Annotated in this window: 50 protein-coding genes; 17 read left to right on the top strand and 33 right to left on the bottom strand. The window is 74.2% G+C overall.

Annotated features, from left to right (window positions below):
- A partial coding sequence (locus tag ACYVKY_RS14890) for a serine/threonine-protein kinase (protein ID WP_460435773.1) occupies nucleotides 1–824 on the bottom strand: 824 nt, incomplete at its 3' end.
- 85 nt (nucleotides 825–909) lie between these two features.
- Between ACYVKY_RS14890 and lipB the strand changes: the two genes are divergently transcribed.
- Nucleotides 910–1,575, top strand: a complete 666-nt coding sequence (gene lipB / locus ACYVKY_RS14885) for a lipoate-protein ligase B (RefSeq protein ID WP_460435772.1) — start codon at nucleotides 910–912, stop codon at nucleotides 1,573–1,575.
- A 62-nt stretch (nucleotides 1,576–1,637) separates the two neighbouring features.
- Complete coding sequence (locus ACYVKY_RS14880; protein WP_460435771.1) at nucleotides 1,638–2,795, top strand: endonuclease; 1,158 nt, start codon at nucleotides 1,638–1,640, stop codon at nucleotides 2,793–2,795.
- Nucleotides 2,796–2,805: 10 nt separating this feature from the next.
- Here the strand turns inward: ACYVKY_RS14880 and ACYVKY_RS14875 are convergent, their stop codons facing one another.
- Nucleotides 2,806–3,738: an LLM class F420-dependent oxidoreductase gene (locus ACYVKY_RS14875; RefSeq protein WP_460435770.1), complete on the bottom strand. Its 933-nt coding sequence runs from the start codon at nucleotides 3,736–3,738 to the stop codon at nucleotides 2,806–2,808.
- A gap of 61 nt (nucleotides 3,739–3,799) precedes the next feature.
- On the opposite strand from ACYVKY_RS14875, the gene lipA reads away from it, so the two are divergent.
- From lipA to ACYVKY_RS14840, 7 genes are read left to right on the top strand one after another with little or no spacing between them, the layout of a single operon-like run.
- Entirely contained in the window at nucleotides 3,800–4,801 is a 1,002-nt protein-coding gene (gene lipA / locus ACYVKY_RS14870; RefSeq protein WP_460435769.1) for a lipoyl synthase, read from the top strand.
- Nucleotides 4,802–4,839: 38 nt separating this feature from the next.
- A complete protein-coding gene (locus ACYVKY_RS14865; protein ID WP_460435768.1) occupies nucleotides 4,840–6,348 on the top strand; it encodes an APC family permease in 1,509 nt (502 codons plus the stop codon).
- Nucleotides 6,345–6,767 carry a universal stress protein gene (locus tag ACYVKY_RS14860; protein WP_460435767.1) on the top strand — a complete coding sequence of 141 codons (423 nt, stop codon included), beginning with the start codon at nucleotides 6,345–6,347 and terminating at the stop codon, nucleotides 6,765–6,767. Before ACYVKY_RS14865 ends, ACYVKY_RS14860 begins: the two co-directional genes overlap by 4 nt.
- A gap of 27 nt (nucleotides 6,768–6,794) precedes the next feature.
- On the top strand, nucleotides 6,795–7,529 hold the full coding sequence (locus tag ACYVKY_RS14855; protein ID WP_460435766.1) for a DUF4191 domain-containing protein: 735 nt from the start codon (nucleotides 6,795–6,797) through the stop codon (nucleotides 7,527–7,529).
- Nucleotides 7,519–8,778 (top strand): putative GNAT family N-acetyltransferase, encoded by a 1,260-nt coding sequence (locus ACYVKY_RS14850; RefSeq protein ID WP_460435765.1) that lies wholly within the window; start codon nucleotides 7,519–7,521, stop codon nucleotides 8,776–8,778. The genes ACYVKY_RS14855 and ACYVKY_RS14850 overlap by 11 nt, the downstream gene beginning before the upstream one ends.
- Nucleotides 8,778–10,022, top strand: coding sequence for a class I SAM-dependent methyltransferase (locus tag ACYVKY_RS14845; protein WP_460435764.1), 1,245 nt, complete (start codon nucleotides 8,778–8,780; stop codon nucleotides 10,020–10,022). Before ACYVKY_RS14850 ends, ACYVKY_RS14845 begins: the two co-directional genes overlap by 1 nt.
- A complete protein-coding gene (locus ACYVKY_RS14840) occupies nucleotides 10,019–10,210 on the top strand; it encodes a hypothetical protein (RefSeq protein WP_460435763.1) in 192 nt (63 codons plus the stop codon). The genes ACYVKY_RS14845 and ACYVKY_RS14840 overlap by 4 nt, the downstream gene beginning before the upstream one ends.
- Here ACYVKY_RS14840 and ACYVKY_RS14835 read toward each other — a convergent pair.
- Nucleotides 10,197–11,411: a monooxygenase gene (locus ACYVKY_RS14835; protein WP_460435762.1), complete on the bottom strand. Its 1,215-nt coding sequence runs from the start codon at nucleotides 11,409–11,411 to the stop codon at nucleotides 10,197–10,199. The two genes, ACYVKY_RS14840 and ACYVKY_RS14835, sit on opposite strands and share 14 nt — an antisense overlap.
- Before the next feature lie 144 nt (nucleotides 11,412–11,555).
- Here ACYVKY_RS14835 and ACYVKY_RS14830 point away from each other — a divergent pair, with 144 nt between their 5' ends.
- Nucleotides 11,556–12,944, top strand: coding sequence for an alpha/beta hydrolase family protein (locus ACYVKY_RS14830; protein ID WP_460435761.1), 1,389 nt, complete (start codon nucleotides 11,556–11,558; stop codon nucleotides 12,942–12,944).
- On the opposite strand, the gene ACYVKY_RS14825 is transcribed toward ACYVKY_RS14830, so the two are convergent.
- Together ACYVKY_RS14825 and ACYVKY_RS14820 are read right to left on the bottom strand one after the other, a co-directional pair.
- A complete protein-coding gene (locus ACYVKY_RS14825; protein ID WP_460435760.1) occupies nucleotides 12,896–14,362 on the bottom strand; it encodes an HNH endonuclease signature motif containing protein in 1,467 nt (488 codons plus the stop codon). The two genes, ACYVKY_RS14830 and ACYVKY_RS14825, sit on opposite strands and share 49 nt — an antisense overlap.
- 69 nt (nucleotides 14,363–14,431) lie before the next feature.
- A complete protein-coding gene (locus ACYVKY_RS14820) occupies nucleotides 14,432–15,478 on the bottom strand; it encodes a 5'-3' exonuclease (protein ID WP_460435759.1) in 1,047 nt (348 codons plus the stop codon).
- 41 nt (nucleotides 15,479–15,519) lie between these two features.
- On the opposite strand from ACYVKY_RS14820, the gene ACYVKY_RS14815 reads away from it, so the two are divergent.
- On the top strand, nucleotides 15,520–15,936 hold the full coding sequence (locus ACYVKY_RS14815; RefSeq protein WP_460435758.1) for a PPOX class F420-dependent oxidoreductase: 417 nt from the start codon (nucleotides 15,520–15,522) through the stop codon (nucleotides 15,934–15,936).
- Here ACYVKY_RS14815 and bar read toward each other — a convergent pair.
- Together bar and ACYVKY_RS14805 are read right to left on the bottom strand one after the other, a co-directional pair.
- Nucleotides 15,914–17,059 (bottom strand): barbiturase, encoded by a 1,146-nt coding sequence (gene bar, locus ACYVKY_RS14810; RefSeq protein WP_460435757.1) that lies wholly within the window; start codon nucleotides 17,057–17,059, stop codon nucleotides 15,914–15,916. The two genes, ACYVKY_RS14815 and bar, sit on opposite strands and share 23 nt — an antisense overlap.
- Before the next feature lie 28 nt (nucleotides 17,060–17,087).
- Nucleotides 17,088–18,032, bottom strand: coding sequence for a carbamate kinase (locus tag ACYVKY_RS14805; protein ID WP_460435756.1), 945 nt, complete (start codon nucleotides 18,030–18,032; stop codon nucleotides 17,088–17,090).
- A gap of 102 nt (nucleotides 18,033–18,134) precedes the next feature.
- Here ACYVKY_RS14805 and ACYVKY_RS14800 point away from each other — a divergent pair, with 102 nt between their 5' ends.
- Nucleotides 18,135–18,743 carry a ribonuclease H family protein gene (locus ACYVKY_RS14800; RefSeq protein ID WP_460435755.1) on the top strand — a complete coding sequence of 203 codons (609 nt, stop codon included), beginning with the start codon at nucleotides 18,135–18,137 and terminating at the stop codon, nucleotides 18,741–18,743.
- 4 nt (nucleotides 18,744–18,747) lie between these two features.
- Here ACYVKY_RS14800 and ACYVKY_RS14795 read toward each other — a convergent pair whose 3' ends face one another.
- From ACYVKY_RS14795 to ACYVKY_RS14785, 3 genes are read right to left on the bottom strand one after another with little or no spacing between them, the layout of a single operon-like run.
- A complete protein-coding gene (locus ACYVKY_RS14795) occupies nucleotides 18,748–20,250 on the bottom strand; it encodes a carboxyl transferase domain-containing protein (protein WP_460435754.1) in 1,503 nt (500 codons plus the stop codon).
- A complete protein-coding gene (locus ACYVKY_RS14790; protein ID WP_460435777.1) occupies nucleotides 20,247–21,440 on the bottom strand; it encodes a CaiB/BaiF CoA transferase family protein in 1,194 nt (397 codons plus the stop codon). The genes ACYVKY_RS14795 and ACYVKY_RS14790 overlap by 4 nt, the downstream gene beginning before the upstream one ends.
- An 11-nt stretch (nucleotides 21,441–21,451) precedes the next feature.
- The gene (locus tag ACYVKY_RS14785; protein WP_460435753.1) at nucleotides 21,452–22,816 is read right to left on the bottom strand and encodes an SLC13 family permease; all 1,365 of its coding nucleotides are present in this window, start codon (nucleotides 22,814–22,816) and stop codon (nucleotides 21,452–21,454) included.
- A 71-nt stretch (nucleotides 22,817–22,887) separates the two neighbouring features.
- Between ACYVKY_RS14785 and ACYVKY_RS14780 the strand changes: the two genes are divergently transcribed.
- From ACYVKY_RS14780 to ACYVKY_RS14760, 5 genes are read left to right on the top strand one after another with little or no spacing between them, the layout of a single operon-like run.
- Nucleotides 22,888–23,514, top strand: coding sequence for a FadR/GntR family transcriptional regulator (locus ACYVKY_RS14780; RefSeq protein ID WP_460435752.1), 627 nt, complete (start codon nucleotides 22,888–22,890; stop codon nucleotides 23,512–23,514).
- A gap of 9 nt (nucleotides 23,515–23,523) precedes the next feature.
- A complete protein-coding gene (locus ACYVKY_RS14775; protein ID WP_460435751.1) occupies nucleotides 23,524–24,021 on the top strand; it encodes a nucleoside/nucleotide kinase family protein in 498 nt (165 codons plus the stop codon).
- Entirely contained in the window at nucleotides 24,018–24,791 is a 774-nt protein-coding gene (locus ACYVKY_RS14770) for a DUF554 domain-containing protein (RefSeq protein ID WP_460435750.1), read from the top strand. The genes ACYVKY_RS14775 and ACYVKY_RS14770 overlap by 4 nt, the downstream gene beginning before the upstream one ends.
- Nucleotides 24,788–26,017 (top strand): MFS transporter, encoded by a 1,230-nt coding sequence (locus ACYVKY_RS14765; RefSeq protein ID WP_460435749.1) that lies wholly within the window; start codon nucleotides 24,788–24,790, stop codon nucleotides 26,015–26,017. Before ACYVKY_RS14770 ends, ACYVKY_RS14765 begins: the two co-directional genes overlap by 4 nt.
- On the top strand, nucleotides 26,014–27,000 hold the full coding sequence (locus ACYVKY_RS14760) for a hypothetical protein (protein ID WP_460435748.1): 987 nt from the start codon (nucleotides 26,014–26,016) through the stop codon (nucleotides 26,998–27,000). Before ACYVKY_RS14765 ends, ACYVKY_RS14760 begins: the two co-directional genes overlap by 4 nt.
- A 7-nt stretch (nucleotides 27,001–27,007) precedes the next feature.
- Here ACYVKY_RS14760 and ACYVKY_RS14755 read toward each other — a convergent pair whose 3' ends face one another.
- The 23 genes from ACYVKY_RS14755 to ACYVKY_RS14645 form a co-directional block, all read right to left on the bottom strand.
- Nucleotides 27,008–28,945 carry a hydantoinase B/oxoprolinase family protein gene (locus ACYVKY_RS14755; protein ID WP_460435747.1) on the bottom strand — a complete coding sequence of 646 codons (1,938 nt, stop codon included), beginning with the start codon at nucleotides 28,943–28,945 and terminating at the stop codon, nucleotides 27,008–27,010.
- Nucleotides 28,942–31,044, bottom strand: a complete 2,103-nt coding sequence (locus ACYVKY_RS14750; RefSeq protein ID WP_460435746.1) for a hydantoinase/oxoprolinase family protein — start codon at nucleotides 31,042–31,044, stop codon at nucleotides 28,942–28,944. Before ACYVKY_RS14750 ends, ACYVKY_RS14755 begins: the two co-directional genes overlap by 4 nt.
- 82 nt (nucleotides 31,045–31,126) lie before the next feature.
- Complete coding sequence (locus ACYVKY_RS14745) at nucleotides 31,127–31,903, bottom strand: hypothetical protein (RefSeq protein ID WP_460435745.1); 777 nt, start codon at nucleotides 31,901–31,903, stop codon at nucleotides 31,127–31,129.
- Nucleotides 31,900–32,820 (bottom strand): hypothetical protein, encoded by a 921-nt coding sequence (locus ACYVKY_RS14740; RefSeq protein ID WP_460435744.1) that lies wholly within the window; start codon nucleotides 32,818–32,820, stop codon nucleotides 31,900–31,902. The genes ACYVKY_RS14745 and ACYVKY_RS14740 overlap by 4 nt, the downstream gene beginning before the upstream one ends.
- A 5-nt stretch (nucleotides 32,821–32,825) precedes the next feature.
- On the bottom strand, nucleotides 32,826–33,350 hold the full coding sequence (locus ACYVKY_RS14735; RefSeq protein ID WP_460435743.1) for a SigE family RNA polymerase sigma factor: 525 nt from the start codon (nucleotides 33,348–33,350) through the stop codon (nucleotides 32,826–32,828).
- A 90-nt stretch (nucleotides 33,351–33,440) separates the two neighbouring features.
- A complete protein-coding gene (gene xylB, locus ACYVKY_RS14730; protein ID WP_460435742.1) occupies nucleotides 33,441–34,844 on the bottom strand; it encodes a xylulokinase in 1,404 nt (467 codons plus the stop codon).
- Nucleotides 34,837–36,327: a mannitol dehydrogenase family protein gene (locus ACYVKY_RS14725; protein ID WP_460435741.1), complete on the bottom strand. Its 1,491-nt coding sequence runs from the start codon at nucleotides 36,325–36,327 to the stop codon at nucleotides 34,837–34,839. The genes xylB and ACYVKY_RS14725 overlap by 8 nt, the downstream gene beginning before the upstream one ends.
- Nucleotides 36,328–36,387: 60 nt before the next feature.
- Nucleotides 36,388–37,158: an SDR family NAD(P)-dependent oxidoreductase gene (locus tag ACYVKY_RS14720; protein ID WP_460435740.1), complete on the bottom strand. Its 771-nt coding sequence runs from the start codon at nucleotides 37,156–37,158 to the stop codon at nucleotides 36,388–36,390.
- Complete coding sequence (locus ACYVKY_RS14715) at nucleotides 37,155–38,165, bottom strand: NAD(P)-dependent alcohol dehydrogenase (protein ID WP_460435776.1); 1,011 nt, start codon at nucleotides 38,163–38,165, stop codon at nucleotides 37,155–37,157. The genes ACYVKY_RS14720 and ACYVKY_RS14715 overlap by 4 nt, the downstream gene beginning before the upstream one ends.
- A gap of 8 nt (nucleotides 38,166–38,173) precedes the next feature.
- Nucleotides 38,174–39,073: a carbohydrate ABC transporter permease gene (locus ACYVKY_RS14710; protein WP_460435739.1), complete on the bottom strand. Its 900-nt coding sequence runs from the start codon at nucleotides 39,071–39,073 to the stop codon at nucleotides 38,174–38,176.
- Nucleotides 39,070–40,053 carry a carbohydrate ABC transporter permease gene (locus ACYVKY_RS14705; RefSeq protein WP_460435738.1) on the bottom strand — a complete coding sequence of 328 codons (984 nt, stop codon included), beginning with the start codon at nucleotides 40,051–40,053 and terminating at the stop codon, nucleotides 39,070–39,072. The genes ACYVKY_RS14710 and ACYVKY_RS14705 overlap by 4 nt, the downstream gene beginning before the upstream one ends.
- Before the next feature lie 110 nt (nucleotides 40,054–40,163).
- Nucleotides 40,164–41,537 carry an ABC transporter substrate-binding protein gene (locus ACYVKY_RS14700; protein WP_460435737.1) on the bottom strand — a complete coding sequence of 458 codons (1,374 nt, stop codon included), beginning with the start codon at nucleotides 41,535–41,537 and terminating at the stop codon, nucleotides 40,164–40,166.
- A 53-nt stretch (nucleotides 41,538–41,590) separates the two neighbouring features.
- Nucleotides 41,591–42,616, bottom strand: coding sequence for a LacI family DNA-binding transcriptional regulator (locus ACYVKY_RS14695; protein WP_460435736.1), 1,026 nt, complete (start codon nucleotides 42,614–42,616; stop codon nucleotides 41,591–41,593).
- A gap of 134 nt (nucleotides 42,617–42,750) precedes the next feature.
- Nucleotides 42,751–44,724 carry a vWA domain-containing protein gene (locus tag ACYVKY_RS14690; protein WP_460435735.1) on the bottom strand — a complete coding sequence of 658 codons (1,974 nt, stop codon included), beginning with the start codon at nucleotides 44,722–44,724 and terminating at the stop codon, nucleotides 42,751–42,753.
- Entirely contained in the window at nucleotides 44,721–46,139 is a 1,419-nt protein-coding gene (locus ACYVKY_RS14685; RefSeq protein WP_460435734.1) for an ATP-binding protein, read from the bottom strand. Before ACYVKY_RS14685 ends, ACYVKY_RS14690 begins: the two co-directional genes overlap by 4 nt.
- A 92-nt stretch (nucleotides 46,140–46,231) precedes the next feature.
- Nucleotides 46,232–47,311 (bottom strand): ScyD/ScyE family protein, encoded by a 1,080-nt coding sequence (locus tag ACYVKY_RS14680; protein WP_460435733.1) that lies wholly within the window; start codon nucleotides 47,309–47,311, stop codon nucleotides 46,232–46,234.
- Nucleotides 47,312–47,542: 231 nt separating this feature from the next.
- On the bottom strand, nucleotides 47,543–48,466 hold the full coding sequence (locus tag ACYVKY_RS14675) for a carbon-nitrogen hydrolase family protein (RefSeq protein WP_460435732.1): 924 nt from the start codon (nucleotides 48,464–48,466) through the stop codon (nucleotides 47,543–47,545).
- Complete coding sequence (locus tag ACYVKY_RS14670) at nucleotides 48,463–49,104, bottom strand: SRPBCC family protein (RefSeq protein ID WP_460435731.1); 642 nt, start codon at nucleotides 49,102–49,104, stop codon at nucleotides 48,463–48,465. Before ACYVKY_RS14670 ends, ACYVKY_RS14675 begins: the two co-directional genes overlap by 4 nt.
- A complete protein-coding gene (cutA, locus tag ACYVKY_RS14665; protein WP_460435775.1) occupies nucleotides 49,101–51,536 on the bottom strand; it encodes an aerobic carbon-monoxide dehydrogenase large subunit in 2,436 nt (811 codons plus the stop codon). The genes ACYVKY_RS14670 and cutA overlap by 4 nt, the downstream gene beginning before the upstream one ends.
- Before the next feature lie 8 nt (nucleotides 51,537–51,544).
- Nucleotides 51,545–52,015, bottom strand: coding sequence for a (2Fe-2S)-binding protein (locus ACYVKY_RS14660; RefSeq protein ID WP_460435774.1), 471 nt, complete (start codon nucleotides 52,013–52,015; stop codon nucleotides 51,545–51,547).
- Between the two features lie 29 nt (nucleotides 52,016–52,044).
- Nucleotides 52,045–52,917, bottom strand: coding sequence for an FAD binding domain-containing protein (locus ACYVKY_RS14655; RefSeq protein WP_460435730.1), 873 nt, complete (start codon nucleotides 52,915–52,917; stop codon nucleotides 52,045–52,047).
- 40 nt (nucleotides 52,918–52,957) lie between these two features.
- Nucleotides 52,958–54,430, bottom strand: a complete 1,473-nt coding sequence (locus tag ACYVKY_RS14650; protein WP_460435729.1) for a uracil-xanthine permease family protein — start codon at nucleotides 54,428–54,430, stop codon at nucleotides 52,958–52,960.
- Nucleotides 54,431–54,566: 136 nt separating this feature from the next.
- Nucleotides 54,567–55,053, bottom strand: a 487-nt coding sequence (locus ACYVKY_RS14645; RefSeq protein ID WP_460435728.1) for a PucR family transcriptional regulator, incomplete at its 5' end; no start/stop codon positions are given.

Here is a 55,053-nt window from a genome sequence, read left to right as displayed (position 1 = left end):
TCGGTCGAGCCGGCCGCGGCCCGCGCCGCCTCGGCGGCGTCCGCCGCGGGGTCGAGGGGGCCGAGCCGCACCGGCACGGCGTCGGCGGCGGCGTAGGCCTGCACCGCCAGCTCGGCCGCCGACGGTCGTCGGCGGGCCTCCGGCTCGAGGCAGCGCTCGACCAGCGAGGCCAGACCGGGCGGGGTGCCGGGCGCGACCGGGATCAGCGGCGGGCGGGAGCCCGCGGGCTCGGGAGCCCGGCCGGTCAGCGCGAACCACCCGAGCGCGCCGAGGGCGTGCACGTCGGACGCGGGGCTGACCGACGCCCCCGCCGCGAGCGCGGGGTCGGCGAACCCGGGTGTGCCGTGCGCGACCGCGTCGACCCCCAGCAGCCCGGCCGTCCCGAGGTCGGCCAGCACGGGACGCCCGTCGGCCAGGAACAGCACGTTCGCGGCGGAGACGTCGCCGTGCACCACGCCGCGCTCGTGCAGGTCGGCCAGCGCCCCCGCCAGCGGCGTGAGCACCGTGACGACCTCGCCCGGGTCGAGCGGCCCGCGGGCCGCGACGAGCGCGGCGAGGCTGCCGCCGGCGGCGTGCTCGGTGACCAGCACCGGCCGGTCGTCGGCGGTGGTGGTCGTGCGCAGGACGCGCAGCACGTGCGGGTGGTCGACCCGCCGCTGCACGGTGGCCTCGCGCCGGGGCAGGTCGCCCGTGAGCACCTTGAGCGCGACGGTGCGACCCGTGGCGGTGTCGACGGCCGTCCAGACCTGGCTGGACGCGCCGGTGCCGAGCAGCCGGCCCAGCGTGTACCCCTCGACGCGCGGGGCGGTGGCTCGGTGCTGCACCCCGGCATCCAACCCGATCGGTGCAGGTGTTTGCGTCCGGTTGTCCACAGTCGGCGTCGTCGGGCGTCGGGCGTAGGCTGGTCGCATGCGGATCGAGCACGTCGGCCTCGCCCCCTCCACCGTCGACTACCTCGACGGGTGGCAGCGCCAGCGCGAGGTGCACGCGGCCGTCGTCGCGCGCGAGGTCGACGACACCGTGCTGCTGCTCGAGCACACCGCCGTCTACACCGCCGGCAAGCGCACCGAGCCGCACGAGCGCCCGGTCGACGGCACGCCGGTGGTCGACGTCGACCGCGGCGGCAAGATCACCTGGCACGGCCCCGGCCAGCTGGTCGGCTACCCCGTGCTCCACCTGCCCGACCCCATCGACGTCGTGGCCTACGTGCGCCGGCTCGAGACGATGCTGATGGGGGTGTGCGCCGACCTCGGCCTCGCCACGCAGCAGGTCGAGGGCCGCAGCGGCGTGTGGGTGCCCGCCGACCACCGCGGGCCCGACCGCAAGGTGGCCGCGATCGGCATCCGGGTCGCGCAGGGCGTCACGATGCACGGCTTCGCGCTGAACGCCGACTGCGACCTGTCGTGGGCCGACGCGATCGTCCCCTGCGGCATCCCCGACGCCGGGGTCACGTCCCTGTCCCGCGAGCTCGACCGCCCGGTCACCGTCCAGGACGTGCTGCCCCTCGTCGAGGCCCGTCTGCCCGACCTCGTGGCCACGGCCGCGCAGCCGCACCTGGCGCCCGTGTCCGGCTGACGCCGGAAGTTCACCGTCCGGAACCCCCACCAACCGGACATTCCGTGGTTGGCTCTGCCGCCATGAGACGCACCCCGCTCGCGCTCGGCCCCCTCGCCCTCGGTCTGGCCACCGCCCTGCTCCTCGCCCTCGTCCCCGCGCTCGGGGCGACGGCCGTCGCGGCGGAGCCGCTCACCGTCGCGCAGGCCCTCGCCCGCCAGGACGGCAGCACCGCCACCGTCCGGGGCTACGTCGTCGGCCAGCCGACGGCGACCTCGACCGTGGTGACCAGCGGGTTCCCGAGCGACTACGCGCTGGCGCTGGCCGACTCGCCCTCGACCACGAGCACCGCGGAGATGCTGTACGTGCAGGTGCCCTCGCAGTTCCGGTCCGCCTGGGGGCTGCGCTCGAACCCCGACCTGCTGGGCGACCGCGTCGACGTCACCGGGTCGCTCGGCGCGTACTTCTCCCACCCGGGGCTGCGCGACGCCACCGCGTTCGCCGCCGCGGGGTCGACCCAGCCGCCCACCGACCCGCCGACGGACCCGACCGACCCCGGCGACTACTACGCAGGCACCGAGGGCCTCACCGGAGCGGCGCTCGAGGCGGCGCTGCACGACATCATCAGCGAGCAGCGCCGTATCGGCTACGACCAGGTGTGGGAGGCGCTCGAGGACACCGACGAGGACCCGAGCAACCCCTCGAACGTGATCCTGCTGTACTCCGGTGCGTCGCAGGCGAAGTCGACGAACGGCGGCGGCGTCGACGACTGGAACCGCGAGCACGTCTGGGCCAAGTCGCACGGCGACTTCGGCGAGGCCACCGGCCCCGGCACCGACGTGCACCACCTGCGGCCGACCGACGTGACGGTGAACTCGACCCGCGGCAACAAGGACTTCGACGAGGGCGGCAGCCCGGTCGCGCAGGCACCCGGCTCGCTCACCGACGCCGACTCGTTCGAGCCGCGCGACGCCGACAAGGGCGACGTGGCGCGGATGATCCTCTACATGTCGGTGCGGTACGAGGGTGGCGACGGCTTCCCCGACCTCGAGGCCGACGACGCCGTCGGCGCGAGCAGCGCACCGCGCCACGGGAAGCTGTCGGTGCTGCTGGAGTGGAACGCGCAGGACCCGCCGAGCGAGTTCGAGCGCACCCGCAACGAGAAGATCTACGAGACCTGGCAGGGCAACCGGAACCCCTTCGTCGACCACCCGGAGTGGGCGGACGCGATCTGGGGCTGACGCCGGCGCGTCAGACCTGCGAGGCGACCTCGGACGCGATCAGGTCGAGGTGGTCCAGGTCGTGCAGGTCGAGCACCTGCACGTAGACGCGGGTGGCGCCGGCCTCGGCGAACCGGCCGATCCGGTCGACCACCTGCGCCGGCGTCCCGCCGAGGGCGTCGGCGACCAGCTCGTCGACCTGACGGCCCGCCGCGTCGGCGCGCCGCGCCACCTCGGCGTCGTCGCGGCCGACGCACACCGTCTGCGCGGCCGACAGCACCAGGTCGCCCGCCGGGCGGTCGGTCGCGGCGCAGGCGTCGACGACGCGCCGGAACTGCGCGGCCGTGCCGTCGAGGTCGCCGAAGGGCACGTTGAACTCGGACGCGAACCGCGCCGCGAGCGCCGGCGTGCGCTTCTTCCCGTGCCCGCCGACCAGCACCGGCACCCGCTCCTGCACCGGCTTGGGCAGCGCCGGCGAGTCGACGACCCGGTAGTGCCGGCCGGTGAAGGAGTAGGTCTGCCCCTCGGGCGTCGCGTGCATCCCGGTGACGATCTCGAGCTGCTCCTCGAGCCGGTCGAAGCGCTCCCTCGTGGGCGGGAACGCGAAGCCGTACGCCTCGTGCTCGCGCTCGAACCAGCCGGCGCCCAGGCCGAGCTCGAGCCGTCCGCCCGACATCTGGTCGACCTGGGCGACCTGCACCGCGAGCAGGCCGGGGTCGCGGAAGGTGGCGGAGGTGACCAGCGTCCCGAGCCGGATCGTGTTGGTCTCGCGGGCGATGCCCGCGAGCGTCACGTACGAGTCGGTCGGGCCGGGACGCGGGTCGCGGTCGCCCATGAACAGGAAGTGGTCGGAGCGGAAGAACGCGCCGAAGCCGCACTCCTCGGCGCGGCGGGCCACCGCCAGCTGGTCGTCGTAGGAGGCGCCCTGCTGGGGCTCGATGAACACGCGGAGCTCGACGGTCACGTCCCCGAGCCTAGGTGCGCCCGGGGAATGCCCTCCCGTCCGCCCGACTTAGGATGTGGATGTGACGGTCCAACGCGAGGGACGGCGGCTGCTGCGGCTCGAGGCCCGCAACGCCGAGACGCCGATCGAGCGCAAGCCCGAGTGGATCAAGACGCGGGCGCGGATGGGCCCGGAGTACACCGAGCTGAAGTCGCTGGTGAAGCGCGAGGGCCTGCACACCGTGTGCGAGGAGGCAGGCTGCCCCAACATCTTCGAGTGCTGGGAGGACCGCGAGGCCACCTTCCTCATCGGGGGCGAGCAGTGCACCCGGCGCTGCGACTTCTGCCAGATCGACACCGGCAAGCCCACCCCGCTCGACCGCGACGAGCCGCGGCGGGTCGCCGAGAGCGTCCAGGCGATGGGTCTGCGCTACGCGACGATCACCGGCGTCGCCCGCGACGACCTCGAGGACGGCGGCGCCTGGCTGTACGCCGAGACGATCCGCCAGGTGCACGAGCTCAACCCCGGCACCGGCGTCGAGATCCTCGTCCCCGACTTCAACGCGGTGCCCGAGCTCGTCGGCCAGGTGCTCGACGCCCGGCCCGAGGTGTTCGCGCACAACGTCGAGACGGTGCCGCGCATCTTCAAGCGCATCCGCCCGGCGTTCCGCTACGACCGCTCGCTCGAGGTGATCACGATGGGCCGCGACGCCGGCCTGGTCACCAAGTCGAACCTCATCCTGGGCATGGGCGAGACGATCGACGAGGTCGTCCAGGCGCTGCACGACCTGCACGACGCGGGCACCGACCTGATCACGATCACCCAGTACCTGCGGCCCTCCCCCCGCCACCACCCCGTCGAGCGCTGGGTGCGTCCGGAGGAGTTCGTCGAGCTCAGCGCGGAGGCCGAGCGGATCGGCTTCGCCGGCGTCATGGCCGGGCCCCTCGTGCGCTCGTCGTACCGGGCCGGTCGGCTGTGGGCGCAGGCGATGGCCAAGGCCGGCCGCGAGGTGCCCGAGGCCCTCGCCCACCTGACCGTCGAGGCGCCCGCCCGGCAGGAGGCCAGCGCGCTGCTGCAGCGCTGAGGCTCGACAGCGGGGGCACCGGGGCGGTTGCATGCCCCATGACCGACACGACGGCCTCACCCCCGGAGGAGCAGGCCACCCTGCGCGAGGGGGCCATCGGCTTCGTCGACGCCCTGGTGATCGGGCTCGCCGCCACCTCCCCCGCGTACTCGCTGGCCGCGATCATCGGGCCGATCGTGGTCCTGGTGGGCGTCGCGGCACCGGGCGTGCTGCTGGCGAGCTTCGTGCCGATGCTGCTCATCGCGTCGGCGTTCTACTTCCTCAACCGGGTCGACACCGACTGCGGCACCACGTTCTCGTGGGTCACCCGCGCGATGGGGCCCTGGGCGGGCTGGCTCGGCGGCTGGGCGATCACGATGACCGGCGTGCTCGTCATCGGGTCGCTGGCCGAGGTGGGCGTGCGGTTCTCGCTGCTCGCGGTGGGGCTCGACTCGTGGACCGAGAGCACCTGGACGGTGCGGGGCCTGGCGGTCGCGCTGATCCTGGCGATGACGTGGCTGTGCGTGCTCGGCACCGAGATGTCCGCGAGGCTGCAGAACGTGCTGATCCTCGCCCAGGTCGGCGCGCTGCTGGTGTTCGCGGGGGTGGCGCTGTGGCGGGCGACCGCGGGCGAGAGCTCGCTGGAGTCGATCACCCCGTCGCTGTCCTGGCTGAACCCGTTCGCGGAGGGCGGCGGCGCCCTCACCAGCGGCCTGCTGCTCGGCGTGTTCGCGTACTGGGGCTGGGAGTCGGCGGTGAACCTCAGCGAGGAGACCACCGACCCGGCGTCCGCCCCCGGACGGGCCGGGATCGTCTCGACCGTGGTGCTGCTCGTCACCTACCTGTCCGTGGCGTTCGCGGTGGTCGCCTACGCCGGGCCGACGTTCCTGTCCGACAACAGCGGCGAGGAGGAGTACGTCTTCGCGCTGCTGTCGAGCGAGGTGCTCGGCGGCTGGGACTGGGTGGTGTACGTGGCGGTCGCGACGTCGTCGATCGCCTCGACGCAGACCACGATCATCCCCGCGTCGCGGACGGGGCTGAGCATGGCGCGACGGGCCGCGCTCCCCCGGCGGCTGGCGCACATCCACCCTCGCTTCCGGACGCCCGACGTCTCGACCTGGTGGGTCGCCGGCATCGCGATCGCCTGGTACCTCGTGGTGTCGACGATCAGCGAGAACGCGCTGTTCGACTCGCTCGCGGCGCTGTCGCTGCTGATCGCGTTCTACTACGCGCTGACCGGCGTCGCCTGCGCCGTCTACTACCGGCGCCACCTCACCGAGAGCGTGCGCAACCTGCTGCTCATCGGCGTCGGCCCCGTCGTCGGTGCCGCGCTGCTGGCGTGGCTGCTGGTCCGGTCGGCGATCGACCTGAGCGACCCCGCGGCGTCCTACAGCGGGCAGGCCTGGTTCGGGGTCGCGCCGCCGCTCGTCATCGGCGTCGGCATCTTCGTGGTCGGCGTCGTCGTCATGCTGGTGTGGCGGGCGCAGGACGCGCGGTTCTGGCAGGAGCGGGCGGGTGTGGTCGACCCGGCCCTGCTCGACGGCACGAGCGAGGGAGCGCAGCGGTGAGCATCGTCCTGGGCTACGACGAGTCCCCCGGCGCCCGCGCGGCGCTGACCACCGCGATCGACCTGGCCCAGCGGTTCGGGCAGCAGCTCGTCCTGGTCTACGGCGTGACGCCGCCCGGCGGGCTCGGCGAGGAGTTCCGCAGCCACGCCCGCGCCCTCGAGGAGCTCGGGCAGACCGCCACGGCGCACGCCGTCGAGGCCGCCCAGGAGGCCGGGGTCGAGACGGTGGTCGAGCTGGTGCGGGCGAAGCCGGCGCACGCGCTCGTCGAGGTCGCCGACCGTTACGACGCGTCGGTCATCGTCGTCGGCCTGTGGGGCGAGAGCCCGCTGCGCGGCGCCATCCTCGGGTCCACCCCGCACCGGCTCCTCGGCATCTCCACCCGCCCGGTCCTGTGCGTGCCCGCGCCCGCGACGGACTGAGGCCCGCGAACGCCTATCCTGGACGCCATGTCCACCGACTCCACCGCGACGCCGAAGCGCGGGTTCCTGCGCCGTCGCCGCGACCCGGGCAAGCCGCCGGGACGCGTCAAGCAGATCGTCCAGCTGTTCCACGCCACCCGCCGGGTCGACCCCGCGCTGATCTGGTGGATGCTGCTGGTCGTCGCGGCGGTGCTCGTGGTGGGCCTCGGCATCGGCGTGCTCACCGGGCACCCGATCTACGCGACGGTGCTGGCGCTGCCGTTCGCCGTCCTCGGCGCGATGTTCGTGCTCGCCCGCCGGGCCGAGTCGGCCGCGTTCAAGCAGGCCGAGGGCCAGCCCGGCGCCGCGTCCCTGGCGCTGCGCATCCTGCGCCGCGGCTGGACCGTCGAGGAGGAGCCGGTCGCGATCGACCCGCGCACCCGCGACACCGTCTTCCGCGCGATCGGGCGCCCGGGCGTCGTGCTGGTCGGCGACGGCCCGCCGCACCGGGTGGGCAAGCTGCTCGCCGCCGAGGAGAAGAAGCACAAGCGGGTGCTGTCGAGCGTGCCGATCCACCTCGTCCAGGCCGGTGACGGCGAGGGCCAGGTGCCGCTGTCGAAGGTCGGCCGGCACGTGATGAAGCTCAAGCCCGTCCTGACCAAGGACGAGGTGTCGGTCGTGCTGAAGCGGGTGCGCTCCATCGGCGGCGTCCGCGCGCCGATCCCCAAGGGCGTCGACCCGCTGCGGGTGCGCCCCGACCGGAAGATGATGCGTGGCCGCTGATCGTGAGGTCCCGCTCGTCCCGCTCGACCGCGACGACGAGGCGCTCGTCCGCTCCTGGGCCGTCACCACCGCCCTGACCTATCTAGGCCCGGTGCCCAGCGACACCGACATCGCCTGGCGCCGCGAGCGCACGCTCGACCACCGCCTCACCGTGGGCGTCGACGACGGCCAGGTCGTCGCGACGTTCCGCTCGTTCGACACCACCCTCGTCGTGCCGGGCGCGCGCGTCGACGCGAACGCGGTCAGCGGCGTGACGGTGCTCGCCACGCACCGGCGCCGCGGTCTGCTGTCGCGGTGGATGGACGCCGAGCTGGTCCGTGCCCGCGAGGCCGGGCAGGTGGCCAGCGTGCTGGTGGCCTCGGAGGCGCCGATCTACGGCCGCTACGGCTACGGCCCCGCCGCCGCGTGGTGTCCGTGGACGGTGGACGCGCGCCGCGCCCGGTTCCGCCCCGACGCGCCGGTGGCCGACGGGTCGTTCCGTGCCGTCGAGGGCGCCGCCTGGGCCGAGGTCGTGGGCGACCTGTACGACCGGGTGTCGCTGCGCAGCCCCGGGTCGATCGGCCGTGCCGAGTCGTACCACCGCTGGCTGGGCGGCCTGGTGCCCGACCTCACCGACCACGACGCCGGGCGCCGGTTCCTGCTGCACCGCTCCCCCGACGGCGACGTCGACGGTGCGGTGGTGTTCAAGGTCGCCGACGGCGCCAGCTGGGACGACGGCGCGACCCTGCGGGTGCACGACCTGCTGGCGGTCGACGACGCCGTCGAGGCGGCGCTGGTGCGCTTCCTGTGCGAGGTCGACTTCATCACCTCGGTCGAGCTGTTCGACCTGCCGCCGGACTGGTCGCTGCCATGGTTCCTCACCGACGCCCGCGCCGCGACGTCCGGGCCGGTGCGCGACGGCTTCTACGTCCGACTGCACGACGTCCCCGCCGCGCTGTCGGCCCGCCGCTACCCCGTCCCGGGTGCGCTCGTGCTCGACGTCGCGGACGCGCAGGGCCAGGTGGCCGGCAGGTACCGCCTCGTGGTCGCCGACGACGGCACGGCGACCTGCGAGCGCACCGACGGCGAGGAGCCCGACCTCGCGCTCGACGCCGCCGGCCTGGCCTCGCTCTGGCTCGGCGGCGGCTCGCCGTCGGTCGCGTCGCTCGTCGCCGCCGGGCGGGCCCGTCCCCGCCACGAGTCGGCCGTCGGCCGGGCGCACGCGCTGTTCTCCTGGCCGGAGCCGGCCCGGGTGCTGACGCACTTCTGATGGCGGCCGCCCCGGGGTTCGACCTCGACCTGCTGCGCCGTGCGCCCGACGTCGAGGCGCCGAACCTGTTCGCGGTCGACGCGACCGACCGGCTGCTGCTCGACGAGGCCGCCGAGGCGCTCGTCGCGGCACCGCCCGGCACGGTCGTCGTGGTCGGTGACCACTACGGCGCGCTCACGCTGGGCGCGGTCGCGCTGCACGGGGCGCGCGACGTGCGCGTGCACCAGGACCTGCTGACCGGCGAGCGCGCGCTGGACCGCAACGCCGAGGAGACCGGTCTCGAGGGCACCTACCGCCACCACGACCTCGACACCTCGCTCGTGGAGGGCGCGCGCGTCGTGCTCGTGCAGCTGCCCCGAGGACTCGACGCGCTGGAGGAGATCGCGCAGCTGGCCGCCGCGCACGCGCACGACGACGTCGTCGTGCTCGCCGGGGGTCGGGTCAAGCACATGGCGCGCAGCATGAACGACGTGCTCGGCCGCTCCTTCGGCTCGGTGACGGCCACGCTGGCGCGGCAGAAGTCGCGCGTCCTGGTCGCGACCGCGCCGGTCCGGGACGCGGCCGGCACCCGCTACCCCCGACGCGTCGTCGACGACGCCCTCGGGCTCGAGGTCGTGGCGCACGGGGCGGCGTTCGCGGGGGCGCACGTCGACATCGGGACGCGCGCGCTGCTGCGGCACCTCGACCGGATGCAGCCGACCGCCCGCGAGGCGATCGACCTCGGCTGCGGCACAGGCGTCCTGGCGACCGCGCTGGCCACCGCGCGTCCCGGGCTGGTCGTCACGGCCGTCGACGCCTCGTCCGCCGCGGTGCGCTCGGCCATCGCGACCGTCGGGGCCAACGGCGTGGCCGAGCGCGTCACCGTCGTGCGCGAGGACGGGCTCGACGAGCGTCCGGACGCGAGCGCCGACCTGGTGGTGTGCAACCCGCCGTTCCACGTCGGCGCCACGCTCGCCCCGGACGCGGGACTCCGGCTGCTGCGCGGCGCCGCGCGGGTGCTGCGCGACGGGGGCGAGCTGTGGACGGTCTTCAACTCCCGGCTCGCCCACACCGGCGCCCTGCGGCGCATGGTCGGCCCCACCGACGTGGTCGCGGACGACGGCACGTTCACCGTCACGCGCACCGTCCGCCCGGCCCGCCGGGCGCCGAGAGTTCACGCCGATGTCACACCGGGGCACGCGGACGTCACCTCGGCGGTGTGGACTGAGCGGGTTCCCTCGCAGGGACCCGAGGAGGCACCGTGACCGTCCCCGCCCAGCGCACCCGGCCCACCGCCGTCGCGGTGCTCGACGCCCTGCTCGCCCGCTCGGCCGCCGTGAACGCCGCGTCCGCCCTCCGCTCGGAGGCCGAGCGCCGCCTCGCGTGGCGCTACGAGGAGTCCGAGTACCTGCTGCTCAGCGAGATGGAGCGCGACGCCGTCAGGGGCGCGTGACCATCACGATGCCGAGGCACATCTCGTCGGTGGTGCCCTCGCCCCAGAGCACGTAGCGCTCGGGGACGCCCTCGAAGGCCGGCAGCAGGTCGCGGTTGGCCTGGTCGTGGCGGCACGTGACGCGCAGGGTGTCGCCCGCGGCCAGGGCGACCGGCTCGGGAAGCGGTGTGGCGCCCTGGTTGTCGAAGTCCCAGTCCTGCACGTCGAGCACCGTGCGGGCACCCGGCCGGCCCGGGTTGACCTCGATCCGCATGGTCTCGCCGAGCAGGTGCATGTGGGCGGCCGCGGCGTGCAGCGTGGTGGGCTCGGTGATCTCGCGGTCGCACGACTGCACCGGTGACCCGCGGTTGGCCGACGCGCCGCAGATCAGCTGCAGACCGTTGGCGACGACGTGCGACTCCTCGCCGAACCGGTCGGCGACGTCGTCGAGCGCGGTCTCGCGGTCGCACAGCTCGCCGCCGGCGTGCTCGGGCCGGCAGGCCAGCTCGACGGGGGCGACGAGCAGCACCGTCTCGAGCGGCGTCAGGTCCGCGGTCGCGTCGGTGACGCGGAGCCGGGCCGCGCTGCGGTCGGTCGGAGCCTGCTCGCCGCGAGGCACCTGGAGCAGGCTGTAGTGCATCTGGACGACGACCCGGCTGCCGGCGGCGACGGGGATGCCCAGTCCTTCCGCGGTGACCTTCTCGCCGCCACCCGGCGCCCAGGCACCGAGCCAGGCGGCGTCGTCGAGGCCGTTGAGCGGCAGGCCCGGCCCGCCGAAGCAGGTCCAGCCCTGGCCGTCCTCAGCGGCGTCGAGCCGCTCGGCCGCGGCCACCTGCTCGGGCGGGAGCCGGAACAGGATGACGTGGTGGACGAGCTCGGCCCGCTCGGGCAGCACGTCGACGCCGGTGACGAACGCGTCGGCGGACAGGCCGGGGTCGAGGACGAAGCAGCGGTAGTCGTCGGTGCCGGGCGCCTGCGCCGACGGCGCGTACGGCTCGGGCAGCGCGAGGTCGAGGTAGCGCTCGCCGGACCGCAGCGGCGCAGACGCGGGGACCACGTCGGCCTCCGCCTGGTGGCCGTGGGCCGAGGCGCTCGGCGTGCTCTCGTGGACTGCGGCGTCGCCGTGGGCGCCCTCGGGCGAGGCGCCGGCGGGCGCGCAGGCGGTGAGCACCGCCAGCAGCCCGGCTGCCAGGAGCGCCCCCCTTCCGTGTCGTCGTCGCACCTGACGAGCGTAGGGCCGCACGACCGCTCGCGGAGGCCCTTCGGACGCGACGCGCACCACTGACCACAACGCACGAAACGGTCGAACCGGACGTCGTCGGGTCCAGGCTGGCGCCGACGCACCCGACCGACGAAGGAGACGGTCATGAGGACCTCCACCCGCGCAGCCCTTGCCGCAGCGCTCGCCCTGCCGCTGCTGGCGGCTCCCGTCTACGCCGCGAGCCCGCCCGCCGCGGCAGCGCCGTGCCCGCCGAGCGTCCCGGCCGACGCCTCGTGCTTCACCGGCACGGACGTCGCGGGCGCGCCGTACTGGGCGGCCGTCCCGGCGGGCTGGGAGGGCGACCTGGTCGTCCACGCCCACGGCGGCCCGTCGCTCGGCGCGTCGACGGCCGAGCGGTCCGAGGAGGACCTCGACCGCTGGTCGGTGATGGTCCGCGAGGGCTACGCCTGGGTGGGGTCGTCGTACCGGCGCGGCGGGTACGGCGTGCGGATGGCGGCCGAGGACACCGAGCACGCGCGCGAGGCGTTCGTCGCGCAGTTCGGCGAGCCGCGCACCACGTTCCTGCACGGGCAGTCGTGGGGCGGCAACGTCGCGGCGAAGCTGCTCGAGACCGACGGCGACGCCTACGACGCCGCGCTGCTCACGGCCGGGCTCGTGGCCGGCGGCACGCGCGGATACGACTACCGCCTCGACCTGCGGGTGGTCTACCAGTACTACTGCGGCAACCACCCGCGTCCGGACGAGACGCAGTACCCGCTCTGGATGGGACTCGCCCCCGGGCAGGAGATGTCGAGCGCCGACCTGCGCTCCCGCCTGCAGGAGTGCACCGGGTACCAGTCGGACCCGTCGGCCAGGACGTCGGAGCAGCAGCAGCGCCTCGACGACGTGCTCGCCGCCGCGCGCCTCCCGGAGGAGTCGTTCGAGTCGCACATGAGCTGGGCGACGCGGACCTTCGCCGACCTCGTGCACGAGCGGCTGGACGGGCGGAACCCGTTCACCGACAGGGGCGTCCGCTACACGGGGACGTCCGACGACCGCGCGCTGAACGCCGGCGTGCAGCGGTACGCCCGCGACCCGCTCGCCCGCCGCGACCTGGCGTACGACAGCGACCTCACCGGCGTCGTCGACGTGCCGACGCTGTCGCTGCACGCGATCGGCGACCCGACGGTGTTCGTCGAGCAGGAGGACGCGTACCGCCTCACCCGCGAGGCGGCCGGGACGGCGGACCTGCACGCCGCCGTGTTCACCACCGAGTCCGAGCACAGCTACCTGCAGGACCCCGAGTACGTCGCCGTGATGCGGGCGCTGTCGTCGTGGACCGCCGGCGGCGAGCGTCCGACGCCCGACGCCGTGGCGGCGGGGTGCGTGGCGGCGCAGGCGGAGTTCGCCGGTGACTGCCTGGTCGACCCCGCCTTCGTCCCCGGTTCGTACGACGAGCGGGTCGCGCCGCGCGGCGGCACGCACTGGCCGCGCGTCGGCGCCGCTCAGATGGACGCCTGGGAGCGCCGCGGCGGCATCGGCATCGAGCCGTAGGCCTCCCCCGGTCCGTACCCGGGCAGCGCGGGCACCTCGACGACCTGGCGGGTGCCGAGTGGGCTGGTCCACTCGTGGGCGACGACGTGCCCGCAGGCGTCCAGACGCGTGCGGGAGCGCCACAGGGCGGCCGTCTTGTACCGGTGGCACCTGCGGGAGCGCGGTGTGAGGTTCTCGGGCGTGGTCGGGCCGCGCGGCCACGGTTCGTCGTGGTCGAGGTCGCAGCGTGACGCCGGTACGCCGCACCCGGGGAACGTGCAGACCGGGTCGCGGGCCCGGACCGACGCCACCACCTCGTCACAGGCGTCGTGGCGCCCGGCCGCGACCCGTCGACCCGGTCTGCGCAGCGCCGTCCGCGCGGCTGTGACCAGGGTCTCGCGCGTCCATCCGCCCGAGGGCGCAGGACCGACGCGCAGCACCCGGTCGAGGTGGCCGTCGTCGTCGGCGACGAGCACGCACGTCGTCGCGCTGCCGGCCTGCAGCCCGTCGGCGGCGAGCCGGGTGGCGGCCGCGGACGCGTGCAGCACGCCGCCCGTGCCGGTACCGCGGACCTGGCCGGCCGCGTGCGCGGCCGGCCCGTCCTCGACGAGCGTGTCGACGTGCAGCACGACGCCGAGCTCGCGCCGCGCACCGCCCGGGCCGGGTGGCACGTCGTGCACCACCGCAGCCACCAGGACGTCGACCTCGACCTGGCCCACCGTGCGGCCGTCGCGCTCGCCGGTCGCGACGCGACGCGCGCCTGCGGCCACCGCCTCGGCCAGCGGCGCGAGCTGTGCAGTGGGACCGGTCACGGTGAAGGTCGCCAGCGCCGGGTTGCCGACGTCGACCTGCAGCCAGGTGCCGGTGCGCTCGCGCAGGTCGCGCTCGAGCTCGACCAGGTCCTGCTGGACGACATCGGCCACGGCGCGCCTGACCCGGTCGGCGAAGCCGCGCGCGGTGACGTCGTCCCACGGGGACTCGGCGTCGTCGGCGAGGTCGAGCACCCGCTTCTCGACCTTCAGCACCGCCGCCTCGGGCAACCCGTCGACGCCCCGCACCAGCGCCTGCACGCGACGCAGGTCGACCCGGCCGGCCGCCAGCGCCGCGGCGGTGCGGGTGAGCGTGGTGGTCAGCACGTCGGCGACGCGGAGCAGCTGGTGCGCCTCGTGCAGCGTGATGGCCAGCGCGGCCGCGACCTCGCGCGCCCCGAGGTCGTCGAGGTCGGGCTCGGTGAGCTGGAGGTTGCCGGTGACCGTGCGCCGCGACACCAGCACCTCGCCCAGGCGGTGCCGGTTGCGGTAGCGGCTCGTCTGCGCGAGCAGGCGCACCTGCACCAGCATCTGCGCGTCGTCGGCCGCCCGTGCCCGGGCTCGGTTGCGCAGCCCCCGGACGAGGCGGCGCCCCGCCTCGAGCATCACCTCCGGATCGGGTGCGTCCACGTACCCACTCTAGAACACCTGTACGACGGCCGGTCAGATCATCCACAGCCACAACGGTTCTGAGGCCGATCAGAACAGGCTGAGCTGCTCCTCCGGGTCGTCCTGCTCGACCACCGCGGGAGCACCCGCGGGCACGAGCGCGCGCAGCGCGGCGGGCACCTCGACGACGTCCTCCTGCTCGGCCATCGCGGCCCACGGGTCGCTGCCGGGCGCCGCTCCCCCGACCAGCGCCCACAGCGACGGGCCGAGGTGGATGTCGCGCTCGCGCAGCGTCCGCTGGATCTGCAGCAGGTCCATCGGCACCCGCATGCGCTCGTGCGGAGGCAGGGTCAGGTCGTCGCGCATCGCCATGACCACCAGGTTGCGCTCGACGTTCGCCCGCGAGACGGGGTCGGCCAGCCGCCGGGTCGCCGCGGGCCCGACCGCGGCAACGACGTCGTCGGAGCGGCCGGCGTCGAGCGCCGCGTACACGTCGGTCACCGACTCGAACGCCGCGAGCAGCTTGGCGGCGGTCTTGGCGCCGATGCCGACGGCACCGGGCAGGTTGTCGGACGAGTCGCCGCGCAGGGCCGCGAAGCACCGGTACTGCGAGGCCCGGATGCCGTACAGCTGCGGCATCCGCGCCGGCGTGAGCACGGGCGAGGCCTCGATGCCGCCGGTGATGACGCGGAGCACCGACGTGGTCTCGTCGATGAGCGCGAAGGCGTCGCGGTCGCTGGTGACCACGGTGCAGCGCCAGCCCTGCTCGCGCGCCCCGCGGACGGCGGAGGCCAGGCAGTCGTCGGCCTCCCACCCCTCGTGCCGGACGACCGCGAACCCGGCCGCGTCGAGCAGGTCGGGGGCGGCGGCGATCTGCTCGGCGAGCTCGGGGGTCTTCTCGGCGCGGCCGGCCTTGTAGCCGGGGTAGTCGTCGCGCCGCAGTGGGTCGCCGGCGTCGAAGGCGACCACGACGGCGTCGGGCGTCAGCCGCGCCGCGGCCGACCCGATCTGCGCGACCATGCCGCGCAGCCCCCAGGTCGGACGACCGGCGAGGTCGCGCTGCCCGCTGTGCGCGTGGGCGTGGTGCGCGCGGTGCAGCAGGCTGTTGCCGTCGACGGCCATCAGCAACGGGGTCACGCCAGCACCGTAACCCGCCCCGCCGACGTACCGTGGACGCCGTGCCCGCGACCTGGCCGACCCCGCTGCCCGAGGGCAGCTACCTGCTGCTGACCACGTTCCGCAAGGACGGCCGCGCCGTCCCGACGCCGGTCTGGTTCCGCCCCGAGCCGGTGCCCGGCCACCCGCCCGCGCTGCTCGCCTTCACGGGCCGCGGCGCCGGCAAGACCAAGCGCCTGCGCCACACCTCGCGCGTGCTCGCGCAGGCCTGCACCGTGCGCGGCACGCCCCTCGGCGAGGCCGTGGAGGCGCACGCGCGGCTGATCGAGGACGAGGCCGAGGCGCGCGCCGTCCGCACCCAGGTCGGCCGCCGCTTCCGCCTCGTCTACCCGCTCTGGACGGTGGTGGTCCGGCTGACGAACCGCGACGAGTGGGACCACCCCGTCGCGATGCGGATCAGCCTGCCCGCGGAGGCCTGAACCCGGTCGGCTCCCCCTCGCCCAGGTCGACGATCGCGGCCACCGGGCCGCCGCCGTCCGGGCCCTGGTGGGCGGCCGACACCGACACGAACACCGCCGGGTCGCCCGTCACCGACGCCGTGACGCCGCCCACGGCCGACTTGATCTGCCGGTGCCAGTGCACGTCGGAGTCGTCGAGCATCGCGTTGCGTCGCCCGCGCACCTGGCCGTCCTGGCTCACCTCGCACTTGAGGAACAGGTTGACCAGCCGGCCCTGCAGGTCGTCGCGGTGCGGACGGTCGGGCAGCTCGAGACCGGCGTCGCGGATCGCCTCCCAGAGCCCGTCGGTGTCGAGCGCGTCGCGCATCACCGAGTGCCCGATGCGGTACCGGCCGCCGACCCCGCGCGCGTTGCCGACGACGACCACCTGCGCCTGGTCGAGCTCGACGCCGGACGAGCACGAGGCCACCGACGAGAACAGCGACCGGTCGTGCATGACGTCGGCGTCGGTGGGCATCTCGATCTCGCCGAGCGCGACGGCGATCCCGAGCGCGGTGCACCCGTTCGACAGGTCCATCGACTCGTGCGTGTGCTCGGTCCAGACCGTCTTGCCGCGCGACTTGGCGTCGCGGATGGTGTGGATCGTCAGCAGCGGCGTCTTGGTCTGCACGTAGTGCACGTCGGACGGGTCGGTGATGCCGGCGCGTTCCATCGCGACCTCCACCGCGGCGGCGACCTTCGAGACCATCGACACGCGACCGATCTCCTCGGGCAGGAGCTGCTCGCTCATCGCGAAACCGACGGTGAGCCGGGGCTCGTCGGTCTGCTCGACCTTCTCGGGGGCGACGGTCGCGAAGACGGTGGCGTGCGGGCTGATGATGCCGTCGGTGCCGCCGGACCACACGATCGGGATCTGCCGCACCTCCTCGACCGGACGAGACCCTTTCTCCACCAGCACCTCCCGGAACGCCCGATCGGCGATGATGCGGGTGTAGTCGTTGACGCCGCCGTTGCCCTCGGTCTTGCCGATGACCGCGACGACGCGATCGGCCTCGATGACGCCCTGGTCGATCAGGTCGGCGAGCCCGGAGGCGTCGGACACGCTGAGGATGGGCACCTTGCGGACCTCGATGGCGTCGGGCACGGCGGATCTCCTTGTGGTGGTGGGGAACTCAGTCGGGTCGGACGACGGTGCCCGCGTCGGGCGCGTCGTCGTCGAGGGCGTCGGACGTGCGGGGCAGTGACGTGATGACGGCGAGGGCTCCCCCGCCCTCGACGAAGCGGCAGACTGCCTCGACCTTCGGGCCCATCGAGCCGGCGGCGAAGTGCCCTTCGGCGGCCAGCGCACGCAGCTCGCGCGGCGTGGTCGTCGTCAGCGGGCGCTCGTCCGGCGTCCCGTACCCGACCATCACGTGCTCGACGTCGGTGGCCACGACGAGCGCGTCGGCCCGCACCTCGCGGGCGAGCAGCACCGCCGACAGGTCCTTGTCGACCACCGCCTCGACGCCGCGCAGCGAGCCGTCGGCCTCGCGCACGACGGGGATGCCACCACCGCCCCCGGCCACGACGAGCATCCCGGCGTCGAGCAGGGCGCGGATCGCCGTCCCCTCGAGCACCTCGAGCGGCTCGGGGCTCGCGACGACGCGCCGCCAGCCCTTCTCGCCGCGGTCCTGCCAGGTCTCGCCGTGGTCGACCAGCACCTTCGCCTCGTCGGCCGGCAGGTGCCGCCCGATCGGCTTGGTGGGGTCCGCGAAGCCCGGGTCGTCGGCCGCGACCAGCGTCCGGCTCACCAGCGCGGCGGGCCGCACGTCCGACCCGGCGGACGCGAGCGCGTGCTCCAGCGTGTCGAGCAGGACGAAGCCGAGCGTCCCCTGCGTCTGCGCGCCGCACCAGTCGAGCGGGACGGGCGGCACGACCGACGCGGCGAGCTCGTTCTTCACCAGCAGGTTGCCGACCTGCGGCCCGTTCCCGTGGGTCACGACGACCTCGTGCCCAGCGGTCACCAGCTCGGCGATCTCGCCGGCGGCGCGGGTGACGGCCTCGATCTGGGCGCCCGGCGCCGCGGAGCCGTCGGGCCCCGTCATCGCGTTGCCACCGAGGGCCACCAGGACGCGCACGCGCCGAACCTATCCGCCGCCGCGACGGCGCGGGGCTGTCGAGTTCTGCCCGCACGGACTCCCCCGCTTCGGCACCACTCGTGCCCTCCCTAGGCTGTGGCCGTGCCGCTGACCGCCCGCTACGCCACCACCTGCGCCCGCTGCTCCTCCGCGATCAGCCCCGGCGAGGAGATCACCGACGCCGGCGGCCAGGGGAAGAAGCGCTGGCAGCACGTCGCCTGCCCGCAGGGGTCGCTCGACCTGGGCGCGTCCGGCCAGGCGGCCCTGCCCGCCCCCGACGACGAGACCGCCACCCGGGTCTGGACCGACGGCGCGTGCTCGGGCAACCCCGGCCCCGGCGGCTGGGCCTGGGCGACGAGGGACGGTCGGCAGGGCAGCGGCGGCGCCGCCCTGACGACGAACCAGCGGATGGAGATCCAGGCCGCCTACGAGGCGGTCAAGGAGCTCTCGGACAGCCCCCTGGTGGTGGTCAGCGACTCCACCTACGTCGTGAACTGCTTCCGCGACGGCTGGTGGAAGGGCTGGCTCGCCCGCGGCTGGGTCAACAGCGCGAAGAAGCCGGTGGCGAACCGCGACCTGTGGGAGCCGTTCGTCGAGCTGGTGCGCGACCGGGGCGACGTCACCTTCCGCTGGGTGAAGGGCCACTCCGGCGACGAGATGAACGACAAGGTCGACGCTCTCGCCGTCGCCGCCGGCAAGGCGGTCGGCTGAGGGCTCAGAGCCCCAGCCGCCGGTACCTGTCGAGCCGCGCACCCAGCCGCTCCGCCGGCTCGCGGTCGAGCAGCCGGACGAGCTCGGCCTGCACGACCTGACCCACCCTGCGGCAGAACGCCTCCGGCTCGTCGGCCGCGTCCGGACGCTCGACGACGACCCGGTCGACCACGCCCGCCCGCAGCAGGTCGAGCGAGCGGACGCCCTGCGCGTCGGCCATCTGCGGGGCGTGCGCGGTGTCGCGGTGCACGATCGCCGACGCCCCCTCGGGCGGCAGCGGCGACAGCCAGCTGTGCTGGGCGGCGACGACCCGGTCGGCCGGCACCATCGCGAGCGCGCCCCCGCCCGTGCCCTGCCCCATCAGCAGCGACAGCGTCGGGGCGTCGAGGGTGACCAGATCGGCCAGGCAGCGGGCGATCTCGCCCGCCATGCCGCCCTCCTCGGCCTCCTTCGACAGCGCGGCACCCGGGGTGTCGATGACGGTGACGAGCGGCAGCCGCAGCTCGCGCGCCAGGTGCATGCCGCGCCGGGCCTCGCGCAGCGCCGCCGGCCCCATCGGCGCCGTCGCGGTCTGGCCGCGTCGGTCCTGGCCCAGCACCACGCACGGCACGTCGCCGAAGCGCGCCAGCGCCAGCAGCAGCCCGGGGTCGAGCTCGCCCGCGCCCGTGCCGTTCAGCGGTATGACGTCGCGGGCCGCGTAGCGCAGCAGCCGGCGGATGCCCGGACGCTCCTTGCGCCGCGAGGCGACGACCGACGTCCACGCCGGCACGTCGGGCACCTCCTCGTCCGGCAGGTCGTCGACCGGGGGCAGCCCGCGGCGCGGCGACATCAGCACGGTGAGCGCGCGGTCGAGCACGTCGGCCACCCGCTCCGGCGGCAGCACCGCGTCGACCAGGCCGTGGTCGAACAGGTTCTCGGACACCTGCACGCCGGACGGGAACTGCTGCCCGTGCAGCGCCTCGTAGACGCGCGGCCCGAGGAAGCCGATGAGGGCACCGGGCTCGGCCACCGTCACGTGGCCGAGCGAGCCCCACGAGGCGAGCACGCCGCCGGTCGTGGGGTTCCGCAGGTACACGAGATAGGGCAGGCCGGCCGCCTTGTGCGCCGCGATCGCCGCCGAGATCTTCACCATCTGCAGGAAGGCGACCGTCCCCTCCTGCATGCGGGTGCCGCCCGACACCGGGGCCGCGAGCAGCGGCAGCCCCTCCGCCGTCGCGCGCTCGACGGCGAGCACGAGCCGCTCGGCCGCCGCGCGTCCGATCGAGCCGGCGAGGAAACCGAACTCGCACGCCACGAAGGCGACCCGCCGTCCGCGCAGCCTCCCCTCGCCCGTCACCACGGACTCGTCGACCCCGGACCGCTCGGCGGCCGCGGCCAGCTCGGCCGCGTACGCCTCGGAGGTCTCGACGGCGACCGGCGGCGCGTCCCAGCGACGCACCGACCCGGTGTCGAGGACGAGGTCGAGCAGCTCGAGGGCGCCCAGGCGCGTGCCGGTGGCGGTGCTCACCCGCCCGCCAACCAGGCCCGGACGTCGGTGCCGTGCTGGTCGAGCAGCGGCGGCGGCGTGTGGTCGCGCGGGGTGGTCTCGGCGCCGTCGGCGGCGAAGAACCGCAGCGGCGGGCCGGGCAGGGTGATGCGGCCGAGGGTGGCGTGCTCGACGTCGACGAGCAGCCCCTGCGAGGCGGTCTGCTCCCACCCGTACACCTCGTCGAGCGCGCGCACCTTGCCCGCGGGGATCCCCAGCTCGGCGAGCCGCCCGAGCAGCGCCTCGGCGTCCCACTCGCGGAACGCCTCCTCGACCACGGCGACGGTCCGCTCGCGGTCCCGCACCCGCTCGGTGTTGCGCGCCAGGCCCTCGGCCGCGGGGTCGAGCCCGAACCCGGCGCAGAACCGCGCCCACAGGGCCTCGTTGCCGACCGAGATCTGCACGGCGCCGTCGCGGCAGCGGAACAGCCCGTACGGCGCGATCGACGGGTGGTGGTTGCCCTGGGCGCGACCGACCTCGCCGGCCACGGTCCACCGGGTGCCCTGGAACGCGTGCACGCCGACGATGCCCGCCAGCAGCGAGGTGCGCACCACCTGCCCCTGCCCGGTGCGCTCGCGCTCGAGCAGCGCCGCCAGGACACCGTACGCCCCCCACATGCCTGCCAGCAGGTCGCCGATCGGGACGCCGACCCGCTGCGGGTCGTCCGGTCCCCCGCCGGTCAGCGACATCAGACCCGCCTCGCCCTGGGCGATCTGGTCGTACCCCGGACGTCCCCCTTCGGGGCCGTCGTGCCCGAACCCGGTGATGCTCAGCAGCACCAGCCGCGGGTTCAGCTCCATCAACCGGTCGACGCCGAAGCCCAGCCGGTCGAGCACCCCGGTGCGGAAGTTCTCCAGCAGCACGTCGGCGCGGCGCACCAGCTGCTCGAGCACCTCGACGCCGTCGTCGCTCTTCAGGTCGAGCGCCACCGACTCCTTGTTGCGGTTGCAGGACAGGAAGTACGTCGACACCTCCCCGTCGTCGCCGACGAAGGGCGGCCCCCAGCCGCGGGTGTCGTCGCCGGTGCCGGGCGTCTCGACCTTGATCACCCGCGCCCCCAGGTCGCCCAGCATCATCCCCGCGTGCGGGCCCGCGAGCGCGCGGGTGAGGTCGACGACGACGGTGCCCGACAGCGGGCCGGTGCGAGCGGTCACCCGCGCATCCTGGCCCATCGGCGTGGCGCTCACAGCCAGCCCGGCACGACGAGCAGCAGCCAGGTGACGAGCGGCGCGACGACGACCAGCGACATGCCCCAGATCATCAGCTGGCGGAACACGGTGTCGCGCTGGCGCTCGTCGGCGTTGGCCACGCAGAGTGCGCCGTTGGTCGAGAACGGGCTGATGTCGACGACCGAGGAGGAGATCGCGAGCGCGATCACCATGCCGACCGCCCCGACCTGGCCGGTGAGCAGGAACGGCACCGCGAGCGGGATGAGCGCGCCGAGGATGCCGGTGGTCGACGCGAACGCCGAGACCACCGCTCCGATCAGGCAGATGAGCAGCGCGGCCAGCAGCGGTGCGCCGACACCGGCGACCTCGTCGCCCAGCCACTGCACGGTGCCCTGGTCCTGCAGGAGGGTGACGTAGGTGACGATGCCGCCGACGAGCAGCACCGTGCCCCAAGCGATCTTGTCGACCGCGCCCTTCGCGGACGACGGGAACACGAGGGTGAGGACGACGGCCACGGCGATCGCGGTGAAGCCCACGTCGAAGCCGAGGACGAGCGCCGACGTGGCGAGGAACGCCAGACCGACGAGCGTGAGCACGCGCTCGGGGTTGAGCCGCGAGTCGTCGTCGGTGTCGTCGTCGGCGTCGGCCGCGCCGCCGCGACGGCCCTTCTCCAGCGCGGACTCCGGGGTGCCGGTGACGCGTGCCCGGGTGGCGGCGCGGCTCGCGGCGCCGGCGGTGGCGCCCACCTCGGCGAGCGCCTCCTCGTCGCGGCCGCGCGCCACCAGGTCGCGCCCGCCGAACACGACGAAGGCGACCAGGGTGATGACGAAGCAGGCGAGCAGTGAGAGCCCCACCAGCAGCGCGGGGTTGCCGGGCAGGTCGTTGTCGGAGACCACGCCGTTGGTGATCGCGCCGAAGATGCCGACGGGCGAGAACGAGCCGCCGGTCGCGCCGAGCGTGACCGCCATGCCCATGAGCACCGGGTGGATGCGGTAGCGGGCGGCGAACCCCATCGCGACGGGCGCGACGATCGCCACGGTCGCCGGGGTCGCGGCGCCGATGCCGGCGATGACCGCGCAGATCGCGAACATCGCCCACGGCACCAGCGCGACCCGGCCCCGGACGGCGCGCACGCTCGCCTGCACCAGCCAGTCGACGGTGCCGTTGTTCTTGGCGAGGGCGAACAGGTACGTGACGCCGACGAGGATGACGAACAGCGAGCCCGGGAAGCCGGCGACCACCTCGTCGGGCCCCACGCCGAAGACGGTGACGCCCACGACGGCGGCCGCGGCGAGCGCCAGGGCGCCCATGTTGATGGACCGGACGGTGGCCACCAGGAAGACCAGGGCCAGCACGGCGAGCGCGATCACGTCCTGCACGGTGAGCTCCTTTGCTCGGTTCAGTGGCCTAGCCTCTTGGCCACCGGCCCACCTGTCAATACCCTGTCCCCGTGAGCGACGCCGCCGCGAGGGACCCGGGTGCACCCGCACCGCTGCAGCGCCCGCGCCTCTACGAGCAGCTCGCCGACCACATCGCCGACTTCATCGACGCCCAGGGCCTGGCCCCCGGCGACCGGCTGCCACCCGAGCGCCGGCTGGCCAAGGACCTCGGCGTCAGCCGCGCCACCCTCAGCCGCGCGCTGGTCGCGCTCGAGGTGCGCGGCCGGGTGGTGGTCCGGCACGGCGACGGCGCCGTGGTGCGCGACCCCGCGACGGCGGCGTCGCTGCCCGCCCTCGACGACGAGGACCTCCCCGCGCTGCAGCACGCGCGGCTCGCGACGATGGGCGCGCTCGCCCGCGACGCCGCCGCGCACCCGGACTCCGCGCTGCGGGCCGCGCTGCTCGGTGACGACGGCCGGGTGCGGACGCTCGAGGACGTCTGGTCGTGCGTGCTGCGGCTGGCCGGCGAGGACTCCCTGCTGGCCCGGCTCGACGCCGCCCTGGCCGCCCGCGCCGCCGCGCTCGATCCGGCGGCACCCCACCCCGACGACGTCGCCGACCTCGCGCGGGCCGTGCGCCGCGGCCGCGTGGACGACGTCGAGGAGGCCTGCGCCCGGGTCGTCGTGGGCGGCAGATAGCGTCCTCGCGTGACCCCGTACCTCGTCGGCATCGACGGCCGCGCGGGGACCGGGAAGACCACGCTGGCCGGCGTCCTGGCCAAGCACCTGGGGCGTGACGGCACCGACGTGGCCGTCGTCCACCTCGACGAGGTGTACCCGGGCTGGGACGGGCTCGCCGCCGCCGTCCCCGCCCTCGTCCGCGACGTGCTCGCACCCCTGCGCGCCGGACGCGCCGCGCGCTGGCGGCTGTGGGACTGGGCCGCCGACGCACCGGGCGGCTGGGCCGAGCGCGGCCCGGCGGCGGCTGTCGTGGTCGAGGGCGTCGGTGCCGGCGCGGCCGCGTGCCGCCCCCACCTCGACGACCTGCTCTGGCTCGAGGCCCCGGACGGCGACCGCTACGAGCGCGCGATCGCCCGCGACGGCGAGGTGTTCGCCCGCGAGTGGGACCGCTGGGCCGCCCAGGAGGACGCCTACCTGGCCGTCGACGACCCGGCGTCCGCCGCCGCCGTGGTGGTGCGCACGTGACCGGGGGGTTCGTCGGCCTCGGCACCGTGATCAACGTGGCCACCGTGGTGGTCGGCGCGCTGCTCGGCATGGCGGTCGGGCACCGGCTGCCCGAGCGGGTGCGCGCGGTCGTCACCGACGCGCTCGGCCTGGTCACGCTGCTCGTCGCCGGGCTGTCGGCGTGGGCGGTCACCGACCTGACCCTCGAGGGCGCGGTCGGACCCGGCGTCCCGGTGCTCGTCGTGCTGGGGTCGCTGCTCGTCGGCGGCATCGCCGGCTCGCTGCTGCGCATCGAGCAGCGGCTGGAGGGGCTCGCCGGCCGCATCCAGACCTGGGTCTCGCGCCGGTCCCGCGCCGAGGGCGGCACCGACCACGCCGCCCGCGAGCGGTTCGTCGAGGGCTGGCTCACCGCGTCCCTGCTGTTCTGCGTCGGTCCGCTGACCATCCTCGGGTCGCTGTCGGACGGGCTCGGCAACGGCATCGACCAGCTGGTGCTGAAGTCGACCCTGGACGGCTTCGCCGCGATCGCGTTCGCCTCCACCTTCGGTCTGGGCGTGCTGCTCTCCGCGGTGTCGGTGCTCGTCGTGCAGGGTTCGCTCACCGCGGTCGGCGCCGCGCTCGGCACGCTGCTGCCCGAGGCGCACGTCGCCGCCCTCACCGCCACCGGGGGCCTGCTGCTCGTCGGCGTCGCGTTCCGGCTGCTGCGGCTGCGCGAGATCCCGGTGGGCGACCTGCTCCCGGCGCTCCTGGTGGCGCCGCTCCTGACCCAGCTGGTGGTGGTGCTGCGATGAGGCTCCTCGGTCCCTACGGCCCCGTGCTGCGCACCCCGGGCGGTGCCGCGTTCTCCGGCGCCGGCCTGCTCGCCCGGATGCCGATCTCGATGACGGGCCTCGGCGCGGTGCTGCTGGTCTCGGCCGAGACCGGCCGCTACGGGCTGGCCGGCGTCACGGCCGGCGTCCTGGCGATGAGCTTCACCCTGGTCTCCCCCCTGGTGGCGCGGCTCGTCGACCGGCACGGCCAGGCCCGGGTGCTGCGGCCCGCGGTGCTGGTGTGGGCGGCGTCGGGGTCGGCGTTCGTGCTCGCCGTGCAGGCGGGCTGGCCCACCTGGACCTGGCTCGTGCTGGCCTTCCTGTTCGGCGCGAGCGGGCCGAACGTCGGCTCGCTGGTGCGCGCGCGGTGGGCGTCGGTGCTCGACGACCCCGGCCGCCGGCAGACCGCGTTCGCGTTCGAGTCGGTGGTCGACGAGGTCGTGTTCGTCACCGGTCCCCCGCTGGTCACGCTGCTGGCCACGAGCATCGCGCCGCAGGTCGGGCTCGCCACCGCCCTGGTGATCGGCGTCGTGGGCGGGCTGCTGCTGGCCGCGCTGCGCGGCACGGAGCCCGTGCCGGGCCATCGTGACGAGCACGGGTCGGCCACGGCCGTGCTGCGCGACCCCGGCCTGGTCGTCGTGGCGCTCACCTACGTGGCGATCGGCACCGTCTTCGGCGCGATGGACGTCGTGGTCGTCGGGTACGCCGAGGCCGTCGGCGCCAAGGAGCTGGCGGGCGTCGTGCTCGCCGTCTACGCGGCCGGCAGCCTGGTCGCCGGGCTCGTCTACGGCGCGGTGCGCTGGCCCGGCACCCTCGCCACCCGGTTCCTGGTCACCTGCAGCCTCTTCGGCGCCGCCGGGTTCGCGTTCCTGTTCGTCGACTCCCTGCTCGTGCTCGCCGTCCTCGCGTTCCTCGCCGGGCTGACGATCGCGCCCGTGCTGGTGTCCGGCATGTCGCTGGTCGAGTCGCGCGTGCCGCGCTCCTCGCTCACCGAGGGCCTGGCCTGGACGACGGCCGCGCTGACCCTCGGCGTCACCATCGGCGCCTCCGTCGGCGGGCACGCCATCGACACCTGGGGCGCGCGCGAGGCGTTCCGGGTGCAGACCGTCGCCGGGCTGGCGTCCGCCGTCCTGGCCGGCATCGGGTTCCTCGTCCTCCACAGGTCCACCAGCACGGGGGGCGCGCGATCGGCGAGGATCGACGCATGAGCACTCCGGGGGGACAGGGCTGGGGCGCGCCGTCGCCGCTCGCCGTGGGGCACGCCGTCGACGCCACGCGGCTGCACCGTCGGGGGCGGCTCCCCGTCGGGCTCTGGGTGGCGCTGGCGGCGCTGGTCGCCGCGACGGTGGTGGCCTGCGTCGTCCTCGTGCAGACGGTCGGGCCCCGCGACGACACCGACGCCCCGCTCGCACTCACCACCGAGGTGCTCGAGGCGGTCTCGGCCCGCGACGAGGACGCGCTCGAGGCACTCGTGGTCGAGGACGCCGAGCTGCCGTGGGCCCGACCCGACTCCGGCGTGTACCAGCCGCGGGCCACCGACCTCGTCGTCGGCGACGACGGTCTCGCCGAGGCGCTCGACCTCGACGTCACCTGGACGCCGCCCGAGCGCGACACCTCGGTCACCGACGAGGACGCCGAGGACGTCGTCCAGGACGTCCGCACGACCCTCACCTACGCCTACGACGTCGACGGCGAGCGCTTCACCAGCGCGGCCGACGTGCTGTTCCACTGGAGCGGCTGGGAGGACTCGCGCCGGGTGCCGTGGCGCCTGGAGTACGTCGTCGTCCCCGACCCCGACGGCTTCACCTCCACCTTCGACCCGACGCCGGTCACGGGCGAGGTCACCGAGCCGGGCGCCGCGCAGTTCGGTGTCGGCGTCTGCACCGCGAACTGGATCGCGATGACGCAGGCCTTCGACGTCTACGGCGGCCCCGACGCGTTCTCGTGCTTCCCCGACGGCAGCCCACCGGCCGCCGTCGACCCCGCCCTGGTCGCCGAGGCGGCGAGGCCGTACGAGCAGCGGCGGTTCGCGTTCGAGGCGCAGCAGACCCAGCTGACCCAGCTCGGGTGGTCCGACACGCTCCCGCTCTCGCAGTGGGTGCTCACCCTCGACGACCGCGACTACCTGGTCGCCGTGGCCCGGGTGGCCGACGGCTCCGGCCGCGTCGTCGCGGCCGTCCCGGCGGGTTGAGGGCCGGTCAGAGCCGGTCGACGTCGGCGCTCGTCGCGCCGCCCGCCAGCCGGGCGTAGCCGGGTCCGCGGTCGAAGAACGGCGCGTCGTCGTCGCGTTCGCCGCGCCGCCGGTCGCGCTCGGCGCCGGTCGCGTCCGCGTCGACGACGGGCTCGTCCTCGGTGCCGGTGACGACGACGCCGTAGTCGCGCAGCGCACCCTCCAGCGAGACCTTGCCCCAGCGGACGTCGCGCACGACCTCCTCGACCGGACGCTCGAGCGGGTCGCCCCAGCCGCCGCCCCCGGTCGTCCGGATGCGCACCACCTCGCCGGCGCGGACGGGCTCGGCGTCGGCCAGCGCGTCGACCTCGCGCTCGTGCGGGCCGCCGGGGTCGATCACCACCGAGAACGGCTGCCCGGCGAGGCCACCCTTCACGCCCCAGCAGGCCAGGATCGACCGGTCGGCGATCGACATGAAGTGGCCGTCACGCAGCATCCGCAGGTGCTTCTCGTAGCCGAGGCCGCCGCGGTAGCGGCCGGGCCCGCCCGAGTCGCACGCGAGGTGCAGCGCCTCGACCCGGAACGGGAATCGGCTCTCGGTGAACTCGGTCGGCAGGTTCCGCGAGTCGGGCACGACGTGGATGGTGTCCTCGCCGTCGGCGTAGTACCGCCCGCCCGAGCCGCCGCCGAGCACCTCGCGCATGAGGTACGGCTGGCCGTCGAGGTCCTCGCCGTAGACGCCGGTGTACCGGATGGTCTCCTGGTCGGCCGGCATCCGGCCGTCGACCGCCTTGGCGACCACACCGGCCAGGACGCCCAGCAGCCGCAGGATCACGAACGTGCGCGCGTTCGTCGGTGCCGGGAACACCGGCGTCAGCAGGGTGCCCTTCTCGGGGAACCGCATCTCCAGCAGCGGCAGCACGCCCTCGTTGACGTCGAGCTCGGCCATCCGCTCGGGCGAGTCCGCGAGGTTGCGCAGGATCGGCGCGAGCCACTTCGCCAGGAAGTTGCCGTCGGCGTAGTCGCCGCAGTGGTTGATCGGCCCCTTCGCCTGCGGCCCGGTGCCGGTGAAGTCGATGACCAGCCGCTCGCCGCCCTCGTCGTCCGCCGAGGTGCGCGTCAGCGTGATGCGCTGCGTGTGCAGCCGCGGCTCGTCGACGCCGTCGTGCTCGGCGTAGTCCTCCCAGACCCACTGCCCCACAGGGATCTTGGCCAGGATCTCGCGGCGGTAGGTCTCGGTCGTGGCATCCATCGCGGCGTCGAAGCAGGCCTCGACGGTCTCGACGCCGTAGCGGTCGAACAGCTCGCCGAGCCGGCGGGCGCCCATCAGGCAGGCCGAGCACTCGGCGTCGAGATCGGCGGCCAGGGAGTCGGGCATCCGGGAGTTGCGCGTCATGATCTTCAGCGCCGCCTCGTTCGGGACACCGGCGTCCCAGAGCCGGATCGGCGGGACCATCAGGCCCTCCTCGAACACCGACGTCGCGGTCGAGGGCATCGACCCCGGCACCGCTCCGCCGATGTCGTCGTGGTGCCCGAACGCCTGCACGAACGCCACGACCGACGGCTCGTCCGCCCCCTCGCGGGTCGCGAACACCGGCACCGTCACGCACAGGTCGGGCAGGTGCCCGATGCCGCCCTCGCTCTGGTACACGTCGTTGTGGAAGAACACGTCTCCCGGCCGCATCGTCTCGAGCGGGTAGTCGCGCGCGACCGGGTGCACCAGGGCGGAGTACGACCGCCCGGTGAGCTTGCGCAGGTGCCGGTCGTGGATGCCCGCGCGGAAGTCGTGCGCGTCGCGGATCATCGGCGAGCGCGACGTGCGCGCGATCGCCGTCTCGACCTCCATCTCGACGCTGGCGAGGTAGCCGGCGACGATCTCGACCAGCACCGGGTCGGGCGCCGGGGCGTCCACCGGCGTGAGCCGGTAGGGCTTCCCGGTCCTCGTGGTCACCTGCGGCTGGTTCACGAGCGCTCCTCCCGGGTGAGCAGGACGTTGCCGAAGCCGTCGACCTCGGCACGGAAGCCGGGGTGCACGGGGATCGTCGAGCCGAACTCCTCGATCACCGCGGGCCCCTCGACGACGTCGCCCGCCCCGAGCCGGTCGCGCCGGTAGAGCGCGGCCTGCGTCCACCCGTCGAAGAACGCGTCGCGCGTGCCGGTGCGGGCCGCCTCGGCGCCGGAACCGGCTGCCGTGGTGCGCAGCTCGGGCCGGCGGATCGGGCCGACGCCGGTGACCCGCAGGTTCACCCACTCGACGTGCTGGGTGGGGTCGGTCGCGAAGTCGTAGCCGTAGAGCGAGCGGTGCTCGGCGTGGAAGCGCGCGGCGGTCGCGTCGGCGAGGTCGGCGTCGAACGGGCCGTCCGGCAGGTCGACCCGCACCTCGAAGGCCTGGCCGAAGTAGCGCAGGTCGGCCGTGCGCTCGAACCGGCGCGCGTCGGAGTCGAAACCCTCTGCCGCCAGGGCGGTGTCGCCGTCCTCGGCGAGCTCGTCGAGGATGGACTGCACCTGGTCGTGCTCCAACCGGTCGTGCCGCCGCACGTGCGTGCGCACGTAGTCGTTGCGGACGTCGACGGTGAGCAGGCCGAACGCGGACAGGTTGCCCGGGTCGCGCGGCACCAGCACGCCGGCGAGCCCGAGCACGTCGACGAGCCGGCAGGCCAGCAACGACCCCGAGCCGCCGAACGTGACCAGGGTGAAGTCGCGGACGTCGAGGCCGCGCTTGACGCTGATCTGCCGCAGCGCGTTCGCCTGGTTCCACGCCGAGATCTCGAGGATCCCGGAGGCGCACTCCTCGACGCCCATGCCGAGCCGCTCCGCCAGCGCGGCGACGCCCTCGCCGGCCGCCTCGACGTCGAGCGGGATCTCGCCGCCGAGCAGGTGCGGCGGGATGCGACCGAGCAGCACGTGCGCGTCGGTGATGGTGGGCTCGGTGCCGCCCTTGCGGTAGCAGAGCGGACCGGGGTCGGCGCCGGCCGACTGGGGCCCGACGCGCAGCGTCCCCTCGGGGGTGACCCAGGCGATCGAGCCGCCGCCGGCACCGACGGTGACCACGTCGATCATCGGGATCTTCGACGGGTACGCGCCGACCGTGCCCTCCGTCGTCAGCGCGGGCCGGCCGTCGACGACGACCGTCACGTCGGTCGAGGTGCCGCCGCCGTCGCAGGTGAGCACCTTGTCGACGCCCGCCGCCTGCGCGACCAGCGCCGCCCCGAGCGCCCCGGCCGCAGGCCCGGACAGCACGGTGGTGATCGGCTGGTGCACCACCTCGGCGGCGGAGAGCACGCCGCCGTTCGACTTCATCACGTAGAACGGCACCTCGCGGGGCTCACCGCCGGTGGTGGCGTACTCGGCCAACCGGTGCGCGATGTTCCGCACGTAGCGGCGGATGTTCGGCTTCACCGCGGCGTCGACGAGCGTGGTGACCGACCGCTCGTACTCGCGGTACTCGCGCAGCACCTCGGAGGAGATGCTCACCGTGGCATCCGGGTGCACCTCGGCGAGCACGTCGCGCATCGCCTCCTCGTGCGAGGGGTCGACGTAGGAGTGCAGGAAGCAGACGCCGATCGTCCCGATGCCGCGGACGCGGAAGAACTCGGCGGCGGCGACCGCCTGGTCGCGGTCGAACGGCCGCACCTCGCTGCCGTCGACCGCGAGCCGGCCGCCGACGGTGCGCACCAGGTCGGCCGGGACGATGCGCGGCGGCTTCACCCAGAAGTAGCTGTTGCCGTAGCCGTCCGGCACCGACTGCCGGGCGATCTCGAGCACGTGCCGGTAGCCCTCGGTCGTGATGAACCCGAGGTCCTCGACCTTGCCCTCGAGCAGCTTGTTGGTCGCCACGGTGGTGCCGTGGCTGACCGCGCTGATCGCCTCGCCGCCCACCGGGGCCGCCTCGGACGACAGCAACCCCAGCACCTTGTCGATGCCCGCGAGGAACCCCTCGGCGGGGTCGCCCGGCGTCGACGGCGTCTTGGTCGTGACGACCGCGCCGGAGTCCTCGTCGACGGCCACGACGTCGGTGAAGGTGCCCCCCGTGTCGATGCCGATCCTGATCCTGCGCGCGCTCACGGACGTCGAGCCTGCCAGCACGCCCCAGGGGCCGACGTGGCACTGTCTGCCGACGTCGGCCCCCGCGGGTGGGCAACCGGTGTCAGCGGCCGTACGCCTCGAGCGAGGGACGCAGCTGCTCCCACTCGGCCGACGCGGCCTGCACGAACGCGGCGCGCGTCTCCTCGCTGTAGGCGGGGTCGAGGAACTGCGTGACCGTCGCCCCGTCGAGCACGTAGAGCGACGCCACGGAGTAGAACAGCTCCTGCCCCTCCGTCCCGTCGGGGTTCACGACCACCTCGCGCTGGCCGACCCAGAACGACTCGTCGCCGAGCGCCAGCTGGTCACCGACGAAGGAGCTGCGGGTCGTCTGGGCGCCGTCGGGCCGGTCGCCGGACTCCTCAGCGTGGCAGCCGCGCATCTCCTCCCGGGCACGCGCGAAGACCTCGGCGGCCGTCGCGGCGCCTGCGAACACGGCCACCTTCCGGTTCGAGCCGCTCTCGGGTCCCGGCTTGATGACCAGACGTGTTGCGAGCGGCCCGACGAGGCCCCCGTCGTGCACGCACCCGAACAGCTGCACGTCCCGCTGGCTGGTGTCGACGGTCGACGGGAAGTCCACATCGCCCTGCCACTGCGCCTCGACCGGGAACCGGAAAGCCTCCACGAACGCCTGTGCCGTGGCCTGGTCGACCGTGGTCTCGCTGGACGCGGTCGGGGGCGGCGAGGAGGTCGTCGGCGCCGGGGAGGTGATCGAGCCCGTGCTCGGCGCGGACGAGGACGTGCTCGTCGAGGGCGGCGCCGTCCCCGGGTCGTCTCCCCCACAACCGGACAGCACGGCAGCGAGCAGCAGTCCGGCGGTCGCTGCCGCGACCCGCCTCATGACGGCATCACCGGCGCGAGCTGCGGGCGCAGTCGCTCCCACTCGGCCGTCGCGTTCTCGACGAACTCGGCCCGGCCTGCATCGGTCCACGTCGGATCCTCCAGATAGCTGATGGTGGTGCCGTCGAGCACGAGCAAAGCGGCACCGGCGAAGAACTGCTCCTGCCCGACCTCGGCCTGGTCCGCGGCCGACGTCACGAGGATCTTCTGCCCCACCCAGAACGACTCGTCGCCGAGCTCGAGCTGCCCGCCCACGTACTGCGTCTCCGTGACGCGCTGGCCGTCGTCGTACACGTACGGCTGGTTGTGGCAAGCCCGCATCGTCGCGCGCAGCGTTGAGAACGTCTCGGCCGCCACCGCGGTGCTCGCGTAGACGCCCAGCTGACGAATGATCGAGGTGTCCGGACCCGGCGCGACCACCAGGCGCGTGGCGAGCGCGCCGGGAACGGCCTGCTCTCCCACGCACCCGAAGGCCTGCATGCGCGTGTCCACGGTCTGGATCAGCGGTGGGAAGTCGGTCGACGCGTTGTAGGAGTCCTCGTCCTCGAACCGGAACGACTCGACGAAGGCGGCTGCCTGCTCCTGCGTCACGGTCGGCGGCGGGGGCGCCTCGGTCTCGGTCTGCGTCGGCGGTGTCGTAGGTGAGGGGTCCGTGGTCGGCGGCGGGGTGACCTCCTCGGTCACCGACGGCGTCGGGTCCTGGGCGGGCGGCGCCGACAGCAGCTGCGGCCCGAGGCTGGTGCCGAGCGCGACGGCGACGGCCGCGGTGGCGACGACCGCGACGGCGGCGGCGCCGCGGCGACGGGCCCGGTGCCGCTCGGCCGAGCGGCGCACGGTCGAGGCGGGCCGCAGCGGGCGGGTGGTCGTGGTGGTGGCGGCGGCCGACAGCCGGTCCCGCAGGGTGTCGTCGAGGTCCATCGGTCTCACCGTCCGTTCTGGGTCTGGTGGATGGTCTGGGTGGGGGCGGGGGCGCCGAGCAGGTCGGCGAGGCGCTGCCGGCCGCGGCTCAGCTGCGACTTCACCGCCGACACGCTCTGGCCGGTCTCGTGCGAGACGGCGGCGACGTCGAGGTCGCACAGGTGGTGCAGCACGATCGCTGTGCGCTGGGCGTCGGGTAGCTGCTGCAGCGCGTCGACCAGGGCGACCCGGTCGCTGGACGCGTCGTCGTGCCCGTCGAGCTCGTCCGGCACCGCCCGCCGGCCCCACGCCGTCATCGCGTTGCGGGTGCGCCGCCACCGGCTCACCGCCAGGCGGCGGGCCACCGTGCGCACCCACGCCTCCGGCGAGTCGGCCTGCGACACCTGCCCCCACCGCAACCACGCGCGCTCGAACGCCTCCTGCACGCAGTCCTCCGCCTCGGCGCGGCTGCCGGTCAGCAGGTAGAGCTGGCCGGTGAGCCTGTGCGCGCACGAGGTGTAGAACGCGTCGAAGTCTGCTTCGCGCACCACGCCTCCCCCGTCGTCGGCCCCTCCGTCAGGGGCCCGTCACCACCATGACGTCCGGGACGGCCGGCCGGTCGCAGGCACGGGGAGGGTTTCTCAGGTGAGGTCGGCCGCCCGCAGCGCGAGGTACCGCTCGCGCGACTGCGCCACCCGCACGTCGCCCGAGGGCTCGGAGGTGTCGTCGGCGCCGACCTCCCAGCGGGGCAGCTCGCCGGTGAGCGCCCACGCCGCCTGCCGCGCCGCGCCGAGCGCGACGTACTCACCCGCCGCGGGCACGGTGACGGGGACGCCGAACAGGTCGGCCGACAGCGCCCGGACGGCGGTCGACGCCGACGCGCCGCCGATGAGCAGCACCCGCTCGACTCCAACCCCGAGCTCGCGCAGGGCGTCGACGCCCGCCACCAGGTTGAGGAGCATCCCCTCGACCGCGGCGCGCGCCAGGTTCTCGGGTGTCGCGTTCGCGCGGGTCAGGCCGGTGAGCGTGCCGGTGGCGTCGGGCAGGTCGGGGGTCCGCTCGCCGTCGAGGTACGGCAGCAGGGTGAGGCCACCCGCGCCCGGTTCGGCGTCGAGCGCCAACCGGTCGAGGCCGGCGAGGTCGGTCGACAGCATCGACGCCGCCGCGGTGAGCACCCGGGCGGCGTTGAGGGTGCAGGCCAGCGGCAGGTGCCCGCCCTCGGCGTCGGCGAACCCGGCGACGATGCCGGTGGGGTCGCCGACCGCGCGGTCGTGCCGCGCGAACACCGCGCCGCTGGTGCCGAGCGAGACCGCGACGTCGCCCGGACGCAGGCCGAGCCCGAGCGCCGCGGCCATGTTGTCGCCGGTGCCCGCGCCGACGAGCACCCCGTCGGACGTGCGGCCCGCGGCCTCGGCGGGACCCAGCACCCGCGGCAGGTCGAGGTCGCGACCGAACGCGAGCTCGAGCACGTCGCGCCGGTACTCCCCCGTGGCCGCCGACCAGTAGCCGGTGCCCGAGGCGTCACCGCGGTCCGTCGTCCAGCCCTCGAAACCGCCGCGCTCGGCGAGGATCCGCCCGGTGAGCCAGTCGTGCGGCAGCACCACGCGCGCCACCCGCTCCGCGTGCTCGGGCTCGTGCCGGGCGAGCCAGCGCAGCTTGGTCACGGTGAAGCTGGCGACGGGCACGAGGTCGACGGCGTCGGCCCACGCCTGCCGGCCGCCCAGCTCGTCGACGAGCTCGGCGGCGGCGCCGGCCGAGCGCGTGTCGTTCCACAGCAGCGCGTCGCGCACGACCCGGTCGTCGTCGTCGAGCGCGACCATGCCGTGCTGCTGCCCACCGACCGCCAGCGCCTGGACGCCCTCGAGCAGCCCGTCGGCGCTCGCCTGCTCCCAGGCCGACCACCACGCGGCCGGGTCGACGCTGGTGCCGTCGGGGTGGGGGGCGCGCCCGGTGCGCACCACCTCGCCGGTGTCGGCCCGGCACACGACCACCTTGGTCGACTGGGTCGAGGAGTCGACCCCGGCCACGAGCGGCGCGTCAGCCACGGGCGATCTCCTCCACGGTGCGACGAGCACCCTTGTCGTGCAACGACTGCAGCGCCTCGAGGTAGGCCGACGTGAAGCGCTCGTCGTCGACCAGGTCGCCGAACAGGTCGCGGTCGCGCACGAACGCCAGCGGGTCCTCGTCCCGCGCCGCGGCCGCCGCCATCACCCGGTCCCGGATCCTGTCGACCACCTCGATCGGGCGGCCCTGCTCGTCGGTGCCCTCGGCGTACCGCGCCCACGACGCGACCACGAGCCCCGACCGGCGGATCTCGCCGCCGGTGCGCAGGTTCTCGGCGATCACCGGCACGAGCCACTTGGGGATGCGGTCCGAGCTCTCGGCCGCCAGCCGGGCCAGGGTGTCGCGCACCTCGGGGTTCGCGAACCGCTCGACCAGCTGGTGGCGGTAGGCGTCGAGGTCGACCCCGGGCACCTCGGGCAGCGTCGGCGAGCCCTCGTGCTCCATGTAGCCGAGGACGAACGCCACGAAGTCGGGGTCGGCGCAGACCTCGTGGGCGTAGGTGTAGCCGGCGAGGTGGCCGAGGTAGGCGATCGCCTGGTGCGAGGCGTTCAGCAACCGCAGCTTCATCAGCTCGTACGGAGTGACGTCGTCGACGACCTGCACGCCGGCGTCCTCGAGCGGCGGGCGTCCCGACCCGAAGGAGTCCTCGACGACCCACTGCGTGAACGGCTCGCACACCACCGGCCAGCCGTCGTCGACACCGAGGTCGGCCGCCAGCCGCTCGACGTCCTCCGGCGCCGTGACCGGGGTGATCCGGTCGACCATGCAGTTCGGGAAGGCGACCTCGGCCGCCATCCAGTCGGCGAGCTCGGCGTCCTTCAGCCGCGCGAACGCGGTGAGCATCCGCTTCGTCACGTCGCCGTTGTGCGGGATGTTGTCGCACGAGAGCACCGTGAACGGGGGCGTGCCCTCGGCCCGGCGCCGGGCGAGACCGGCGACGAGGTACCCGAAGGCGGTCGAGGGGACGGCGCCGGGCTGCAGGTCGGCCCGGATCGACGGGTCGTCGGCGTCGAACTCGCCGGTCACCTGGTTCACCAGGTAGCCGCCCTCGGTGATGGTCAGGCTCGCGATGCGCACCGCCGGGTCGGCCAGCCGGTCGAGCACGGCCTGCGGGTCGTCCGGGGCCAGCAGCACCTCGGCGACCGACCCGATCACGCGTGCCTCGCGGCGACCGTCGGGGTGCTTCACCACCAGCGTGTAGAGGCCGTCCTGGCCGGCGAGGGTCTCGATGACCCGGCGGTCGTGCGGCAGCACCCCCACGCCGCAGATGGCCCAGTCGAGCGCCTCGCCGCGGTTCATCAGCGCGTCGAGGTACATCGCCTGGTGGGCGCGGTGGAACCCGCCCACGCCGAGGTGGACGACGCCGACGGACGTGGTGGAGCGGTCGTAGGACGGGACAGCCACCTCCTCGTGCAGCGACGCCAGCGAGGACTGCGACAGATGTTGCGCCACAACGGCTCCCATCGGGGACGACGGTGCGGACGCCGACAGCGCGCCCGCTCGGTGCTCACGGTACCGGGCCGGTCAGTGCAGGGTGTACCCACCGTCGGCCACGACCACGGAGCCGGTCAGGAAGCTCGACGCGCCCGACGCGAGGAACACCACCGTCGGAGCGATCTCCTCGGGCAGCGCGTACCGCTGCATCGGCGCGTCCTCGATCCACCGCGCCCGGAACCGCGGCTCGTCGACCGGCGCCATCTCGGTCTTCACGTACCCCGGTGCGACGGCGTTGACGCGGATGCCGAGCGGCGCCCACTCGGCCGCGAGCGACCTCGTCAGCTGGTGCACCGCCGCCTTGGAGGCGTTGTACGCGGGTTGCCACTGCGGCCGGTTCACGATCTGGGCCGAGATCGACCCGATGTTCACGATCGTGCCGCCGCCGTGGTCGGCCATGTGCCGCGCGGCGGCGGTGCTGGCCTGCCACAGCCCGTGGACGTTCACCTCGAAGACGTCGCGCCACTCCTCGTCCGGCACCTCGAGCGCCGGCCGGTGGTAGCAGATGCCCGCGTTGTTCACGAGGACGTCGAGACCGCCGAGGCGCTCGACGGTCGTCGCGACCGCGGTCCGCACCGAGGTGGGATCGGCGACGTCGAGGCCGGTGCCCACCACGGTCCGGCCGGTCTCGTCGGCCAGCCGTGCCGCCGCCGCGACGCACGCGGCCTCGTCGCGCGCCGCGACGACGACGTCGGCCCCCGCCTCGGCCAGCCCTCGCGCGAACGCGAGCCCGAGGCCCTTGTAGCCGCCGGTCACGAGCGCCCGCCGACCGGCGAGCGAGAACGTGTCGAGGACGCTCATCCGCGCGACACCACCACGACCGACTTCATGCTGGACGGGTCGTCGTCGGCGTTCAGCGCCGCCTCGGTGTCCTCGAGGTCGAACTCGGCCGTCACCAGCCCGTCGAGGTCGGTACCCGCCTCGGCCGCCGCGATCGCGACCGGCCAGGTGTCGACGTACCGGAAGACGCCGGTGAGGACGAGCTCGCGGAACGCCACGAGCTGCACCGGGATCGACACCTCCTCGTCGCCGAGGCCGACGAGCACCGCCGTGCCGCTCTCGCGCAGCGCCCGCAGGCCGCTCAGCAGCGCCGGCGTGGCGCCGGTGCACTCGATGAACGCGTCGGCACCGAGCGAGTCGAGGTCGGCGGCGGTGTCGCGTGGGTCGAGCGAGCGGGTCGCCCCGAACGCCAGGACCCGCTCGCGCCGGCTCTGGACCAGGTCGGTGACGACGACCTCGGTGGCCCCGTTGGCCCTCGCGGCCAGGGCCGCCAGCGACCCGATCGGGCCGGCCCCGGTCACGAGCACCCGCGAGCCCGGCCCGACCTTCGCCTTGGTGCAGGCCCACAGCGCCACCGAGAACGGCTCGAGCAGGGCGGCGGCGTGGTCGGACACCGTGTCCGGCACCGGGTGCGCCATGTCGGCCGGCGCCACGACGTAGTCGCAGAACGCGCCGTCGACCGGTGGGGTCGCGTAGAACTCCAGGTGCGGGCACATGTTGTAGCGCCCGGCCTTGCACGCGCGGCACCGCCGGCACGGACGCTGCGGCTCGATGGCCACCCGCTCCCCCACCCGCGCCTCCGGCACGTCGCGCCCGACGCCCACGACCACCCCGGACACCTCGTGCCCGAGGACGAGGGGCGCGTCGACGACGTACGACCCGATGCGTCCCTCCTTGTAGTAGTGCACGTCGGAGCCGCAGACCCCGACCGACCGGACCCGGACCAGGACGTCGTCCAGGCCCGGCTCAGGGACGGGCCGCTCCTGCAGCTCGATCGAACGGCGTGCCGTCAGCACGCTCGCGCGCATCGTCTCGGTCACTTCACGGCGCCCATCGACAGGCCCTGCACGAGCTTGTCCTGCGCGGCGAAACCGGCTGCCAGCACGGGGATCGAGATCGCCGTGGCCGCGGCGCAGACCTGGGCGAGGAACAGGCCCTGGCTGGTGGCGAAGCCCGTGAGGAAGACCGGTGCGGTGCCGGCCACCGTCGAGGTGAGCGTGCGCGCGAGGAGCAGCTCGTTCCAGCTGAAGATGAAGCAGATCAGGGCGGTGGCGGCGATGCCCGGCATCGCCACCGGCGCGATCACCCGCAGCAGGATCGTCGGCAGGTTCGCGCCGTCGATCTGGGCCGCCTCGAGCATCTCGGTCGGCACCTCGGCGAGGAAGCTGCGCATCATCCAGACCGCGATCGGCAGGTTCATCGAGGTGTACAGCAGGGTGAGCAGGTTGATGTTGTCGAGCAGACCGGCGTTGCGGGCGAACAGGTACAGCGGCAGCAGGCCGGCGACGATCGGCAGGAACTTGGTCGAGAGGAAGAAGAAGAGGACGTCGGTCCACTTCTGGATCGGCTTGATCGACAGCGCGTACGCCGCGGGGACGGCGAGCACGATCACGATCAACGTGGACGCGACCGACGCCGTCAGCGAGTTCAGCAGCGGTGGCAGCGGGCTGCGACCGCCGTCGAGGCCGAGGAAGGACCGGTAGCCGTCGAGGGTGAGCGGGGCGAACACAGCGGGCGGGTTGCTCGCCGCGGCGGTCTCCGAGTGCAACGAGGTGAGCACCATGAACAGCACGGGGATGACGAAGACGATGCCCACGGCCCAGGCGAGGAGCCCCCAGATCGGGTGGCTCTTGCCCTCCGGCCGCGACTTCTTGCGCGCCGACTTGAACGACGTGGCGGCGACGGCGGGGTTGGTGGAGGTCGAGACGGTGCTCATCGGGCGTTCTCCTCGTCGAAGAGGCTGGACACCGTGCGCAGCGCGAAGGTCGCGACGATGATCGTGCCGATCACGACGACGACGCCCTGGGCCGAGGCGAGGCCGTAGTTCTGCTGCTGGAAGAAGGTGGCGTAGATCGTGTACGGCAGGTTCGCCGTGCCGAGCGCGCCGGCGGTCATGATGAAGACGGAGTCGAAGGCCTGCACCACGTAGATCGCACCGAGCAGGCCGCCGAGCTCGAGGTAGCGGCGCAGGTGCGGGAACGTGATGTAGCGGAAGATCTGCCAGGCGCCGGCGCCGTCCATGCGCGCCGCCTCGACGACGTCACCCGGCTTGGACTGCAGTCCGGCCAGCAGGATCAGCATCATGAACGGCGTCCACTGCCAGATCAGCGACAGCTCGATGGACAGCAGCGGGAAGTCCTGCAGCCACGCCACCTGCGGCGGCGAGTCGGACCCGAACAGGCCCCACACCCAGGTGAGGACGCCGTTCAGCAGGCCGTAGGACGGGTTGAGGATGCCGTGCTTCCAGAGCAGCGCGGCCGCGACCGGCACCACGAGGAACGGCGCGATCATCATGGTGCGCACGACGCCGCGGCCGAGGAACTTGCGGTCGAGCAGCAGGGCGATGAGCATGCCGAGCACCAGGCTCACCAGCACCACCACGGCGGTGAGCACGATCGTCGTGACGACGGCACTGCGGATGCTCGGGTTGGTGAACACCTGCACGTAGTTGTCGAAGCCGGTGAAGCCGCGCTCGTCGGGGCGCAGGGCGCGCCAGTCCATGAACGACACCACGATGGTGACGAGGAACGGCAGCTGCGTCGCCGCGATCGTGAACAGCAGCGCCGGCAGCAGCGGCAGCCGGCGCCGCCGCGCCTCGCCCTTGCTCTGGGCCACCTGGTCGGGTCGCAGGTCGGTGGTGGGTCGCCTGCGCGAGGCCTTGGCGGCCGGGGCAGGTGGTGCGGAGGCCGTGCTCATGGGTTCCTTCTTCCGGAGGGGGCGTCGTTGCTTCCCGGAGGGTGGGTCCCGCCCCCGCCGGAGGGGACGGCGGGGACGGGACCCTTGCGCAGCAGCGTCTCTCGCGAGCGCTACTTGTTGGCGTCGCCGGCCGCCTGGGCCAGCTCCTGCCCTCGGTCGAGGGCCTCCTGCACCGTCTCCTGACCGGCGATGGCGGCACTCACCCCCTGCGACACCTCGGTCGCCATGCCGGCGAACTCCGGGATCGCGACGAACTGGATGCCGGGGGCCGGGCGCTTCTGCACGCCCGGGTTGTTCGGGTCGGCGGCGTTGATGCTGTCGACCGTCTGCTGGTAGAACGACTCGGCCGAGGCCTGGTAGTCGGGGTTCTCGTACGTCGACTGGCGCTTGCCGGCCGGCACGTTCGCCCATCCGATCTCGTTGCCCACCAGCTCCTCGTACTCCTTGGACGAGGCCCAGGAGATGAACTCCCACGCGGCCTCCTTGTTGTCCGAGGACTCCTGGATCGCCCACGCCCAGCTGTAGAGCCAGCCGGAGGAGTCGGTCTCCTTCACCGGGGCCGGGGCGTACCCGATCTTGCCCTTGACCGGCGAGTCGTCGGCCTCGAGCGAGCCGGCCGCCGAGGTGGCGTCGTACCACATGGCCGTGCCGCCCTGCTGGAAGGAGTTGAGGCACTCGGTGAAGCCGGCGTTCGCGGCGCCGGGCTCACCGTGCTGGGTCACCAGGTCGACGTAGAACTGGGTCGCCTCGACGAACTCGGGTGCGTTCACCTGCGCGTCGAAGTTCTCGTCGAACCAGGTGCCGCCGAAGGTGTTCACCACCGTGGTGAGCGGGGCGAACACCTGGCCCCAGCCCGAGAGGCCACGCAGGCAGATGCCCTTCATGTTCGGCTCGGCGCCGTCGAGCTGGGCGGCCAGGGCAGCCACCTCGTCCCAGGTCGGCTGCTCCGGCATGGTCAGGCCCTTGGCCTCGAACACGTCCTTGCGGTACATGAGGAACGAGCTCTCGCCGTAGAACGGCTGCGCGTACAGCGAGCCGTCCTCGCCGCGCAGGCCGTCGGCGATCGGCGCCAGGATGTCGTCCTGGTCGAAGTCCTCGTCGGCCTCGACGTACTCGTCCAGGTTGGCGATCCAGCCGTTGGCCGAGAAGAACGGCACCTCGTAGTTCGAGATGGTCGCGATGTCGTACTGGCCGGACTGGGCTGCGAAGTCGGTCTGGATGCTGTCGCGGACGTCGTTCTCGGGCAGCACGGTGAGGTTGACCGAGATGCCGGACTCCTCCTCGAACTGGCCGACGAGGGTCTCCAGGTCCTCCATCTGCGGGTTGTTGACCATGATGACGTCGATGCTGTCGCCACCGCCTTCGTCGCCGCCGCCGCCACCACCGCCGCCACCGGCACCGGCGCAGCCGGCCAGGACGACGGACAGGCCGGCGGCTGCGGTCAGGACGGCGGAGCGCCTGATCGTGCGTCGGGGTGCTGCCATTGCGGTTCCTCTTCTCTCGTCCCCCCGGCGCCGTCGCCGGGAGAGGGGGTGGTTCAGGTGCGTCGGTGGGTCGCGAGGGGCCGCCGCTCGGCGGACCCCCGCTCGAGCAGCTGCAGGTCGACCTCGATGTGCCGGGGAGGACCCTGGTCGCCGCCGATGCGGTCGAAGAGCAGCTCGGCGCCGCGGGCGCCGATGGCCTCGACGTCCTGCTCGAGCACGGTGATGCCGGGCTCGAACGCGTCGAGCCCGGCCAGGTCGTCGATGGCCGCGAAGGCGAGGTGGCGCAGGCCGAGGGCCCGCAGCGAGGTCAGCGTGCCCATCGTGGCGCGGGCGACCCCGGACAGGACGGCGGTGACCTCCGGGTGGGCGTGCAGCGCGTCCGCCGCGCGGGAGACGGTCTCGTCCGGGACGTAGCCGAGCCACTCGACGCGGGGCGTTCCCCCGGCCGCCGTCACCGCCTCGCGGTAGCCCTCGGCGCGCAGCTGGACGGTGGAGGCCGCCGGCCCCGAGCCCACGAACAGGATCTCGCGGTGGCCGTTCGCGACCAGGTGCTCGGTGAGCAGGCGCCCGGCGTGCACGTTGTCGATGCCCACCGAGTCGCTGACGGGGCTGGGACCCGCGGCGTCGACCTGCACGACCGGCAGGTCGTGCGCGACCTTGTCGAGGTACCCGAGCGGCGCACCTGCGGTACCGGTGGCCACCACCAGCCCCGAGACCGAGCGGGACAGCAGCGGCGCCACCGCCTCGTCCTCGCTGCGGCCGGCGCCGGCGCACGAGATGACCACGCCGTAGCCGCGCTCGTGGGCGGCCTGCTCGACGACGGCCACGATGCGACCGAAGAACGGGATGGTGAAGTCCTCGAGCGCCAGGCCGATCGCCTCGTCGCGGCCGCGGCGCAGCGACCGCGCCTGCCGGTTCACCGAGTAGCCGAGGTCGGCGGCGGTCGCGCGGACCCGGCCGGCCACCTCGTCGCGCACCCCGGCCCCGCCGTGCAGCACGCGGGAGACGGTGGAGGCGCTGACGCCCGCTGCCCGGGCGACGTCGACGAGCGTGACCCGCGACCCGCTGCTGCGCTGCATCCGACCCTCCCGACGTCGTCGTCCGGTGCTGGTGCCGCCTACCGTGGCCCCGCGCTGCAAACGTTGTCAAGGGTCTCGCTGCAATCGTTGTCAGATTCCCGGTGGGCGAGACGACCGCCGTGCCGGGCGGAGGGTCAGCCGCGCCGGCCGCGGCGGGCGCGCAGGTAGTCGCTGACGACGTACCGGCCGAGGTCGGCCGTCGACGGGGTCAGCACCCGGCCGCCGCTGCGCCGCGCGACGGCGTCGACGAACCGCCGCAGGCCCTGGTCCTCGCCGAGCATGAACAGGTTGAGCACCGCGCCGTACCGGGTGAGCGCGTCGACCTCGCGCACCGTGGCCGCGACCGTCTCCTGCAGCGGCGGCCAGCTGAACGTCGCCTCGCCGTCGCTCTCCAGGTGCGCCGTCGGCTCGCCGTCGGTGACGACGAGCACGACGGGGTCGCCCGCGCTGTGCCGGCGCAGGTGCCGCCCGGCGAGCGCGAGGGCGTGCGCCAGGTTGGTGCCCTGCTGGTAGTCGGGCTCGACCGCGGCGAGCTCGCCCTGCGTCAGCGGCATCGCGTAGCGACCGAACCCGATGATCTGCAACGCGTCCTGCGGGAACCGGGTCGCGACCAGGTGCGCCAGCGCCAGCGCGGTCTGCTTCATCGGGCCCCAGCGGCCCTCGGCCACCATCGAGTACGACAGGTCGACGAGCAGTGCCACCGACGCCCCGGCACGCCGTTCGGTCTCGACGACCTCGAAGTCCTCGACGTCGAGCGCGACGGCGCCGTCCTCGCGAGACGCGCTGCGTCGCAGGGCGTTCTGCACCGTCCGCACCACGTCGAGCGGCTGGGTGTCGCCGAACTCCCAGGCCCGGCTCGCCCCGGTCGCCTCCCCCGCGGCACCCGCCGACCGCAGGTCGTGCTGACCCCGCCGCCCGCTCTCGAGGTCGGCGAAGACGTGCCGCAGGGCGGTGGCGCCGAGCCTGCGCAACGCCTTGGGGCTCAACGTCATCCCGTCCGGCCCGGACGTGACCCACCCCTGCCGCCGCAGCTCGCGCTCGAGCTCGGCCAGGCGGCGCACGTCGTCGGCCGCGGCGCGGCCGAGGTTGCGCTCGACCGCCTCGACGTCGACGTCGTCGAGCGTCGCGCCCGGGTGCTCCTGCCCGAGCTGCTCGACCAGGTCGTCGAGGTCCGCGAGCTCGGCCAGCGCCCCGGTGGCGTCGCCGTACCCGAGCGGCTCCTCCCCCGACGTCTGCCGCGCGCGGTCCCACGACAGCTCGGGACGCAGCGCACGCAGGTTCTCCGAGAGCGAGGCCATCTGATCGGCCAGGCCGCTGTCGGCCAGCGCCTGCGACATCAGCTGCGCGAGCTCCTCGCGCTGCGACGGCGACAGCGACCGCATCAGGCTCTCCGCGGCCGCGGCCTGGCGGGCGAGCTGGTCGACGAGCTCGTCGGTGCTCTGCGGGTCGTCCGGGAAGAACTCGCCGTGCCGGTCCATGAACCGGCGGAACGCGTCGGTGGTGTCCTGGCCGGAGGCGTGCTGCGCGAGCAGGTCGTTGAGGTCGCCGAGCATCTCGCGCACCCGGGCGGCCGCCTCGGGGTCGCGCGCGGGGTCGGCGCCCTGCAGCGCCTGCTTCATGCCGGCGAAGCGCTGCTCGAGCACGTCGCCGCGCAGCTCGTCGAGGATCTTCTGGTAGTCGGCCCGCGCCTGCTCGCTGGTCCAGTCGTAGTCGGCGAGCTCGCGCACCGCGGCCGCCGTCGAGCGCGGCAGGGCGTCGAGGCGGGCGCGGTCGAACTGCGCGTCCGGGGAGTCGCTGCCGTCGAGCGCGTCCCGTTCCGCGGCGAGGGCCTGGTCGAGCAGGGCACGGGCGCGCGTGACCGTCCCGTCGAGGCGTCCCCGGCGCTGCACGTCGCGGCGCAGCCGGCGGGCGCGCGCCTCGAGGTCGTCGAGCCCGCGGGCGCCGTCCCACCCGGGACGCAGCAGCTCGCGCAGCGCCGCGCGCAGGCTGCCCCCGGCCAGCACCTCCTCGCCGACGGCGTCGACGGCCGCGCGCACGTCGAACGGCGGCGCGAGCGGGTCGGGCCCGCCCGACCAGGCGCCGTACCGGTACCGACGGTGGCTGCTCATCCGCCGTAGACCGTCCGGCCGTCGTCCGCCGGCACCTTGCCGAGCCGCCGCGTCAGGTGCAGGCCCTCGAGGACGAGCTCGACCGCGGCCGCGGCCTGCCCGGGCGAGGGGGCGTCGCCGGCACCGAGCCGGTCGAGCACCTTGGCCAGGCCGTCGACCTGGCCGACCTGCGCCAGCACCTCGGCGGAGGTCACCGACTCCCCCGTCTCGACGGTGCCGCCCTCGGCGACGAGCGCGGTGAACCCGCTCAGGTCGAGACCCCCGAGACGCGCGCGGAAGGTCTCGGCGACCGCGGTGCGCAGCAGGTGGGCCAGGACCTCGGTCTCGCGGCCCTCGTGGCCCGACTCGAACTCGACCTTGCCGCGCAGCGTCCCGACGACCGACTCGGTGTCGCCGACGCGGGCGACCGGTGCGTCCTCGCCGCGCAGGGCGCCGCGACGCAGGGCGGACGCGGCGACGGTCTCGGCGCCGGCGACGGCGAACCGGGCGGACACGCCCGACCGGGCGTCGACCGCGGGCGACTCGCGCACGTTCCGCGTGAAGCGGGCGACGACCTCGAGGACGTGGGCGGGCACCTCCGCGACCAGGTCCGCCTCCTGGGCCAGCAGGTCGACCTCGTCGGACAGGTCCAGCGGGTAGTGCGTGCGGATCTCGGCGCCGAAGCGGTCCTTGAGCGGGGTGATGATGCGGCCGCGGTTGGTGTAGTCCTCGGGGTTGGCGCTGGCGACGAGCAGCACGTCGAGCGGCAGCCGCAGCTGGTACCCGCGCACCTGGATGTCGCGCTCCTCGAGCACGTTGAGCAGGCCGACCTGGATGCGCTCGGCGAGGTCGGGCAGCTCGTTCACCGCGACCACGCCGCGGTGGGCGCGCGGCACCAGGCCGTAGTGGATCGTGTCGGGGTCGCCGAGGGTGCGGCCCTGCGCCACCTTCACGGGGTCGACGTCGCCGATCAGGTCGCCGATGCTCGTGTCCGGCGTGGCGAGCTTCTCGGCGTACCGCTCGGAGCGGTGCCGCCAGGCGACCGGCAGGTCGTCTCCCAGCTCGGCGACCCGGCGGCGGGTGGCCGGTACCACCGGGTCGTAGGGGTGCTCGCCGAGCTCGGACCCCTCGACCACCGGCGTCCACTCGTCGAGCAGCAGCAGCAGGGTGCGGATCAGCCGGGTCTTGCCCTGGCCGCGCTCGCCGAGCAGCACGACGTCGTGGCCGGCGAGGACGGCGCGCTCGAGCTCGGGCAGGACGGTCTCGTCGAAGCCGACGATGCCGGGGAAGCGCTCACCGGGCGTGGAGGTGGAGCGCATCAGCGCGAGCAGGTTCTCGCGCATCTCCTGCTTCACGGTGCGGTGCTCGTGGCCGGACGCGCGCAGCGCGCCCAGCGTGGTGGGGAGGGAGTCCGGTGCGGTCGGGACGACGCTCATCTGCCGACCGTACGTCCGCCCTCCGCGGTCCGGCACCCCCGGGGCCTGTCCTCCCCAGGGGTGCCGTCCGCTTCACGTCGCGTCCCGGCCCCTCACCAGGTGACGCGGACGATCGTGCCGGGACCCTCGGGTCCCTGCTCCCCCAACGGCGCGAGCGTACCGACCCAGAGCCCGCGCGGGGCGATCTCGACCGAGAGCGGGCTGTCGATCTCGACCGCGGTGGTGACGTTCCCCTTGCGGTCGACCGCGGCGATCCGGCCACCGAACAGCTCGGCGACGTACACGGTGCCGTCGTCGGCGACCGCCAGGTTCGTGGCGCCGACGAAGCCGGCGGCGACCTGGCGCAGCTCACCGGTGCGCGGGTTGAGCTTCCACACCGCGCCGCGGGCGCCGAGGGCCGGCGACTCCGGGCCACCCGGGAGGGTGCTGATGTACAGCCAGCCGTTCGGACCGCGCTCGACGTCGGTGGGCACCGCCTCGAAGGCGTAGGTGACGCCGGCGAAGCACTCCGGGTCGAGCCCGAGCGCAGCGGCGCTCTCGGCCGTGAAGGTGTACGGCTGGGCCGGCAGGACGGCCAGCGCCGAGGCCTTGCCGCGGCGGTTCACCGACAGGATCGTGTTGCCGCCGGCGTCGGCCACCCACCAGCCGCCCTCGGGCTTGGCCTCGACCGCGTAGGGGTGCGAGTCCTCGATGCCCGTGTACGAGACCGGCGCCTCGAGCCCCTCGAGCCCCTCGACGACGCAGGGCGCGGGGTCGTCGACGCCGTAGGCGACGTCGGCGTCGGGGTTGCCGCCGAACTCGACGACGCCGAGGTTCACCGCGCCGGCGTTCCCCCTGCGGTCGAGCGTCTCCAGCGTCGAGGCCTGGGCGGAGTAGGTCGTGGTCGTGTACGCGATGGTCTTCTTGTCGGCCGAGACGGCCAGGCCGGCGACGTCCTCGACGCCCTCCGGCGAGGCCACGGGTTCGAGCCCACCATCGGTCAGCCGCGACACCGTGGTGGTGAAGCCGTCGGCGACGAGCAGCTGGCGGCCCTGCAGCGCGAGCCCGAACGGGGCCAGCACGTCCTGGTTGACCACCTCCACCCGCGGTGGGCGCGCGGCCTGGCTGGGGACGGCTGTGGCGGCGACGAGGGCGGCGGACGCGAGGACGACGACGACGGGACGGTGCTGCACGGGATCTCCCTGCCTGGGCGCGGGTGGACGGCCGTGGTGGCCAGGTGGCGTACCGGCGGGGCCGGTCGCGGACAGGGCGCTGTCTGCTCGACGCCCGAGGCGCGGCACACTCTGCTCCTGCGCCACTGTGGTGTCCAGCACCTTCGGGTGTACGGCCGAAGACATTGCCCGACAGGGCGGTTCAGGCTCGGAGCGTCCTGGCGATTCGTCGCGAGCAGGGACGAACCGGACTCAGTCGGAGTCGTCGCCGCCTGCCCGGCGGTATGGGAACGAGGTCGCGGCAGGAGCGGCCAGCTCGGCCGCGTAGCGGCGCACGAGGTCGAGGTTGCGGTCGGCGAGGTGGTCGAACCCCTGGGCGACCGACGAGCCCGGCGTCAGGCTCGCCAGCGCCTCGGCCGGGTCGAGCCGCGCGCTGATCCAGCACTCGTGGCTCGCCGCGCGCGCGACGGTGTGCGACGTCGGCGTCACGACGTGCGAGTTGCCGAAGTAGTGCGTGCCGGCCGGGTCGGTACCGGTGGCGTTCGCCGCCACGACGTAGATGTGGTTGTCGTACGCCCTTGCGCGAGAGGTCATCTCGGCGATGTCGGCCGACCGCAGCAGCGCGGACGGTCGTACGACCACCTCGGCGCCGAGCACGGCCTGGATGCGCCACAGCTCGGGGAAGTCGCCGTCGAAGCAGATCGCCATGCCGATGCGGCCGAGGTCGGTGTCGACGACGCAGACCTCGTCACCCGGCGTGACCCACCCTCCGCGGGAGACGATCTCGGTGCAGAACGGGTGCGTCTTGCGGTACACCCCGGCGACCTCCCCGTCGGGTGCGATCAGCACCGAGCTGTTGAACACCACCCCGCGCTCGGGGCCGCGCTCGTAGGTGCCCCACACCACGTACGCCCCGGTCGACCTCGCGGCCTCCTGCAGCGGCTCGGTCAGGGCGCCCGGGACGACGTCGACGAGGTCCCACAGCTCGTCCGGGCCGCACCCCGGCGAGAAGCCTGTCGAGGCCGACTCCGGCAGCACCACGAGCTCGGCGCCCGTGGCCTCGACGCACCGGGCGACCCACTCGGCCGCCTTGGCGCAGTTCGCCGAGATCGACTGCGACGTCAGCGGTGCGGGCGACGGCGCCAGCTGGATCGCGGCGGCCGTGAACGCCCTCACGACCGCGACCTGCGGCCGAGCGCCCAACCGAGCGCGACGCCCGCCAGCACCCACGCGGCGGTGGCGCCGATCGCGGCCGGGACGAGCCAGGCGGGCACGGTGTCGGCTGCCGGCGACGCCGCCCGCGCCACCGCGGGCACCGGCGACGCGACCGCGGGCTCCCCCTGCGTCGCCGCTTCCGCCGGCTGCTGCACCGGCACGCCCTCGGCGATCACCCGGTCGACGGCGCCGAAGAACTGGCCCGCCATCCGCTTCGAGACGCCGCTCAGCATGCGCTGCCCCACGCCGCCGACCATGCCGCCGACGACGGCGTCGGCGTCGTACTCGACCCGGGTGCCGCCGTCGTGGGCGGCGAGGCGGACGCCGACCGTGGCGTCGACGCTGCCGGGGGCGCCGGAGCCGCTGGCGCGCAACGTGAACGAGGTCGGCGGCTGCTGGTCGGCGAGCACCACGCGTCCCTCGTAGGTGCCCTTGATCGACGCCACCCCGGCCGTGACCGTCATCGCGTAGGTGTCGTCGGAGACCTGCTGCAGGCCCTCGCACCCCGGGATCGTGGCGGCGAGCACGGCGGGGTCGTTGAGCGCCTCGAACACCCGCTCCGGCGGTGCGAGCAGGTCGGCGGTGCCGCTGATCCTCATGAGTCCTCCCGGGTGGCGTGCAGGCGACGGAGCTCGAACAGCTCGCTCGGTGAGATGGGCATGCTGCGCACCGGGAAGCCCTCGGCGTCCTCGATCGCGGCTGCGAACACCGCGGCCGACGGGATCACCCCCGCCTCGCCCGCACCCTTGATGCCCAGCGGGTTCAGCGGCGAGGGCGTCTCCTGGTGGTCGATCTCGATCCGCGCCGGCACCTCGGTGGCGTAGGGCATCAGGAAGTCCATGTACGAGGCGTTCAGCACCTGCCCGTGCTCGTCGTAGACGATGCGCTCGTACAGTGCGCCGCCGACGCCCTGCGCGACGCCGCCGTGCACCTGCCCCTCGACGATGCGGGGGTTCACCAGCGTGCCGCAGTCGTGCACGACGCAGTAGCGCAGGATGCGGATCTCGGCGGTCAGCGGGTCGGTCTCGACGACGACGGCGTGGGCGCCCGAGGCGAAGGTGCTCTGGTTGGGCGAGTAGTAGCCGGTGGCCTCCAGCCCTGGCTCCTCCCCCTCGGGCACCGGGGGCTTGCTGTGGTCGCCGACCGAGAACTGGGTCGCGGCCTGCGACGCCTGGTCGAAGGCGTACCGCAACGGGTTCGACAGCACGGCGATCGTCGCGAGCGACAGCTCGGTGCCCGCCCCGCCCGGGGCCGTGCCCCGCACCCGCGCGACGCCGTCGACCAGCTCGAGGTCGGCGGGGTCGACCTCGAGCGCGTCGGCCGCGATGCGCAGCGCCTTGTCGCGCACCTTGCCGGCGGCGACGTGCATCGCGGACCCGCTCATGACGGCGGCGCGCGAGGCGAACGTGCCCACGGCGTAGCGGAACCGGCGGGTGTCGCCGGTGACGACCTCGACGTCCTCGACGGGTACGCCCAGCTGGTCGGCGACGATCTGCGCGAACGAGGTCTGGTGCCCCTGCCCCTGGGTGGTGAGCCCGGTGGCGACCTTGACCTTGCCGGAGGTCTCGACGACCACGTGCGCGCCCTCGTACGGCCCGGGTCCGGTGCCCTCGACGTAGAGCGCCAGCCCGATGCCGACGCGGCGCCCCTCGGCGCGCGCCTGCTCGCGCACGGCCTCGAAGTCGTCCCAGCCCACGAGCGCGCGGATCTTGTCGAGCATCGCCGGGTAGTCGCCGGAGTCGTAGACCAGCGGCTTGCCGTCCTGGAACAGCAGCTGGTGGTCGTAGGGCATCTCGTCCGGGGTGATCAGGTTGACCGCGCGGACGTCGGCGCGGTCGCGGCCCAGCCGCGCCGCGATGGCGTCCATCGTGCGCTCCATCGCGTACACCCCCTGCGGCCGGCCGGCACCGCGGTACGGGGTCACGATGACGGTGTTGGTGTACATCGAGTAGGCGTGGCAGCGGTACGCGCCCGGCTTGTACGGCCCGAGCACCTGGGTCGAGGTGATGATCGGGACGATGATCCCGTACGGGGTGTAGGCGCCGTTGTCGTGCCAGAACTCGAGGTCGAACGCCAGCAGCCGCCCCTCGTCGTCGAAACCCGCTGTCACGCGCTGCTGCTGGGCGCGCTCGTGCGCGCTCGAGACGAAGTGCTCGCGCCGGTCCTCGGTCCACTTCACCGACCTCGCCACGCCGGCGCGGGCGAGGCGCCGCGCCGCCCACGGCACCAGCACCTCCTCCGGCCACGGGTGCACGATCTTCACGCCGAACCCGCCGCCGACGTCGGGCGCGATGCACTCGACCTTGTTCGCCGCCATCTCGAGCTTGGCGGCCACGGCCATCCGCACCGACGTGGCGGCCTGGGTCGAGGAGTGCACCCGGATCGAGTCCTCGTCGGTGTCCCAGGTGGCCAGCACGCCCTTGCCCTCCATCGGCATGCAGGCCGACCGCTCGACGTCGAGCTCGAGGGTGAGGGTGTGGGGTGCTGCGGCCATGGCGGCGTCGAGGTCGCCGACCTCCTGCACCAGGTGCGCGGCGACGTTGTCGGGCACGTCGTCGTGCACCGCGTGCTCGGCCGCCCGCGCGGCGTCGAGACCGACCACGGGCGTGAGGAAGTCGTACTCGACGACGATGCGCTGGCACGCGTCCTCGGCGAGGTAGCGATCGCGCGCCACGACCATGACGACCGGCTCGCCGACGTGGTTCACCTCGTCGCGGGCCAGCGGGTAGCCGGTGCGGGGGGCGGTGAGGGCCGGGTGCGGGATCAGCAGCGGCAGCGGCTGGGCGACGGCGGGCACGGCGTCGGGGTCGTCGGGGTCGGCGCCGTCGAGCAGGTCGTCGTAGGTGTAGACCGCCACGACGCCCTCGACGTCGAGGGCGCCGCTGACGTCGACGTCGACGACCCGCGCGTGCGCGTGCGGGCTGCGCACGAAGGCCGCGACCAGCGCGTCGTGGCCGAGGTCGTCGAGGTACCGGCCCTCGCCGCGCAGCAGCCGGGGGTCCTCGCGGCGGGCGATGGGCGCTCCCACCATCCGGGTCGTCACGGCGTCCCGTCCCCGCGACGCAGCTCGGCCGCGCGCAGCACCGCGGCGCGGATGTTCTGGTACCCGGTGCAGCGGCAGAGGTTGCCCGCGATGGCCTCGGTGGCCTCGTCCTCGGTGGGGTCGGGGTTCTCCTCGAGGAACGCGGCGATCGTCGTGACGAAACCCGGTGTGCAGAATCCGCACTGCAGGCCGTGGCAGTCGACGAACGCCTGCTGCACGGGGTGCAGCCCGCCGTCCGCCGGCGACAGCCCCTCGACCGTGGTCACCTCGTGGTCCTGCGCCGAGGCGGCCAGCACCAGGCACGAGCGCACCGGGCGGCCGTCGAGCAGCACCGTGCACGCGCCGCAGACGCCGTGCTCGCAGCCGACGTGGGTGCCGGTGAGCCGCAGGTGGTGGCGCAGGGCGTCCGAGAGCAGGGTGCGGGCCGGCAGCGTGACCGAGCGGGCCACGCCGTTCACCCGCAGCACGACCTCGACGTCGAGGCCCTCGTCGGTCGTCACGCCGCCACCTCCGTGCGCACGCGGCCGGCCGCCTCGGCCAGCGCACGCGCGGTCAGCACGCGCACCAGCTGCGTGCGGTACGCCGCCGTGGCGTGGATGTCGGGCTCGACGTCGACCAGGTCAGCCGCCAGGTCGCCGCACGCCGTCCAGTCGGCCTGCGCGGCAGGCGACCCCGCGACCGGACCGTCGAGGTCGACGACCGTGCCGAGCTCGCCCGCGGAGACGAACGCGGTGCGGGCGCCCGCCACCGTCCCGTCGTCGAGCCGCACCGCGGCGACGACCCCGACGACCGCGTAGTCGCCGTGCCGGCGGGCCAGCTCGACCACCGCCGTGCCCTCGCCGTCGCGGGCCGCGGGCACGGTGAACGACAGCGCCAGCTCGTCGTGGGCGAGCGAGGTCTCGAGCGGCCCGACGAACAGGTCGGACGCCGGGACGACGCGCTCGCCCCGCACCGACACCGCGCGGACGCTGCCGCCGAGCAGCGCCAGCACCGCCGGCATCTCGGCCGAGGGGTCGGCGTGCACCACGGACCCGAGCGTCGTCCCGCGGTTGCGGATGGTCGGGTGGGCGACGTGCGCGAGCGCCTGCCCGAGCAGGGGCTGCGCACGCCGGGCACCGACGTGGGTGAGCAGGTCGGCGTGCCGCACGAGCGCGCCGACCGTCACCGTGCCGTTCCCGACCTCGACCGCGTCGAGCCCGGGCAGGGCGTCGAGGTCGACCAGGTGGGCCGGCGCGGCCAGCCGCATCGACAGCAGGGGCACCAGGCTCTGCCCGCCGGCCAGCACCTTCGCGCCGTCGAGCTCGGCGAGCAGCCGCACGGCCTCGGGCACGTCGCGCGGCCGGTGGTAGCGCAGCGGCGACGGCTTCATGCCCCCATCCTGCCCCGGCGCCCCCGCCGGGCGGGGCCCCCTACGGTTCGTCCTTGCGCAGCGGCTCGCGCACGCCGTCCCTCGGCGCCCGCAGACCGTCGGTCGGCGACTGCTCGTACATGCCGGGCTCCCCCACCACGATGCTGGGCGAGTCGGCGGCGTCGCGCAGGTGCTTCGGGGCGACCGCCTTGGCCACGTGGTACATCACGACCGTCACGATCGTGCCGAGGGCGATGCCCGCGAGCGAGAACTCGTCGCTGAACGCGAGCGAGGTGTCGCCGATCGCGATGATGATGCCCGCGGCGACGGGTACCAGGTTGACGGGGTTGGCGAAGTCGACCCCGTTCTCCTTCCAGATCTTCGCGCCGAGCAGGCCGATCATGCCGTACAGCACGACGGTGATGCCGCCGAGGACGCCGCCGGGGGTCGCCGAGATGATCGCGCCGAACAGCGGCGAGAACCCGAACAGGATCGCCACCACGGCGGCGACGTAGTACGCGGCGGTCGAGTAGACGCGGGTGGCGGCCATGACGCCGATGTTCTCGGCGTACGTGGTGGTCGGGGAGCCACCGACCGACGTCGCGAGCACGGTGCCGATGCCGTCGGCCGCGATCGCCCTGCCCATGACGGGGTCGAGGTCGTCGCCGGTCATCTCGGCGACGGCCTTGACGTGACCGGCGTTCTCGGCGATCAGCGCGACGACGGCCGGGATCACCAGGAGCACGAAGGCGAGGTCGAAGCTCGGCAGGTGCCAGCCGACGACGCCCGCGGCGGTGTCGGTGGCGGGCGGGAACCCGAAGACCGGTGCCTCCTTGACACCCTCCCAGTTCACCCGCCAGTGGGTGTCGACCTCGCCGATGCCCGCGTTGTACGAGGTGATCTGGCCGAACACGCGGTCGAAGACCCACGACAGCACGTAGCCGATGACCAGACCGAGGAAGATCGAGATGCGGCCGAGGAACCCGCGCAGGCCGACGCTCATCAGGATGACCGACACCATCACGATGAGGGCGATCCACTGGTCCTGCGGCCAGTAGATGTTCGCCACCACCGGCGCGAGGTTGAACCCGATGAGCATGACCACGGCGCCGGTGACGACGGGCGGCAGCACCTTGTAGATCAGGTGCGCACCGGCGACGTGGATGAACACGCCGACCAGGGCGAGGATCACGCCGGCCACGAGGATGGCGCCGGTGACCTCCTGGGGCGTGCCGCCCTGGGCGTAGATCGCCGCGACGCCGCCGACGAACGAGGCCGACGTGCCGAGGTAGCTCGGCACCCGCCCCTGCACGATCAGCAGGAAGCAGATCGTCGCGATGCCGCTCATCAGGATCGCGAGCTGGGGGTTGAGCCCCATGATGAGCGGGAACACGAACGTGGCACCGAACATCGCCACGACGTGCTGCGCGCCGAGGCCGATCGTGCGACCCCAGCCGAGGCGCTCGTGCGGCGCCACCACCTCACCGGGGCCGAGCGACCCGGGGACCTTCTTCCAGCTCAGACCGAGTGCCATCGCACGTCCTTCGAACGGACCCGCGGGACGCGGGTCGCTGGCGGCAGGATGGCCGAACGCTAGCCAGGTCCGTGGGAGGCACCACCGGCGATCCTTGCCAGCCGGAGCACCGCGCCGCTGGCAGCGCGTGCCGAGGTCAGGGAGCGATCCGGCGCAGACCGGGACGCAGCCCCCGCATCGCGACCACCTTGAGCGCCAGGGCCAGGTCGAGCCGCAGCGTGGGCTCGGTGGTGAACGGCCCGACGACCCGCTCGAGCTTGCCGATGCGGTAGCGCAGCGTGTTGTAGTGGAAGTGCAGGCGCCGCGAGGTCTCGGCCACGTTGACGTTGGTCTCGAGCAGCACCTCGAGGGTGCGGCGCAGGTCGGCGGCCTGCTCGCCGTCCCCGGCCAGCTCGCCCAGCGTCTCGCTCGCGAAGGCGACGAGCTCGGCGTCGTCGGGCACCAGGCTGAGCAGCCGGTAGACGCCGAGGTCGTCGAAGTGCGTGCACGCCCCCGGTCCGTGCACCTGCCGTCCGACCCGGACGGCGGTGCGCGCCTGCTCGTACGCCGCGGCCAGCCCGCCGACGCCGGCGCAGACCCGGCTCACCCCCACGCCGAACGGACGGCGCCCACCACCGCCCTCG

It is taken from the genome of Angustibacter speluncae, assembly GCF_054777815.1.
The sequence above is the reverse complement of the archived record's forward strand: the minus strand, read 5'-3'. Positions and strand labels throughout refer to the sequence as shown.

Bases quoted from the DNA above. Each gene is read 5' to 3' on its own strand.
- lipB (WP_460435772.1), top strand. From the start codon at position 910: ATGCGGATCGAGCACGTCGGCCTCGCCCCCTCCACCGTCGACTACCTC.
- ACYVKY_RS14880 (WP_460435771.1), top strand. From the start codon at position 1,638: ATGAGACGCACCCCGCTCGCGCTCGGCCCCCTCGCCCTCGGTCTGGCC.
- ACYVKY_RS14865 (WP_460435768.1), top strand. From the start codon at position 4,840: ATGACCGACACGACGGCCTCACCCCCGGAGGAGCAGGCCACCCTGCGC.
- ACYVKY_RS14855 (WP_460435766.1), top strand. From the start codon at position 6,795: ATGTCCACCGACTCCACCGCGACGCCGAAGCGCGGGTTCCTGCGCCGT.
- ACYVKY_RS14845 (WP_460435764.1), top strand. From the start codon at position 8,778: ATGGCGGCCGCCCCGGGGTTCGACCTCGACCTGCTGCGCCGTGCGCCC.
- ACYVKY_RS14830 (WP_460435761.1), top strand. From the start codon at position 11,556: ATGAGGACCTCCACCCGCGCAGCCCTTGCCGCAGCGCTCGCCCTGCCG.
- ACYVKY_RS14790 (WP_460435777.1), bottom strand. From the start codon at position 21,440: ATGGGCCAGGATGCGCGGGTGACCGCTCGCACCGGCCCGCTGTCGGGC.
- ACYVKY_RS14765 (WP_460435749.1), top strand. From the start codon at position 24,788: ATGAGGCTCCTCGGTCCCTACGGCCCCGTGCTGCGCACCCCGGGCGGT.
- ACYVKY_RS14760 (WP_460435748.1), top strand. From the start codon at position 26,014: ATGAGCACTCCGGGGGGACAGGGCTGGGGCGCGCCGTCGCCGCTCGCC.
- ACYVKY_RS14745 (WP_460435745.1), bottom strand. From the start codon at position 31,903: ATGAGGCGGGTCGCGGCAGCGACCGCCGGACTGCTGCTCGCTGCCGTG.
- ACYVKY_RS14740 (WP_460435744.1), bottom strand. From the start codon at position 32,820: ATGGACCTCGACGACACCCTGCGGGACCGGCTGTCGGCCGCCGCCACC.
- ACYVKY_RS14725 (WP_460435741.1), bottom strand. From the start codon at position 36,327: ATGGGAGCCGTTGTGGCGCAACATCTGTCGCAGTCCTCGCTGGCGTCG.
- ACYVKY_RS14720 (WP_460435740.1), bottom strand. From the start codon at position 37,158: ATGAGCGTCCTCGACACGTTCTCGCTCGCCGGTCGGCGGGCGCTCGTG.
- ACYVKY_RS14715 (WP_460435776.1), bottom strand. From the start codon at position 38,165: ATGCGCGCGAGCGTGCTGACGGCACGCCGTTCGATCGAGCTGCAGGAG.
- ACYVKY_RS14710 (WP_460435739.1), bottom strand. From the start codon at position 39,073: ATGAGCACCGTCTCGACCTCCACCAACCCCGCCGTCGCCGCCACGTCG.
- ACYVKY_RS14705 (WP_460435738.1), bottom strand. From the start codon at position 40,053: ATGAGCACGGCCTCCGCACCACCTGCCCCGGCCGCCAAGGCCTCGCGC.
- ACYVKY_RS14700 (WP_460435737.1), bottom strand. From the start codon at position 41,537: ATGGCAGCACCCCGACGCACGATCAGGCGCTCCGCCGTCCTGACCGCA.
- ACYVKY_RS14695 (WP_460435736.1), bottom strand. From the start codon at position 42,616: ATGCAGCGCAGCAGCGGGTCGCGGGTCACGCTCGTCGACGTCGCCCGG.
- ACYVKY_RS14690 (WP_460435735.1), bottom strand. From the start codon at position 44,724: ATGAGCAGCCACCGTCGGTACCGGTACGGCGCCTGGTCGGGCGGGCCC.
- ACYVKY_RS14685 (WP_460435734.1), bottom strand. From the start codon at position 46,139: ATGAGCGTCGTCCCGACCGCACCGGACTCCCTCCCCACCACGCTGGGC.
- ACYVKY_RS14670 (WP_460435731.1), bottom strand. From the start codon at position 49,104: ATGAGGATCAGCGGCACCGCCGACCTGCTCGCACCGCCGGAGCGGGTG.
- cutA (WP_460435775.1), bottom strand. From the start codon at position 51,536: ATGGTGGGAGCGCCCATCGCCCGCCGCGAGGACCCCCGGCTGCTGCGC.
- ACYVKY_RS14655 (WP_460435730.1), bottom strand. From the start codon at position 52,917: ATGAAGCCGTCGCCGCTGCGCTACCACCGGCCGCGCGACGTGCCCGAG.
- ACYVKY_RS14650 (WP_460435729.1), bottom strand. From the start codon at position 54,430: ATGGCACTCGGTCTGAGCTGGAAGAAGGTCCCCGGGTCGCTCGGCCCC.